The sequence below is a fragment of the Streptomyces sp. NPDC088785 genome (genome assembly GCF_044750685.1).
Lineage (GTDB): Bacteria > Actinomycetota > Actinomycetes > Streptomycetales > Streptomycetaceae > Streptomyces.
This window is the reverse complement of the sequence record NZ_JBIVKH010000022.1, coordinates 1-56,251: the sequence shown is the minus strand read 5'-3', so window position 1 is coordinate 56,251 and position 56,251 is coordinate 1. Positions and strand designations below refer to the sequence as shown.

The 56,251-nt window shown below is 71.2% G+C and carries 45 protein-coding genes, 1 tRNA gene and 11 pseudogenes (1 of these 57 cut by a window edge); 28 read left to right on the top strand and 29 right to left on the bottom strand.

Translation table 11 applies throughout. The features are described from left to right. On the bottom strand, nt 1-700 hold the 5' portion of the coding sequence (locus ACIP5K_RS34750) for a PP2C family protein-serine/threonine phosphatase (RefSeq protein WP_401416288.1). The gene continues 980 nt to the left of window position 1, outside the view; 700 of the gene's 1,680 nt are visible here — the first part of the coding sequence; the start codon lies at nt 698-700; its stop codon lies off the left edge, out of view. A 520-nt stretch (nt 701-1,220) separates the two neighbouring features. On the opposite strand from ACIP5K_RS34750, the gene ACIP5K_RS34745 reads away from it, so the two are divergent. From ACIP5K_RS34745 to ACIP5K_RS34730, 4 genes are all read left to right on the top strand, one after another. Further along, entirely contained in the window at nt 1,221-1,574 is a 354-nt protein-coding gene (locus ACIP5K_RS34745) for a hypothetical protein (protein WP_401416286.1), read from the top strand. A gap of 108 nt (nt 1,575-1,682) precedes the next feature. Then, complete coding sequence (locus tag ACIP5K_RS34740; protein ID WP_401416285.1) at nt 1,683-2,126, top strand: hypothetical protein; 444 nt, start codon at nt 1,683-1,685, stop codon at nt 2,124-2,126. Between the two features lie 225 nt (nt 2,127-2,351). Then, nucleotides 2,352-2,651, top strand: a complete 300-nt coding sequence (locus tag ACIP5K_RS34735; protein WP_401416283.1) for a hypothetical protein — start codon at nt 2,352-2,354, stop codon at nt 2,649-2,651. Nucleotides 2,652-2,998: 347 nt separating this feature from the next. Further along, nucleotides 2,999-4,303 (top strand): phosphatidylserine/phosphatidylglycerophosphate/cardiolipin synthase family protein, encoded by a 1,305-nt coding sequence (locus tag ACIP5K_RS34730; RefSeq protein ID WP_401416282.1) that lies wholly within the window; start codon nt 2,999-3,001, stop codon nt 4,301-4,303. A gap of 192 nt (nt 4,304-4,495) precedes the next feature. On the opposite strand, the gene ACIP5K_RS34725 is transcribed toward ACIP5K_RS34730, so the two are convergent. Next, nucleotides 4,496-5,047, bottom strand: a complete 552-nt coding sequence (locus ACIP5K_RS34725) for a hypothetical protein (protein ID WP_401416279.1) — start codon at nt 5,045-5,047, stop codon at nt 4,496-4,498. A 140-nt stretch (nt 5,048-5,187) separates the two neighbouring features. Here ACIP5K_RS34725 and ACIP5K_RS34720 point away from each other — a divergent pair. Continuing rightward, nucleotides 5,188-5,411: pseudogene (locus ACIP5K_RS34720) on the top strand (IS5/IS1182 family transposase); the annotation flags it as partial. 116 nt (nt 5,412-5,527) lie between these two features. Continuing rightward, nucleotides 5,528-6,329, top strand: a pseudogene (locus tag ACIP5K_RS34715) (IS5 family transposase). Here the strand turns inward: ACIP5K_RS34715 and ACIP5K_RS34710 are convergent. Both ACIP5K_RS34710 and ACIP5K_RS34705 read right to left on the bottom strand, forming a co-directional pair. Then, entirely contained in the window at nt 6,301-6,636 is a 336-nt protein-coding gene (locus ACIP5K_RS34710) for an ankyrin repeat domain-containing protein (RefSeq protein WP_401416277.1), read from the bottom strand. The pseudogene ACIP5K_RS34715 and the gene ACIP5K_RS34710 sit on opposite strands and share 29 nt — an antisense overlap. 79 nt (nt 6,637-6,715) lie before the next feature. After that, nucleotides 6,716-7,432 carry a hypothetical protein gene (locus ACIP5K_RS34705; protein ID WP_401416275.1) on the bottom strand — a complete coding sequence of 239 codons (717 nt, stop codon included), beginning with the start codon at nt 7,430-7,432 and terminating at the stop codon, nt 6,716-6,718. Between the two features lie 1,374 nt (nt 7,433-8,806). Here ACIP5K_RS34705 and ACIP5K_RS34700 point away from each other — a divergent pair. Together ACIP5K_RS34700 and ACIP5K_RS34695 are read left to right on the top strand one after the other, a co-directional pair. Next, the gene (locus ACIP5K_RS34700) at nt 8,807-9,115 is read left to right on the top strand and encodes a hypothetical protein (RefSeq protein ID WP_401416272.1); all 309 of its coding nucleotides are present in this window, start codon (nt 8,807-8,809) and stop codon (nt 9,113-9,115) included. Between the two features lie 192 nt (nt 9,116-9,307). Then, a pseudogene (locus ACIP5K_RS34695) lies at nt 9,308-9,892 on the top strand (winged helix-turn-helix domain-containing protein); the annotation flags it as partial. Here the strand turns inward: ACIP5K_RS34695 and ACIP5K_RS34690 are convergent. Next, nucleotides 9,860-10,129: pseudogene (locus ACIP5K_RS34690) on the bottom strand (serine/threonine protein kinase); the annotation flags it as partial. The pseudogenes ACIP5K_RS34695 and ACIP5K_RS34690 overlap by 33 nt on opposite strands. Nucleotides 10,130-10,609: 480 nt before the next feature. Here ACIP5K_RS34690 and ACIP5K_RS34685 point away from each other — a divergent pair. The 3 genes and pseudogenes from ACIP5K_RS34685 (at nt 10,610) to ACIP5K_RS34675 (ending at nt 13,310) form a co-directional block, all read left to right on the top strand. Beyond that, nucleotides 10,610-10,843, top strand: a complete 234-nt coding sequence (locus tag ACIP5K_RS34685) for a hypothetical protein (protein ID WP_401416270.1) — start codon at nt 10,610-10,612, stop codon at nt 10,841-10,843. Next, on the top strand, nt 10,836-11,933 hold the full coding sequence (locus ACIP5K_RS34680; RefSeq protein ID WP_401416268.1) for a two-component system response regulator: 1,098 nt from the start codon (nt 10,836-10,838) through the stop codon (nt 11,931-11,933). The genes ACIP5K_RS34685 and ACIP5K_RS34680 overlap by 8 nt, the downstream gene beginning before the upstream one ends. Before the next feature lie 585 nt (nt 11,934-12,518). Beyond that, nucleotides 12,519-13,310, top strand: a pseudogene (locus ACIP5K_RS34675) (IS5 family transposase). Between the two features lie 19 nt (nt 13,311-13,329). Here ACIP5K_RS34675 and ACIP5K_RS34670 read toward each other — a convergent pair. From ACIP5K_RS34670 to ACIP5K_RS34660, 3 genes and pseudogenes are all read right to left on the bottom strand, one after another. Next, nucleotides 13,330-13,590, bottom strand: coding sequence for a hypothetical protein (locus ACIP5K_RS34670; RefSeq protein ID WP_366853377.1), 261 nt, complete (start codon nt 13,588-13,590; stop codon nt 13,330-13,332). 353 nt (nt 13,591-13,943) lie between these two features. Beyond that, a pseudogene (locus ACIP5K_RS34665) lies at nt 13,944-14,144 on the bottom strand (DUF6228 family protein); the annotation flags it as partial. Between the two features lie 12 nt (nt 14,145-14,156). Next, nucleotides 14,157-14,279 carry a hypothetical protein gene (locus ACIP5K_RS34660; protein WP_401416265.1) on the bottom strand — a complete coding sequence of 41 codons (123 nt, stop codon included), beginning with the start codon at nt 14,277-14,279 and terminating at the stop codon, nt 14,157-14,159. Nucleotides 14,280-14,477: 198 nt separating this feature from the next. On the opposite strand from ACIP5K_RS34660, the pseudogene ACIP5K_RS34655 reads away from it, so the two are divergent. Further along, nucleotides 14,478-15,295 (top strand): annotated as a pseudogene (locus tag ACIP5K_RS34655) (IS5 family transposase). A gap of 88 nt (nt 15,296-15,383) precedes the next feature. On the opposite strand, the gene ACIP5K_RS34650 reads toward ACIP5K_RS34655, so the two are convergent. Further along, on the bottom strand, nt 15,384-15,866 hold the full coding sequence (locus tag ACIP5K_RS34650) for a hypothetical protein (protein WP_401416262.1): 483 nt from the start codon (nt 15,864-15,866) through the stop codon (nt 15,384-15,386). A 193-nt stretch (nt 15,867-16,059) separates the two neighbouring features. Between ACIP5K_RS34650 and ACIP5K_RS34645 the strand changes: the two genes are divergently transcribed. The 3 genes from ACIP5K_RS34645 (at nt 16,060) to ACIP5K_RS34635 (ending at nt 17,661) form a co-directional block, all read left to right on the top strand. Further along, nucleotides 16,060-16,440 (top strand): hypothetical protein, encoded by a 381-nt coding sequence (locus ACIP5K_RS34645; RefSeq protein ID WP_401416260.1) that lies wholly within the window; start codon nt 16,060-16,062, stop codon nt 16,438-16,440. 181 nt (nt 16,441-16,621) lie between these two features. Next, nucleotides 16,622-17,116, top strand: a complete 495-nt coding sequence (locus ACIP5K_RS34640) for a hypothetical protein (protein WP_401416258.1) — start codon at nt 16,622-16,624, stop codon at nt 17,114-17,116. 356 nt (nt 17,117-17,472) lie between these two features. Next, nucleotides 17,473-17,661 (top strand): hypothetical protein, encoded by a 189-nt coding sequence (locus tag ACIP5K_RS34635; protein ID WP_401416256.1) that lies wholly within the window; start codon nt 17,473-17,475, stop codon nt 17,659-17,661. 220 nt (nt 17,662-17,881) lie between these two features. On the opposite strand, the gene ACIP5K_RS34630 is transcribed toward ACIP5K_RS34635, so the two are convergent. Then, nucleotides 17,882-18,298 (bottom strand): DUF4232 domain-containing protein, encoded by a 417-nt coding sequence (locus ACIP5K_RS34630; RefSeq protein WP_401416253.1) that lies wholly within the window; start codon nt 18,296-18,298, stop codon nt 17,882-17,884. Here ACIP5K_RS34630 and ACIP5K_RS34625 point away from each other — a divergent pair. Both ACIP5K_RS34625 and ACIP5K_RS34620 read left to right on the top strand, forming a co-directional pair. Next, nucleotides 18,282-18,635, top strand: coding sequence for a hypothetical protein (locus ACIP5K_RS34625; RefSeq protein WP_401416251.1), 354 nt, complete (start codon nt 18,282-18,284; stop codon nt 18,633-18,635). The genes ACIP5K_RS34630 and ACIP5K_RS34625 overlap by 17 nt on opposite strands. Nucleotides 18,636-18,802: 167 nt before the next feature. Then, nucleotides 18,803-20,314: a sulfatase gene (locus ACIP5K_RS34620; RefSeq protein ID WP_401416249.1), complete on the top strand. Its 1,512-nt coding sequence runs from the start codon at nt 18,803-18,805 to the stop codon at nt 20,312-20,314. A 10-nt stretch (nt 20,315-20,324) separates the two neighbouring features. Here the strand turns inward: ACIP5K_RS34620 and ACIP5K_RS34615 are convergent, their stop codons facing one another. The 3 genes from ACIP5K_RS34615 to ACIP5K_RS34605 form a co-directional block, all read right to left on the bottom strand. Then, on the bottom strand, nt 20,325-21,797 hold the full coding sequence (locus ACIP5K_RS34615) for an ATP-binding protein (RefSeq protein WP_401416246.1): 1,473 nt from the start codon (nt 21,795-21,797) through the stop codon (nt 20,325-20,327). Continuing rightward, on the bottom strand, nt 21,794-22,498 hold the full coding sequence (locus tag ACIP5K_RS34610) for a response regulator transcription factor (RefSeq protein ID WP_401416244.1): 705 nt from the start codon (nt 22,496-22,498) through the stop codon (nt 21,794-21,796). The genes ACIP5K_RS34615 and ACIP5K_RS34610 overlap by 4 nt, the downstream gene beginning before the upstream one ends. 614 nt (nt 22,499-23,112) lie before the next feature. After that, nucleotides 23,113-23,186, bottom strand: a tRNA-Pro gene (locus tag ACIP5K_RS34605). Nucleotides 23,187-23,315: 129 nt separating this feature from the next. Between ACIP5K_RS34605 and ACIP5K_RS34600 the strand changes: the two genes are divergently transcribed. Together ACIP5K_RS34600 and ACIP5K_RS34595 are read left to right on the top strand one after the other, a co-directional pair. Then, nucleotides 23,316-23,804 (top strand): DUF309 domain-containing protein, encoded by a 489-nt coding sequence (locus ACIP5K_RS34600; protein ID WP_401416241.1) that lies wholly within the window; start codon nt 23,316-23,318, stop codon nt 23,802-23,804. 108 nt (nt 23,805-23,912) lie between these two features. Beyond that, nucleotides 23,913-25,994 carry an MDR family MFS transporter gene (locus ACIP5K_RS34595; RefSeq protein WP_401416239.1) on the top strand — a complete coding sequence of 694 codons (2,082 nt, stop codon included), beginning with the start codon at nt 23,913-23,915 and terminating at the stop codon, nt 25,992-25,994. A 107-nt stretch (nt 25,995-26,101) separates the two neighbouring features. On the opposite strand, the gene ACIP5K_RS34590 is transcribed toward ACIP5K_RS34595, so the two are convergent. Beyond that, nucleotides 26,102-26,884, bottom strand: a complete 783-nt coding sequence (locus ACIP5K_RS34590) for a TSUP family transporter (protein ID WP_401416236.1) — start codon at nt 26,882-26,884, stop codon at nt 26,102-26,104. Nucleotides 26,885-27,014: 130 nt separating this feature from the next. On the opposite strand from ACIP5K_RS34590, the gene argG reads away from it, so the two are divergent. Further along, the gene (gene argG / locus ACIP5K_RS34585) at nt 27,015-28,442 is read left to right on the top strand and encodes an argininosuccinate synthase (protein ID WP_401416234.1); all 1,428 of its coding nucleotides are present in this window, start codon (nt 27,015-27,017) and stop codon (nt 28,440-28,442) included. Nucleotides 28,443-28,542: 100 nt separating this feature from the next. Here argG and ACIP5K_RS34580 read toward each other — a convergent pair whose 3' ends face one another. From ACIP5K_RS34580 to ACIP5K_RS34565, 4 genes are all read right to left on the bottom strand, one after another. Next, nucleotides 28,543-30,057: a long-chain fatty acid--CoA ligase gene (locus ACIP5K_RS34580; protein ID WP_401416232.1), complete on the bottom strand. Its 1,515-nt coding sequence runs from the start codon at nt 30,055-30,057 to the stop codon at nt 28,543-28,545. A 98-nt stretch (nt 30,058-30,155) separates the two neighbouring features. Then, on the bottom strand, nt 30,156-31,343 hold the full coding sequence (locus ACIP5K_RS34575; RefSeq protein ID WP_401416229.1) for a thiolase family protein: 1,188 nt from the start codon (nt 31,341-31,343) through the stop codon (nt 30,156-30,158). A gap of 314 nt (nt 31,344-31,657) precedes the next feature. Continuing rightward, on the bottom strand, nt 31,658-32,296 hold the full coding sequence (locus tag ACIP5K_RS34570; protein ID WP_401416301.1) for a response regulator: 639 nt from the start codon (nt 32,294-32,296) through the stop codon (nt 31,658-31,660). Further along, nucleotides 32,293-34,047: a sensor histidine kinase gene (locus ACIP5K_RS34565; protein WP_401416227.1), complete on the bottom strand. Its 1,755-nt coding sequence runs from the start codon at nt 34,045-34,047 to the stop codon at nt 32,293-32,295. The genes ACIP5K_RS34570 and ACIP5K_RS34565 overlap by 4 nt, the downstream gene beginning before the upstream one ends. 153 nt (nt 34,048-34,200) lie before the next feature. Between ACIP5K_RS34565 and ACIP5K_RS34560 the strand changes: the two genes are divergently transcribed. Next, entirely contained in the window at nt 34,201-37,272 is a 3,072-nt protein-coding gene (locus ACIP5K_RS34560; protein WP_401416224.1) for an NACHT domain-containing protein, read from the top strand. A gap of 54 nt (nt 37,273-37,326) precedes the next feature. Here ACIP5K_RS34560 and ACIP5K_RS34555 read toward each other — a convergent pair whose 3' ends face one another. The 3 genes from ACIP5K_RS34555 to ACIP5K_RS34545 are packed head-to-tail and all read right to left on the bottom strand — an operon-like array spanning nt 37,327 to nt 40,544. Then, on the bottom strand, nt 37,327-38,772 hold the full coding sequence (locus ACIP5K_RS34555; protein WP_401416222.1) for a glyceraldehyde-3-phosphate dehydrogenase: 1,446 nt from the start codon (nt 38,770-38,772) through the stop codon (nt 37,327-37,329). 27 nt (nt 38,773-38,799) lie between these two features. Beyond that, a complete protein-coding gene (locus ACIP5K_RS34550; RefSeq protein ID WP_401416219.1) occupies nt 38,800-39,972 on the bottom strand; it encodes a GDSL-type esterase/lipase family protein in 1,173 nt (390 codons plus the stop codon). Then, nucleotides 39,969-40,544: a TetR/AcrR family transcriptional regulator gene (locus ACIP5K_RS34545; protein WP_401416298.1), complete on the bottom strand. Its 576-nt coding sequence runs from the start codon at nt 40,542-40,544 to the stop codon at nt 39,969-39,971. The genes ACIP5K_RS34550 and ACIP5K_RS34545 overlap by 4 nt, the downstream gene beginning before the upstream one ends. A gap of 86 nt (nt 40,545-40,630) precedes the next feature. Here ACIP5K_RS34545 and ACIP5K_RS34540 point away from each other — a divergent pair, with 86 nt between their 5' ends. Next, complete coding sequence (locus tag ACIP5K_RS34540) at nt 40,631-41,131, top strand: FBP domain-containing protein (protein ID WP_401416218.1); 501 nt, start codon at nt 40,631-40,633, stop codon at nt 41,129-41,131. Here ACIP5K_RS34540 and ACIP5K_RS34535 read toward each other — a convergent pair whose 3' ends face one another. Continuing rightward, nucleotides 41,132-42,823, bottom strand: a complete 1,692-nt coding sequence (locus ACIP5K_RS34535; RefSeq protein ID WP_401416215.1) for a tetratricopeptide repeat protein — start codon at nt 42,821-42,823, stop codon at nt 41,132-41,134. Nucleotides 42,824-42,871: 48 nt separating this feature from the next. Next, nucleotides 42,872-43,570 (bottom strand): TetR/AcrR family transcriptional regulator, encoded by a 699-nt coding sequence (locus tag ACIP5K_RS34530; RefSeq protein WP_401416212.1) that lies wholly within the window; start codon nt 43,568-43,570, stop codon nt 42,872-42,874. 153 nt (nt 43,571-43,723) lie between these two features. On the opposite strand from ACIP5K_RS34530, the gene ACIP5K_RS34525 reads away from it, so the two are divergent. The 5 genes from ACIP5K_RS34525 to ACIP5K_RS34505 all read left to right on the top strand — a co-directional run bounded on the left by ACIP5K_RS34525 (nt 43,724) and on the right by ACIP5K_RS34505 (nt 50,110). Then, nucleotides 43,724-44,374 carry a CatB-related O-acetyltransferase gene (locus ACIP5K_RS34525; RefSeq protein WP_401416210.1) on the top strand — a complete coding sequence of 217 codons (651 nt, stop codon included), beginning with the start codon at nt 43,724-43,726 and terminating at the stop codon, nt 44,372-44,374. A 238-nt stretch (nt 44,375-44,612) separates the two neighbouring features. Further along, nucleotides 44,613-46,031 (top strand): amino acid permease, encoded by a 1,419-nt coding sequence (locus ACIP5K_RS34520; protein WP_401416208.1) that lies wholly within the window; start codon nt 44,613-44,615, stop codon nt 46,029-46,031. 263 nt (nt 46,032-46,294) lie between these two features. Then, entirely contained in the window at nt 46,295-47,575 is a 1,281-nt protein-coding gene (locus ACIP5K_RS34515; RefSeq protein WP_401416206.1) for a YeeE/YedE family protein, read from the top strand. A gap of 172 nt (nt 47,576-47,747) precedes the next feature. Beyond that, entirely contained in the window at nt 47,748-48,098 is a 351-nt protein-coding gene (locus ACIP5K_RS34510; RefSeq protein WP_401416204.1) for a hypothetical protein, read from the top strand. Between the two features lie 83 nt (nt 48,099-48,181). Beyond that, nucleotides 48,182-50,110, top strand: coding sequence for an NAD-binding protein (locus ACIP5K_RS34505; RefSeq protein ID WP_401416202.1), 1,929 nt, complete (start codon nt 48,182-48,184; stop codon nt 50,108-50,110). 37 nt (nt 50,111-50,147) lie between these two features. On the opposite strand, the gene ACIP5K_RS34500 is transcribed toward ACIP5K_RS34505, so the two are convergent. From ACIP5K_RS34500 to ACIP5K_RS34490, 3 genes and pseudogenes are all read right to left on the bottom strand, one after another. Next, a complete protein-coding gene (locus ACIP5K_RS34500) occupies nt 50,148-50,873 on the bottom strand; it encodes an aspartate/glutamate racemase family protein (RefSeq protein WP_401416200.1) in 726 nt (241 codons plus the stop codon). A gap of 32 nt (nt 50,874-50,905) precedes the next feature. After that, the gene (locus ACIP5K_RS34495) at nt 50,906-52,408 is read right to left on the bottom strand and encodes an NCS1 family nucleobase:cation symporter-1 (RefSeq protein WP_401416199.1); all 1,503 of its coding nucleotides are present in this window, start codon (nt 52,406-52,408) and stop codon (nt 50,906-50,908) included. Nucleotides 52,409-52,590: 182 nt separating this feature from the next. Next, nucleotides 52,591-53,179: pseudogene (locus ACIP5K_RS34490) on the bottom strand (GyrI-like domain-containing protein); the annotation flags it as partial. A gap of 87 nt (nt 53,180-53,266) precedes the next feature. On the opposite strand from ACIP5K_RS34490, the gene ACIP5K_RS34485 reads away from it, so the two are divergent. Then, entirely contained in the window at nt 53,267-53,818 is a 552-nt protein-coding gene (locus ACIP5K_RS34485; RefSeq protein ID WP_401416197.1) for a hypothetical protein, read from the top strand. A gap of 39 nt (nt 53,819-53,857) precedes the next feature. On the opposite strand, the pseudogene ACIP5K_RS34480 reads toward ACIP5K_RS34485, so the two are convergent. The 3 pseudogenes from ACIP5K_RS34480 to ACIP5K_RS34470 all read right to left on the bottom strand — a co-directional run. Further along, a pseudogene (locus ACIP5K_RS34480) lies at nt 53,858-55,109 on the bottom strand (IS110 family transposase). Nucleotides 55,110-55,599: 490 nt separating this feature from the next. Next, nucleotides 55,600-55,719, bottom strand: a pseudogene (locus ACIP5K_RS34475) (MerR family DNA-binding transcriptional regulator); the annotation flags it as partial. Between the two features lie 58 nt (nt 55,720-55,777). Then, nucleotides 55,778-56,251: pseudogene (locus ACIP5K_RS34470) on the bottom strand (alpha-glucosidase); the annotation flags it as partial.

The window sequence follows — 56,251 nt, the reverse complement described above, 5'->3', positions numbered from 1 at the left end:
ACTCCTCCGGGATCGCCCAGCCGGGGACCTGTCGCGGGTCGATCCACCGCGACGGCACCGGCGGGAAGCCCGCGAGCGCCTCGGCCAGTCCCGGCAGCTCCTGCGCGTCGATGGAGACCTGCCGCTGCTGCACCGATCCACCGGTGGTGGCCCAGGTGACCGGGTGGTGACGTCCGCCGCCCACGCCGACGATGACGGCAGCATCCGCCAGATGCTGTGCCGCCATCTGTGCGGTCACCTCCATGCAACGCTGGCTGTTCAGCGAGGACAGCAGCTCGCTGGAGATGTCCTGCAACACCCGGCTCCGGGAGCGCTCGCTGTCCAACTGGGCCTGCACGAACCGCAGATCGCTGTCGTCGACCAGCCACCAGGTCACCGCGCCGTCGCCGGCGAGTCCGGGGAAGGCCTGGACGCTGTGCTCGCCGAGCGGTCCACGCGCGGGTTCCAGCAGGTCGTTCCGGTCGGGGGCCGCGGCCGACCGGGACACCGTCGCCGCGTGGGCGTCGGTGAGCCAGGCCGGGGCGGCGTCCGCCAGCCGTATGCCGCCGCGCAGCCCGCCCAGCAGGGCGGTCGCACCGTCGTTGCAGGACACGACGAGACCTGCCGCGTCCACGGTCACCTGGGGGTACGGGTCGTGCTGCGCGGGCGGATGCGCCAGTCCTACGCCACGGGAGCTCAAGGGCTCCGGGGAGGAAACCATCACGTGAGGCCGCGAGAGCGACCTCCACCACCTTCCACTCGACTGCTGAGAACCAGCAGACCCTGAGGCCTGCCCAAGGGCGCCTGCACTACCCGTTCACCGATGCTAACCAGGCCCACCACTCGTTCCGCAACAGGCCCGGAATTCTTACCCCCGAAATTCCCGGCGACGCTTAAGCGGGCGTGGGGGACGTGTGAAGACATCGATGTCGTGCCGGTGGCGGGCCGTTCCCTTTCGGACGGGAAGCGCGGAAAGCGGTGGATGTGGGAGAGTGACGTTCCATACGACTGCGCACCCTGTGGCCGATCTCGCACACGGAGGACGCACCGGAGGTCCGACCACAGCCGCGCGGCGCGGCTGTCCGGGCCCCCGCCATCGACGCACGGCGGCCAACTGCCGGACGCCCCTGGGTCTTCGCCCCGCACCAGGACCGTCCCGCGCCAGGAGCAGACGTGAACACCGATCCCGTCCTTCGCCCGCCCCCGTCCGGCGACAGCAATCGGGTCGCGCGGCACTGCCGGTGACCGGCCCCTGGCACACCCTCGAACTGATCGAGACCAGGATCGGCGATCCGCCGGTCCCCGTCATCCACCTCACCGGCATGTGCTCCCGCTGGCACGACCCGGAGGACCGCATCGGCCAGGCGCTCGAAGCGCTGCCGACGGGCGGCGGCCTCATCATCGACGTCGGCGCGCTCATCTACTCCGACATGTACTTCCTGCGGCTGCTCTTCGACGCGCGCGCCCTGCACACGCTCGTCCTCGTCGGCCCGCTCGGTCCCGCCCTGCGCCACCGGCTGCGCACGACGGGCACCAGCGACCTCTTCGACGTCCAGGCCACCCTCCACGAGGCCCTCGCCCGCCTCGGCCGCTGACCCGCCCGCGGCCACCCCGCGCGCGGGCACCGCAAAGCGATGGGTCATGCTCCCTCTTCCGGCCGGGCAAGGACCTGTCCGGTCCGAACGCGCCCGATGGAGTACCCCGTGAACGCAAAGCGCCGCCGACTGCTGCTGGCCACCGTCGCCCCGATGCTCGCCCCGGACGAGCGGGTCGAGGTGACGACCATCGTGAACCTCAGCTCGGTGTCGGTGCGCCGCACCGCGGCCTTCGCGGCGGCGTCGGCCGTCCTCAGCGCCGGGACCCTCGCCGTGATCCCGACGCCCCGGCCGATGTACCTGGTCATGACGGACCGTCGGATCCTCGTCTTCCAGGCCGACCCGACGTTCGCCAAGACCGGCCCGCACGTCCTGACCGTCCCGCGTGCCGGGCTGGTGCGCACCCGGATACGGGAGCGGCTCCTGAACTCGTCCTTCGTCGTCTCCTCACCCGCCGACCAGCAGGGCCTGAAGATCATTTTCCCGCTGCTGGGACGCTCGGAGCGTGACGTGATCGCCGCGGCGCTCCCCCTCGGCGCTCCGGAGGCCTGACCCCGCACGGGTCCGCCCGGCGGGGTGCGGGTCCGCCGTCCGCGGGCCGCACTCCCCCGCACGCTTCCCTGCCTCGTCGTGCAACCCTCGGCCGCCTCCGGGCGTCTCCTGAGTGCCGAACGATGGGTCATACCTGGAACAAGTACGGGCAAACACCACCGGACCGGCGCCTCATCGACGCGGGATGTCCGCCGGATGTCCCTGTCCCCCGCAGGAGCTCACCGCATGTCCAAGCACAGTCGCCTTCCCGCCCCGCCTCCGGGACGCGGCCGCGTCGCCACCGCGCGCACCGCGGCGGCGCCCCTGACCGGCGCCCTCCTCGGCGCGTCGGCGGGCACGGTCGACGCCGTCACGCGGCACAGGGCGGATCCGACCGGGGAGGGCTCCGGCAGCGTCGCGTCGTTTGCCGGCAGGGCCACCGCGACCGGGCACGCGACCGGGCGGAGAAATGCGGGGGACGTCGGCGCCCTCTACGGACCGGCGAACGGCATCACCGCGGGCGAACGCGCCACCTCGGCCGGGTAGGCGTCCGAGACGTCCGCGACCGCGCCGGGTCCGACGACCCGGCGGCCGGTGCCGGGCCCGAGCAGATCGGTGCCGACGTCGACGCCGTCGCGCCCCTTCGGGGCTCGGCCCGCGGCCTGCCCGGGGCGCCGTCGTCGCCGCCCCGCAGCCCCCTCGTACGACTTACGGGGCACCGCCCCCACCACGAACGACGTCAACGGAGACGGGTGATCCCGGCAAACCGGAGCGCCGGGCAGGCCGGTCCGGCGCGGTCGGCCGCCGACCCCACCGCGGCGGCCCCTCATGCGTCGAACAGCACAGCAGCACCCCGATTCGTCATCGTCAACAGCCCAGCGAAAGGCCCGTCCATGAAGCGAACACTCACGTTGATCACCGCGCTGGTCGTCACCGCACTGTCACCGACGACGGCGCACGCGGCGGTCAAGAAGGCCAAGGCTCCGCTGGGTTGCGAGTCCCGGACGTTCACCTCGAAGGCGGGCGTGAGATTCAACGACCCGGAGGACGCCGACGCCCGGATGAACGTCATGGGCCCGGTCATAGAGTCGATCAACAGCGCCGGCTGCGGGCAGACCATACGCGTCGCCATGTACTCCATAGGCAGCACGCAGCCGGGTCCGGACTTCGCCAACGCCCTGATCGCCGCGCACCAGCGCGGTGTCATCGTCAAGGCGCTGATGGACTCGCACAGCGACAACGCGATATGGCAGTCGATGGTCGCCGAGTTGGGCAACGACCCGCAGGCCGCCAGCTTCGCCGCGCTGTGCCCGGGCGGCTGCCTCACCCACTACGCCGGCTCCGCCCTGCACGCGAAGTACTACATGCTCAGCGGCGGGAGCGACGCGAACAGGACCGTGACGGTCAGCAGCGCCAACCCCACCTCGGCCCAGGCCAACACCGCGTGGAACAGCGGCACCACGGTGAAGGGCAACCTCGACCTGTACAACTCCTACGTCCGGTACTTCACCGCGATGGCCAAGGGGGCGCTCAACGGCCCGGGCCCGCTGGTGCCCGACTACTACAACTCCACCAGCGGTCTGGCCGCCAGGACCCTGTCCCCGCCCTCCTACCAGTGGCCCAAGGCGCGCTCCAGAAGCGACACGTGGGTCGACTTCCTGAACAACGTCAAGGCACCGGCCACGATCAACATCGCCATGTTCGAGTGGACCTCCCACGGGGATCCGGGCGACCGGAACTACCTGGAGCTGCCGAAGAAGCTGGTGAGCCTGGCCCAGACCGGCGTCAAGATCCACATACTCTTCACGGCCGGCCAGGTCGACGGCAGCGTCCAGAACTACATCAAGGACCGGCCGAACATCGACGTGCACGACACCACCCGCGGCACCGACGCGAACGGCAACGCCCTGCACTACACGCACGACAAGTACATGATGGTCAGCGGCGGTTACGCGGGGGCGACCAACTCCAGGATCGTGTTCACCGGCTCCTCGAACTGGACGAGCAACGGCATCTGGCACAACGACGAGTCGGACCTGAAGCTGGTCGGCCAGGCCAACTACGACGCGTTCATGACGGACTGGCAGAACCAGTACAACCGCTGCTGCGACACCGCGGCCCGGCAGTTGACCGCCGAGAAGCGCGCCGAGAACACGTCCCGCGAGATTCCGATCGACCCGAAGCAGGCCCAGGAATAGGCGTCGTCGTCCGTTGCGGCCGCGCCGCCGGTCTGGGTGGAGCTGTCCATCCGCGTCGGCCGCGGCCGGGTCGGCGGTGTCCGGGCCCCGCGATGACACGAGCCCTGCCCCTCGCGCAGGGCGATGGCCAAGGGCTGCCCCGCACAGACCATGGCTGCGGGCGCAGGGCGGCCTGACGAGCCGGTGGGGTGCTCAACCGGTGGTTCGTGAGGTGCTCAAGGACCGGGCGAAGCCGGCGAGCGTGTGAAAGTCGTTCTCCCGGAGGCCGATCCGCGGGTTGACGTGGTGCAGGAGCCCGGTTCCGCGGTGGTGGGCGCTCACGAACGTCTGATCCAGCTCGCTCTGTTCGTCGTCCACCCAGGCGAAGGGACGCCCGCTTGCGTGGTCCACCAGCGGGCCGGTCTTCCAGTGGACTCCATCGGGACGTTCTTGAAGGAGGACGTCGCCGAAGTCGACGAAGGGAAGTTCCGGAAGGCCCAGCACCGGCGCTATCCACCGGTTGGCGTCGCCCATCCACGTGGTGGCCCAGCACAGCTCGAAGCCGAGCTGGAGCAGGATTCGTCCGTGCTCCGGGTTGAGCCAGACCCGCAGGGGGCGTCGCCGGGACGAGAGGCCCCTGTCGTCCTCATGGGCGTCGTCCCGGGGAACCCGGATCGTGGTGTAGCCCTCGGGACGTCTCTCCGGCTTGGCGGCGTAAGGGTTGAGCGGCCCGTCCACGTCGAGGAACAGCAGCGGTCGGTTCACGGTCTCCCCCGGGTCCTACTCGCTGTGGACTGCCCCGGTCAGGGTAGCTGCGGGATGGGCACGGCATGGAGCCGGCTCGGGTGGTGATCATGAAAGTCGGCGATGATGAGGCCCCGGGTGGGGACCGGAGTGCCATCCAACTCGTCATCCCGCACCGCCGACAGCATGGCCAGGCCGAACATCCGTACTGAAAAAGGAACCCAACAAGTCCCACAAGCAGGTCCGCGCCCGCGTCGAGCATTTCTTCGCCCGCATGTAGACCTGGAAGATCCTTCGCGGTTGCCGCCTCAAGGGCGACGGTGTCCATCACGTCATGCTCGACATCCCCCGGATGCACAATCTCGCCCTTATCGGATCCGGGTAGGGAAGCGGGCCGCACGGCGGCCTACCACGCCCGAGACGACAAGAAAATCATTTACGGGACAGCCCTTAGAAGTCATCTCAACTGGCTGTCTCGGTAGGCTGTCGGGTGTGGTGGGCATCGTTGAGCGGCTGGTGCCGGGCGAGTTGTGGGAGCTGTTCCAGCGGGTGGCGCCGGAGGCGCCCACGCGGCCTCAGGGCGGTGGCCGGCGAAGGCACGGTGACCGTGAAGTGCTGGCCGCGATCGTGTTCGTGGCGACGTCGGGCTGCACCTGGCAGCAACTGCCCGCGGCCTCCTTCGGGCCGTCCGGGGCAACTGCTCACCGCCGGTTCAACGAGTGGACGAAGGCACGGGTGTGGGCCAAGCTGCACCGCCTGGTACTCGATGAACTGGGCTCCCGTGGCGGCTTGGACTGGTCCCGTTGCGCGATCGATTCGGTGAACATGCGGGCCCTGAAAAGGGGGAGTTGACGGGTCCGAATCCTTTGGATCGAGGCAAGTACGGCTCAAAGATCCACCTGATCACCGAGCGGAGCGGTCCGCCCCTGTCCTTAGGGATTTCCGGTGCCAACGTCCATGACAGTCAGGCCCTGATTCCGCTCGTGAAGGGCATACCCCCGGTCCGGTCGCGCCGAGGTCCCCGTCGCCGCAAGCCCGGCAAGCTCCATGCCGACAAGGGCTATGACTACGCTCACCTGCGGCGATGGTTATCCAAGCGGGGAATTTTGCGCACCGGATCGCCCGCAGGGGAGTTGAGACCTCGCAGCGACTGGGGCGTCACCGTTAGACCATCGAACGGACCATGTCCTGGCTCGCCGGCTGCCGCCGTCTCCACCGTCGCTACGAGCGCAAAGCCGAGCACTTCCTCGCCTTCACGAGCATCGACTGCACTCTCATCTGTTACCGACGGCTCGCCTGCTGATGTGGGCCCGCAGCAGATTCACCGCCAGGTCGTGACCGTAGTGGGCAGCCATGTCCAGGGGGGTGTGACCGTCTGGATCCGCGAGCTCCGGGTCAGCACCGAAGGCCAGTAGTACAGCAGTGATGTGAACGGTCAGCGGCTCACCGCTCTGCAGGGATCCGTCGCCCTCGGCATCGATGGCGTGCGTCAGCAACGTCATGTTGCTGAAGACTTCGTCGCAATCAGCGCCGGCGGCCAGCAACCGAGCCAGGGCCTCAGCATCGTCGTGCTCGACCGCGTGATGGGCGGGCGTCCAGTAGTCACTCACCAAGGCATTCAACCGTCATCGCAAGCCGTCTGCCAGCGACTATCTATCTCCGTTGGCAACCACCACTTGAGATGATGTCTTAGGTCCTGGGGAAGACATAGGCCGCGACGGCGACTCCGAGGGAGAGGACCGCAATGACCGTGGCCACCCCAGGAAGGGCGAAGGGGCCGCTCAGCACCTGCCGGTGATGCCGGTTCAGTCTCAGCAGCAGCCTCTCGGGCTTGTTCGGTGCAAGGAGTACGAGCGACCTCGAAAGAAATGAATCGAATACGTGTATCACGGCGTAGTAGGCGGCGAGGAGAAGCGCCGAGACCAGCATGACGTCTGATTCCTTGCCCGAGAAGGAGTTGACGAAAACGATCGCCCACGTCGTTATGGCGAAACTGAACGCGGTGGCAGACACCCAGTCCAATATCTTGCGGCGCTTGCGCGACCAGAACTCGGTCGGTCTGAGCAGGTCGAGAATGAACAGGCAAGTGCGCCTCACCTGAGCCTCGTCGTCACCTTCGACGTGCACTTGCGTATACCTCGTCGTGCCGAAAAAATGGTCCCTCTTCCGCTCTCGCGGCACACCCACCTCGACCACGACAGAGATGGCTGAACCTGTAGCGTTTCGCGCCTTAATGCGGAGCCCCGTGAAACGAGCCGGACTTCCCAGAGCCGATACCAGGTCGTCCATGCTGGCGGCGCGGACCTCACACCGCAGTTCATCGATCTCGCCGTCTCGTCGATTCCTGGGTATCTGGGCGAACGCCAGGCCACATCCCGGCATCTCGGCCTCGATGGCGTCGACCACCTGGTCGACATCCGCGCGCGAAAGCCAGCGCCCGGTGCGACGTGCGCTCGCTCTCCATTCCCCCATGCGCGCACCATACCGACGGCGGGCCCGCACGGGCCGGGCTATCAACAAAGTTGATCACGGAGCCGAGGGCCACCTTTGAGTGATCTTGCTGGGTGACTGCTGTGACTGGAACGGTCGCCGCTCACATGGCGCGGTCTGGGCCGCACCAAGGTTCGGCGCGTTCACCGGCGATCACCGCCCATGCCCAGCTCCGGCTCGCCCGCCCGCGTCCGACGGAGAGTCAGGCGAAGAGTCAGGAACCTGCGCACGAAGACCGGCACTCCTACCGGTGCCCAGAAACTGTCCCGAGCATCACAAGGTGGGCACCAAGCCGCGCCGCACAGCGTGCGCCCGAGGCTCACGCCGCCTACGACCACCGAATGCGCCTCACACCAAACACGATGAGCGACATGGTCAATGACGGGAACACCAGCTTCGTGCTGCCGCGGGGGGGGGCGACAGGCTTCTCCTGGCCGAAGGATGGCCCGCTCCCCAACACCGACCTACGGGCGCTCCGCACCGCTCTCCATACCGCTGCCCGCGGCGCCGGGGGCAAAGTGGGCGAGGTGGAGGAACAGGCATACCCTCGGACCCTCCATACCGCATCGGTCGTCGCGGGCGCAGGCGCAGACGAGAGCATTGTGCTCTGCCACGCTCATCACCCCTGGATCGCCTTCGCCTCGACACGTCGGAACTGTTACGGGGAGGAGTTCCTCGCACCGCCTCCATGCGCACACGCCTTTACCGACGCGGGCTTCGTCGTCCTGAGCAGCGCGCTGCTTGCCACACCGCTTTCCGACGTGGACACCTCAGCGCTCGGGCCGGGTGAGTGGCGTGAGGCTGCTACTACAGCATCACGACGTTGGGCGGAGCCCTCTTCAACGGGTGGGACTGAAACAAGCAAAGCCACGACTTCTCAGCAGCGTCGAACAGGTGGATGACGGCTTGAGCGTCCTGGAAGCCCAGGGGCAGCAGGGAAACTCGACGCCCGGCAGGCGGACTTCCAGGTATCCCCGGCCGAGCGGGCGCAATTCGGAGAAGTGCTCGGCCAGATCCGCGATGTCGGAGCTTCGCTCAGTCGGGGAGAACTGTCGCGATGCGGGGTCCGTCGCTGTCCACGCGACGTCCATCCCCGCAACCTCCTGTTGCTTGGGACCCTGTTGGGCACGCCACGAGCGCCGAGTTCGTCCCGGCGTCGGCCGGGCGGCAGCTGTCGCCGTATCTTCGCCGCCCTGTGGGCCGTGGGCGAGGTCGGGTCCCGTTTCGCCGGGACTTCGCTGTCCCCTCCTGCGGCGGTCGGCCGGGGAGGGCCGGGGTTAGATTCCTCCCATGTCTTCGCATCTCAGCCCCGGTGCTTCCGGAGCGCTCCGCCGCTTCGCCGGATGGCTCGCCCGGGGGTCGGCGGGTCATCCGCTGCTGGAAGGGGTCGACTACTGGGAGGAGTTGCGCGCGTCGCCCTCCCAGATGGAGATCTGCTTCGCGATCTTCGCCAACGTCCTCGAACTGGACGAGCGGGGAGAGCCGGTCAACGAGAAGTACGCGGAGCGAAGGGCCGCCGCCTGGCTCCACCGATACTGCACCGGGGTGCTACCCCCAGGGGAGCCGGACATCGAGCCGTGGGAATGCCGGCTCCATTGAGCAACAGCGGCCAGGTCGTGCAGGTGCGCGATGCCGCGCTCGCCTCGCTCGGCACGAGTTGAAGTCACGAACGCCGGGAGCCGACCGCGCCGCGTCAGGTTGTGCGGGTTGTGCGATGTCCGTCCCTCACCCCGACCGGGGGTGCTGCAATGCTGAGGGAATTCCGATGGGTACGCGGGTGGACGCTTGGCTGTGGACGGGGGATCTCCTGAACCGCTCCGATTCGAGGTGCTCGGGCCGTTGCGGGCCCGGCGTGGCGCGGACCTCCTGGAGCTGGGGCCGGTCAAGCGGCAGGCCGTGCTGGCCGCGCTGCTGCTGAGCCAAGGGGCCGTGGTGAGTCATGAGCGGCTGCTCGACGCGGTGTGGGGGCCGGAGGCGCCCGCCAGCGGCGTCAGGGTGCTGCCCACGCACGTCAACTCGCTGCGCAGGACGCTCGATCCCGAAGGGACACCGCCCGCGACGTCGGTGATCCGCAGCGGCAAGGGCTGGTACCGCTTCGTCGTCGACGACGTCCGCATCGACACGGCGGAGCTGGAGGAGCGCCGCCGTACGGCGCTGCGCACCGCCGCGTCCGGGGACCCGGCCGCCGCCGCGGACCAACTGGCGCACGCTGTAAGGCTGTTCCGGGGCGAGCCGCTGGCCAATCTGCCGGGCCCGTTCGCCCGGGCCGAGCGGCAGCGCCAGCGCGGCCTCGGGCAGCGGGCGCCGCCCGGTCAGCAGCGCGCGCAGCGTGGGACCGTCGACGGCCTCCATGACCAGCGCCACGCCGCCGCCGTCCGGCGAGTCGAGCACCGCGTCGATCCGTACGACGTTCGGGTCCCGCACCCCGGTCACGAGGCCCGTTTCCCGCCGGATGCGCTCGACGGCCGCGCGGTCGTCGACGAGCTGCGCGGCAAGGTACTTGATGGCGACCAGATCACCGGTCCCGTCGTCGCGGGCCAGGGTGGTCCGCCCCGTCGTTCCGTCGCCCAACTCCCGGATCTCGGTGAATCCGGGCACCAGCCAAGTCGTCATCGAACCCTCCTCTTCCCCTCGTGTGCGCTGGGCGGAGAAAAGTAGGAGCGGTCGATGTACTTACGATGAAATGGCCGACTCCGTGCGGCGGGAGACGGTGCTCGACCTCCGCCGCGGCCACCGGCCGGGTACGTACGGGTGGGTGGGGACCGGCGACGTGATGCCGACCCGTACGGTACGGACCGCCATACGACCGGCGACGCCCTCACCCCTTGGCGTATCCGTGTCTTGGTGTATCCGTGCCGCCCACGTTGCAACGCAACGCCTGCGCTGCGCGGCGCGGCCGAAGCCCGTGAACTGGAGCAACGCGGCTCGGGCCCGTATGCGGGTGCCGACCGCAACGGGCGTTGGCGGCGCGACGAGGTTTGATTACGGCCCGCAACGGCTGGGGCAAGCCTCATTCTGGGGCCCACCAGCCGGAGCAGCCGGCAGGAGATGGCCGCCCCGACCACCCGGCGGGGCCGATGGACGGAGATGTCCGTGAACCGCGCCCTGCTCCCCCTCAGGACCACCCTGGTCTTCCTGATCGCGATACTCGCCGGCGTCGTGGCCGCCTCGCTCACCTGGGCCTCCGGCGAGCAGCTGGCGCGCAGCGTGATGGCGGGCATGGGCGCGACGGCCGTGGCGGTCCCGTTCTTCGACAGGCTCATCGCGACGGACCCGGCTCCCGGCATCGACGCGGCTGCGAGCGGAGAGGCCGACGACCGTGGGTGAGTTACGTCCGCTGGCCCACGACCTGCCCGAGGAGACCCGGGCGCTGGCCCTGGCCCTCCGGGAGCTGTTCGCCGGGCTCGATGTGTCGGTGCGCCGCTATGCGATCCGCCGGGAGCGCGACCCCGGCACGCTTTCCCGCTATCTCAACGGCACCCGGGTACCTCCGTGGCACGTCATCAACGAGCTCCTGGCCGACGTCACCGAGCACCGGGGCAGCGCGGTGACCGGCGAGGCCGTCGAGCTCCTGCGCGAGCTGTACGGGGCAGCGGTCGAGAACGGCTGCCCGCCGAAGAAGGCCGTGGTGGTGCTGGAGGAACAGATGGCCGACGCCGACCGGCTGTCCCGCCGCTCCTCGGTCAGCGGCGATGTCCTGGGCGAAGCCCTGCTGGCCCGCACGCACCGCATCGCCGACCTCGAAGTCCGCCTCACCCAGCTCGAAGTCGACTGGCAGACCGAACGGACCCGCGCCGACCAGCTCGAAGCCGCCCACCCTGAGGTCACCGGCCTGCTGGAGGAACGCGAGGCGCTCAAGGACCAGGTCGAACGGCTGAACCACGAGCTGCAAGCGGCCCGGGAACAGCGGGCCGCCGCGGAGGCCCGCTGTGAGCTGCTGGAACGTCAGCTGGACGAGGCGGAGAAGCCGGCGCAGGCCCTGCCGGCCGCGCCGAACCTGCCGATGCCGAAGGTCCTCGTCGTCGACGATCAGCCCGACAATCTGCTGGCGATGTCCGCCGTGCTCGCCACCCTCGACCAGGAGCTCGTCACCGTCAACTCGGGACGGGACGCCCTCAGGGCCCTGCTCGACCACGACGACTTCGCCGTCATCATCATGGACGTCCAGATGCCGCTGATGGACGGCTACGAGACCGCCGCCCAGATCAAGCGCCGGCCCCGCAACCGCGACGTACCGATCATCTTCCTGACCGCCATGGGCACGGATCCCGAGCACTCCGCCCGCGGCTACGCGGCCGGCGGCGTCGACTTCATCTCCAAACCCTTCGACCCCTGGGCGCTGCGCGCGAAGGTCGCGGTCTTCACCGCCATCCACATGGAGCGCCGCCTGCAACTCGCCCCCCGCACCGGCCTCTGAACAGACCGCGCCGGTTGCCCCCCCCCCCCCCGACAGCTGATCTATTTGTTCCTTGGGAAAAAATAAAAAGCGACCCCCACCAGGACAACGAAGCCGACGGTAAAGATCAGGGCAGATTTTCCGTCCTGCACCATTGCGGGAAGAGAAATGGCCCACATCACCTTCGGCCCTTTCGTGAGCTGAACCAGCTCATCGGCAAGAAGAGCACTCCTACGGCGACGAGCAGCCATCCGAACAGCCCTGTCGACCCTTCTGTCGAGTTCAAGAGCAGAAGTGCGCCGCACACGAGAGATATAGAGGCGAAAATCAGGATCTGTCGCCCTCTTCCCGGTTGGACCATTTCATTCTCCCTGATCGAAACCGTGGGCGCTGAGGCAAGGACGTGTCCTGCTTCAGCACCCGCGGCCAGTTCGTTCGCTAGCTCTGGTAGGTGGCACCGATGTACGTTCCGGCCGCCGCGCCGATGGCACCAAGAGGGGGCGCGACCCGGCTTACCACATCCTGGCCTCCAGCTGATGACTGTCCCGTAAATGATCTCTAAGACGTCGTTGCATTTGGCGCGGGTAGCGTGCGTGCGTGAAGATCATGGAGCGCCTGGTCCCGGATGGGTTGGGAGTTGTTCTCGCGGGTGGTGCCGATGGCCCCGGTGCGGCCGCAAGGTGGTGGCCGGCGGCGATATGGGGACCGGGAGTCACTGGCCGCGATCCTCTTCGTGGCCACGTCTGGCTGCACTTGGCGGCAGACCCCAGAGGTGTTCGGGCCGTCGTGGTCGACGGTGTGTCGGCGGTTCGCCGAATGGAGCGAGAGCCGTGTCTGGGCGAAGCTTCACCGCCTGGTGCTGGACGAAATCGGTGCGAGGGGCGATCTGGACTGGTCGCGGTGCGCGATCGACTCGGTGAACGTACGGGCGATGAAAGGGGGGGCCTGACGGGCCCGAATCCTGTAGATCGGGGCAAGAAAGGCTCGAAGATCCATTTAGTCTCAGAGAGGACTGGTCTGCCTCTCTCGATCGGCATCTCGGCCGCGAACACCCACGACAGCTTGGGGCTGCAGCCCTTGGTGCGCGGGATCCCGCCTATCCGATCCCGCCGCGGACCGCGTCGGCGCAGACCTGCCAAGCTCCACGCCGACAAGGGCTACGACTGCGACCACCTGCGGAAATGGCTCCGCACCCGCAACATCGTGCCCCGCATCGCCCGCAGGGGCATCGAGTCCTCAGCTCGGCTGGGGCGGCACCGCTGGACCGTCGAACGCACTGTGAGCTGGCTGGGCGGCTGCCGCCGCCTGCACCGCCGCTACGAACGCAAACCCGAGCACTTCCTCGGCTTCGCCGGTATCGCCGCAACTCTCATCTGCTACCGCCGAGTCACCGAGTGAAGCGACAGTTGGCCGCCGGTTAGCGCCATTCCGGCGGGATGTTGGCCAGTTGACCCAGCAGATCCCAGTCGGCCGGCTTCAGCTGCGGCTTGTGCCACTGGGCACCGTGACCGACCCAGTAGCCGCGCAGCTCGCGGACTTGCGTCACGGTGTCATCACCGATGCCGGACTCGTTATAGCAGCACTCGCAGATGACGTATCGAGGGAACCCGTGCTCGTAGAGAGCCTCCCCGTCATCCAGCCCGCAGATACGGCAAGCGGTCTCAACCGTGTTCTCCATCCGCACAGACTATCGATCCCACCAAATACAACGACGTCTTATACGGGACAGCCCTTAGGGCGCTCGTGAAGTCATCGAGCAAGCGGAAGTGGGACATCGCGTTGCCGCTACCCATGAGCATTACGACGCGATGCCTGATCTAGCGTTGCTCTTCTTCGCTCGGAATGGCCGAATCCCAGAAGCCTGCCTCGAGGTCGCTCAGAGCAGCAGGCGCAACTGGCGTCAGCGCGCGGATGCCGCACACCCCCTGACCCGTTGCCATGCCGGAACCATACCGGGGGATCTGACTTTGGTCTGCCTCATGAACCAGGAAGCGTTCGCAGCCTAAGAGGTTGTCTCACGTGGTGGCTTGGTTATCCGATCATGCTCGTGAGAAACATCTGGAACTCTGCGGCGAGGTTCCGCATCTCCTCGCCGGCCGCATGCACGGTGGTGGTCTCGAGGTGCCACTCTTCGGCCGGAGGCCGGTCGTGGATGCCCCACGTCAGGTGGACGTAGCCGCCCGAGCGGTGCTCCGCCAAGATCGTCAGGTCGCGTTCCAGGGAGCGCCAGCTGCGCGCTCCCTCTCAGCCGCGGAAGTCCTCGGCCAGTGAGGAAAGGAAGGTGTCGAGGCCGTCGCCGTCCCAAGTCCGCACCAGGGTCTCGATGCTCACCCACTGACCGCGAGCTTTCACGAGGAATTCGAGCATGGGGTCTTCCCCATAGGGTCTTGTCAGCTCGGAGAAGAGCAGGTGGACCGGTCTCGGTCCGGGCTCTCCCACGGGTACCGCAGGTCCGTCTTCGGTCATTTGAGCAGGTTGGAAGTCGTGGGGCTCGATGACCAGCTGATATACCCACGCTGCCCCGGCCACAGGCTGCGGATGTCTCTTGGGGCATGATCGTCTGTCATGGCTGTGGATCTTGCGAGGGAACTGGTCCCCGATGGGCTGTGGAAGATAGCCGTGCCGCTGATGCCGCCGTTCCGGCCCAGACAACAGGGCGGTGGGACAGCGCCGGTGCCGGACCGAAAGGTATTCACGGCGGTGGTGTACGTGCTGACCAGCGGTTGCGCCTGGCGCTCCCTGCCGCCGACGTTCGGCACCTCGCCGGCCACCGCGCACCGTCGGTTCACAACGTGGACCAAGCCCGGTCTGTGGCGGCGACTGCACCGGGCGGAGCTGGACGAGCTCGGCGCTAGGGGCGAGCTGGAGTGGGCCTCAGCAATCATCGACGCCGCTTCCGTCCTCGCGAAAAGGGGGGCTCGCTTACCAGACCGAACCCGGTCGATCGTGGCAAGAAGGGCAGCAAGCTGCATGTGCTGTCCGAAGCCCAGGGCATACCGCTGGCCGTCGCGGTCTCCGGCGCGAACGTGCACGACAGCCAGGCATTGAAGCCGTTCCTCCTGGGCCTCCCCGCCGTACGGTCCCGGCGCGGGCCACGACGACGGCAACCGGTCAAGGTCCGCGCCGACAAGGCGTACTTCTCTGCCGAACACCTCGCCTGGCTCCGCTCGCGATGGCTCATCCCGTGCATCGCGCGCCCGGGGATCGAGTCAGGAGAGCGGCTCGGGCGACACCGCTGGAAGATCGAGAGGTCAATCGCCTGACTTTTCGGCTACCACCGCCTCGCTGTCCGCTATGAACGCGAAGGCAGACACTTCCTCGCCCTCCTGGGCCTTGCCGCAGCTCTCACCTGCTACGAGAAACTCGTGAAAATCACCACGTGAGACAACCTCTAGGACCTGTCCCGTAACCGGTCGGAGTGAGCGACAGCGCCATGGGAACAGGGCTGGCTCAGGTTTCGAGACGGTCCGATCACCCGGCTGATCGGTTAAGGGTCTCCCGCCACACGTCCTTCACGTCGCGGGAGTCATCCATGGGGGAATCTCGGCTTCCGCCAGGTGCGTAGGCCGGGGACCGGTCGGCGCGGAGCGGTACATGGGCGCAGTACCAGGCCCGCTCGGCGCCTGCCTTCTCGGCGTCCGTTCCGGTCCGTAGGTAGTCGAGCAGTGCGGTCATGACCCGGCGCCGCCCGAAGGCGTAAACCGCTGGCTCGACGAACCAGAGGCAGAAGCTGGGGTCCGGGTCGTAGACGGCCGCAGCCATCAGCGGGGCGAAGAACTCCTCGGGCAGGTGGGCGCGTTCGAGCAACGGCTTGCGCACCGCATGGGCCAGGTGCCGGGCCCGGCGTACTTCCGGCACGTCAGCCGCGATCCCGAGATCCATCAGCCGTGCCACCTCGATGGCGCATGACAGGAATGAACGTGCACCAGCCTCGTCGTGCTCCGCGTCAGCCATGGCGGCATTCTGGACCGTCTCAGGCCGCGAGGGTACGGGGCGATGGTCGCTTTGCACTCGGCATCGCCCGCCTGCACAACCTCGCACCCACCGGATAGGCCAACGGACGGCACCGCCGCCGATCCCACCCTCACCAGGTCCAAGATCAGTTACGGGACAACCCTTAGGCACCGGGCAAGCAAGGAGGAACAGGATGGGGCTCATGCTCTCCCCCGGAGACGACGACGTGACCAGCCCAGACGTCTCCTGGTCCTATACCGGCTTCAACATGTTCAGGGAGTGGCTGGCCCAGGCAGAGGGGTTCACCCTTGCGGAGATGAACGGATTCGGCGGAGACCGCGTGTGGAGCAGCGCCTCCACCCCGCTGGCACCACTGCTCGACCATCCAGACCACGACGGCTCTCTCGCCCCCGCGCAATGCGCGGCCATGCTGCCCAGGCTGGAAGCAATCACCGACCAGCGGCAGCACGAGTACGGGGGCCCCGTCCTTGGGCGACGCCTCGACGACGTGCGTCAACTGGTCACCGTCATGGAGTACTGCTTGGAGAAGGACGTCGAGATCATCTTCTGCTGACCGCCACGGGCTGTCTCCGCTGGAGATGAACAGCAGTTATGGGACAGCCCTTAGCGGGCTCCGCTGCCGACCGGCCTGCTCGACCGACGACCAGGGCGTCTGTTTCAGATCGGCGAAAATGACTTGGTTAGCCGTTTGAGCTCCGGTTATCGTTGCCGCCGCGCCAATGACTGATGGTGAGATGGCAGCAGAGCTCGAACCGGCCGGTTTCCGCTTCGTTGAACGCGTCCTTGGGGATGGCCGATGGCCTGCGCTGCCGCCTGGTCACAGTCCTGCGAGCGCCGGCCCGGAGCACGGACGGTTCGACTCCCGTCCGAACGAGGTTGCAGACGTTGACGAACCCGGCATGGCCGACAAGGTCAATGCAAGCTGGTACCGCATGGCAGTGGAACACGGGTTGTTGAGCGAGGAACGTGAGTTCTTCCTCGCTGTCGACTTCTCCACGCCTGACGACGACGATATCGACGGAGAGCATCGAGGCTGGGCTCGCGTCCGTCTCCTCGACGAATGGGACGTCGTGAGGAGTGAGGTGGACCAGTTCCGGAGCCCGATGGGAGGACTGCTGACAGAGCGGTTCGTCCCGGAGTTCACGGTCGTCTCACTCGACAGCCGCGTGCTGCTGAACACCACCGTCTGGGGAAACGGCACCGTCAGCACGATCGCCATCCGACCGTGAGGTTGGGTCGCGGCCTCATCGAGTCGACCAGATGAAGATGCCAGCCGCGAGGAGCCCGGCCCTGGAGACAGTGGCTGTCTTCTCATAACGGGAGGTCGGGCCACGCCAGTTCCTCAGGCGAATGATGTCCTTTCCCTCACCTGACGATCAAGACCGTAAGCCCGTTGCCTTGCCCGCCCCGCCCTCCAGCCAGAGCGGTTCTCCCACGGCCCACATGGGCTGTTCAAACTGCCCAACCGTCGCACTCGGGCGGACAATAGGCTGATCGGATGAGACCTGGACCGTCCGTCAGTGCAGCGACCGAACCCCGTACGCCCTCCCCTACCCGGGAAGCCACGTCGCTTCAGGCGTCCGACGTGCGATTGCTGATCGCTGCCGTGGTCGGCGTAGTGCTCACCCTGACGTTGATGGGTTGGCTATGGGGCACCCTCGCAGTGCAGCCCGGTGTCTTGACCCCGTTCGTCGAGAAGTCCATTCGTCTGTCCTCGACATCGGTCGAGCTACAAGCCGGTTGCCTGTCCGGCGAGTTCGAAGACTGCCGCTGACGGACCTGGGGGCTGGGGCGGACCCGGCATCTCCCGGCCGCTCCTACCCTGTGCGCCGGGGTTCGGCGACGGACCTGCCGACTGAACAGCCCCAGCCGGACCGGGTCCGGCCGCAAGTGGCGTTACCGACCGGCTGCACCTAGAGGCGAGCGACGTCGGGCGCGGCCCGGGACGGATCCGCTACGAGGAGGTAGCCCGCTGGCCGTTCACCGGGCCGGGGTCACAGCGCCCGGGTGGTGAAGGGGCCGACGGTGAAGGAGTCGCCGCACACTTCGAGGGAGCCGGGCGCGGCCACGGTCAGAGCCGCCGTGTTGTCGGGCGGGTAGACCTTCAGGCGGGCGGGCTTGGCCCAGCACTTGCCGTCCGTCACGCCCCGGTCGGGGGTCTGCACCACCGCGTGGGCGCTCTGTCCGGCCTTGAGCACGACGCGCTGCGCGCTGCCGTTGTTCGAGCGCGTGGCGGGCTTGCCGATGCGTTCGCCGCCGCCGTCGGTCAGCGACAGGCCGGGGTAGCCCTTGAGCGCGCAGGTCCCGCCCGTCGTGTTGGTCAGGGTCAGGTCGAAGTACTTGCTGTTCATCTCCTGGCCCGTCGGCTTCAGGCCCGCCTTCAGCACACCGGTGGTGCAGTCGCTGCCCATCCCGGGCCGCTCGTCGGCCCTGGTCGCGCCGGTGGCCGAGGGGGTCGAGGGAGTGGTGAAGGCAGTGGACGCCGAACCGTTCGCGGTCGCGGCGGAGCCGGAGCCGTCCGTCGCCGGGGCGGTGGTCAGTTCGGGCGTGGTCGCCGCGGCCGTCGTCCGGCTCCCAGGACCGGTCTCGGCCCGTCCCCCGCCGTCGTCGGCGCCACACGCGGTCACGGCGACGACGCCCGCGCTGACCAGCGCCGCCGCGTACCAGCTCGTCTTCCTGCCCGTCCTGGTCGTATTCGTCCTGGTCGTATTCGTCCTCGTCGCGTTCATCCTTGTCGCGTTCATATGAACCGCCTGTCCGGGGAAGTGACGGCCATGCGCCGGCGGAACGCTTCCGGCCCGCATTCCCACGCCGTACCCGCTCGTCTCACACCGTTCTCCCACGCTGGTCCGGCAGGGTCGGAACCGCCCCGACCCATGAGTTCCCGACCCATGAGTTCAGGAGGAGGTCCCGTGATGACCAGAGGCGTCCGCAGGAGAGTTCCGCTGTGGCTGGGCACCGCCGCTCTCGCGGCCGGCCTGGTCGCGTGCGACGGCGGCACGGACCGGGCGACGGAGAGCACGAGCGCGGCGGACAGCGCCGCGCCCCGGCACCCCAACATCGTGTGGGTGCTGACCGATGACCTCTCCTCGGACCTGGTGCGCTACATGCCCCACGTAAAGGAGATGCGGAAGAACGGCCTGTCCTTCTCCCAGTACACGGTGACGGACTCGCTGTGCTGTCCGTCGCGTTCGTCCCTCTTCACCGGCAAGTTCCCGCACAACACGGGGGTTTTCACGAATACGCCGCCGGACGGCGGATTCCAGACCTTCCACAAGAAGGGCAACGAGTCGAAGACGTTCGCCACCGCTCTTCAGGACCGGGGCTACCGCACGGCGATGATGGGCAAATACCTCAACGGCTACGAACCGGACATGACCGTCGACGGCAAGAAGAACTACGTGCCGCCCGGCTGGGACGAGTGGGACGTGGCCGGGAACGGCTACCAGGAGTACGACTACACGCTCAACCACAACGGCTCGACCGTCGACCACGGACACGACCCGGAGGACTATCTGACGGACGTCGTGAGCGGCGAGGGACAGGACTTCATCGAGAAGTCCGTCAAGGACCAGAAGCCCTTCATGCTCGACATCTCCACGTTCGCCCCGCACGGCCCGGCCACCCCGGCGCCGCAGGACAAGGGCAAGTTCTCCCACCTGGACCTGCCGAAGCCGCCCGCCTTCGGCACGACGCCGTCGGACGCGCCGCAATGGCTGAAGGACAAGGAGGACTTCACGCCCCGGCAGGTCAAGAAGATCACCCGGACGTACCGCAAACGCGTCCGTGCCGTGCAGGCCGTCGACCGCATGATCGGCGACCTCCGGGAGAAACTCGAGAAGGAGGGCGTGGACGACGACACCGTCTTCGCCTTCGCCTCCGACAACGGCTTCCACATGGGCCAGTACAAGCTGATGCCGGGCAAGCAGACCGCCTTCGACACGGACGTCAACGTCCCGCTGGTCGTCACCGGGCCCGGCGTCAGGAAAGGCGCGACCACCGGCGCCGTCGCGTCCAACATCGACATCTGCCCCACGTTCACGGAACTGGGCGGCGGCACACCCGATCCGCAGGCCGACGGGCGCAGTCTCGTGCCCGTGCTGAGGGGCGGGACGCCGAAGGACTGGCCGCGGACCGCGCTGGTGGAGCACCACGGCCCCGACCGCGCGGCCGGCGATCCGGACAAACCCCGTAAGGGCAGCGGCAATCCGCCGTCGTACGAGGCACTGCGCACCGCCCACTCCACCTACGTCCAGTACCGCAACGGGTCCCACGAGTACTACGACCGCGACAAGGACCCGGACATGCTGCACAACGTGTACGCGCAACTGTCCTCGGAGACGAAGTCCCGGCTCGCGTCGAGGCTGAGGAAGATGCGAGACTGCGAGGGGTCGAAGGAGTGCGGCGCCGCCGCCGGGACGGGCTGACCGGGTGCGGTCAGCGCGCCGCCGGAAGGCGGACGGTGACCCGCGTCCCCGCGTCCGCCGCACCGTCGACGTCCACGGTGCCGCCGTGCGCGTGGGCCACGGCCGCGACGATGGCGAGGCCCAGACCGCTGCCGTCCCCGCTGTGCGCCGGGTCGCCGCGGTAGAAGCGGTCGAAGACGTGCGGCAGGGCCTCCCGCGAGATGCCCGGTCCGTCGTCGCTGACGGTGAGCGTCACCTGCTGCGCGGCCGGGCCGCACGCGTCGACGCTCACCCGCGCGGCGGTGCCGGGCGGGGTGTGGTTGCGCACGTTGGCCAGGAGGTTGTCCACGACACGGCGCAGCTGCTCGGCGTCGCCGTGCACCGTCGTGGCCGCGGGGCCCGTGGCCGGGGTGCGGGCCGCCGGGTCTTCGGTGTCGAAGGACACCGGGCCGTGCGGGTCCACGGCGCGGGCGGCCGCGACCGCGTCGCGGACGATCGCCGGCAGGTCCACGGTGGACCGGCCGCGGGCGGGTGCGCTGTCCAGGCGGGCGAGCAGCAGCAGGTCGTCCACGAGCCGTTGCATGCGCAGCGCCTCCGTGGTGATGCCGTGCATCACGTGCTCCCGTTGCCCGGGGGTGCCGACGGCGCCCTGGTGGTGGAGGTCCGCGTAGCCGAGCACCGCCGTGACAGGGGTGCGCAGTTCGTGCGAGGCGTCCGCGACGAAGCGGCGCAGCCGGTCCTGGGTGGCGCGTTCGGCGGCCAGCATCGTGTTCAGGGCCTTGCCGAGCCGGGCGACCTCGGTGTCGTCGCCCGTCGGCGCGACCTGCCCGGCCCGGTCGCCGGCGGCGATGGCGTCCGCGTCGCGGGCCATGCCCTCCAGGGGATGCAGGCCGCGCCGCAGCACCCACAGGCCCGCCGCTCCGAGCAGCACCAGCACGCCGCCGGTCGCCGCGGTCTCGACGACCAGCACCTGCCGCAGAGTGCCCTGGACCTGGTCCAGCGGGGTGGCCGCGACGAGCGTGCCGCGGCCCGGCACCCGCTGCACCGTCAGGCGGTAGTCGGGTCCGCCCGGGGCCGCCGGGCCCACCGTGCGCACGCCGGCCCCCCGGGCCTCGGTCACCGGGTCCGGTACGCGCGGGCCGCGGTCGTCCGGGTCCCGCAGCCGGGGCACCAGGTCGCGCACGGTGCCGTCGGTCCTGCGGAGCTGGAGGAAGAATTCGGAGGCGCCGAGCAGCCGGACGTCATTGCCGAGATTTCCGTCCGGCGCCTGGCGCAGTTGCTGGGCCACCCGCTGGCGCACGGCGCGCAGGGTGACGTCGGTGCGGTGGGTGAGATCGCTGCTCAGGGCCGTGTAGACGACGGCGTCCAGGGCGATCAGGGCGACCGCGGCCAGGCTGAGCAGGGCGAGGAGCAGCCGGCCGCGCAGTGATCGGGGCCGGACCGTGAGCCGCCGTGCCGCCGCCCGCCGGGCCGGGGGGCGTGGGATCCGGGCGGCCGGTTTCATGCGGCGCCCGGGTCGCGCAGAAGGTAGCCGACGCCCCGGCGGGTCTCTATCAGGCCGGGACCGAGCGCGTCGAGCTTGCGGCGCAGGTAGGAGATGTAGGTCTTCACCACGCCGTGGTCGCCGTCGCCGAACTCCCAGACGTGTTCCAGCAGTTGCTCGTGGGTCAGCACCCGGTTGCGGTTGAGCAGCAGATGGCGCAGGAGCCGGTACTCGGTGGGCGAGAGGTCCACCGGGGTGCCCGCCCGGCGCACCTCGTAGGTCTCGGTGTTCATCTCGACGTCGCCGCAGACGAGGAGCCGCGGTTCGGGTCGTCTCTCACCGCGGCGCAGGACGGCGCGGACCCGGGCGGCGACCTCGGCGAGCCGGAACGGCTTGGTGATGTAGTCGTCGGCGCCCAGGTCGAGGCCGCCGACGACGTCCTGTCCGCTCTCACGCGCCGTCAGAAAGACGACCGGGGTCGTCGAGGCGGCCCGCCGCAGGCGCCGGACGACCTCGAACCCGTCGATGTCGGGCAGCATGACGTCGAGCAGCACGAGGTGGGGTGCGCGGTCGCGGACCGCCGCGAGGGCGGCGAGCCCGGTCGTGGCCTGGTCCACCTCGTAGCCGAGGAACTCCAGTGAGGTGACCAGGACATCGAGGATGGCGGGCTCGTCGTCGACGACGAGGAGCCGGGTGCCGGGCGGGACCTCCGGTGCGCTCATCCGGGCATCCTGGCACTGTCGCCCGGCCGGCGGTACGCCGCGGTCGCGTCGGGCGGCGGCGAGGTCGTCGGGTCCTCCTCCCATCGGGATCGCCGGTCAGCCGGTCATGAGAGGCCGGCACGCGGTGCGGGGCCCGGTGGTGCCGGGCCCCGGAGTGCGGCGTGGTGGGGACGCGGCGCCGCAAAGCCGGTGACCGTCTGCCGGGCGCGCTCGGGCAGGGCGCGCACGGCGTCGGCCGCGTCCCGCACGGTGTGCGAGGTCGCGCGCCGGGCCCGCGCCGCCTGCTTGCGGCCGCCGGTCGCGGCGCCGCGCGCCCGGTAGGCCGGCGACGGCTTGCCGTGGGTGTCGGCCGCCGCGATCAGCAGCCGCTGGCTCGGGCCGCGTCTCGATGAGGGACACGTTCTTCACGAAGTGGGTGCGCTGCCGGCTTCGCCGCCCGGGGTCGTCCTCCTCCCACCAGGCGTGCCCGGCGAACGTCGTCGACGGACCGCCGACCACCACCCGGCGCTACCTCCACCCCGTCGCCCCGTCCGGCCCCCAACCGGTCCCCACATACGGCTCAGGGGCCGTTTCAGATTTCTCTGAAACGGCCCCTGAGCTGCGACTGTCTCCAGTCGGGACGACAGGATTTGAACCTGCGACCCCTTGACCCCCAGTCAAGTGCGCTACCAAGCTGCGCCACGTCCCGATGTCGATCGTCTTCCGGCCCGCTGTTCCGGGCCCTTCCGGCGGCGACAGGAAGAACATTACCCCAAGCTCACGGCTGTTTTGAAACCGGTTCCGCGGGGTCCGCGCACGGTGGGTGAGAATCGGGGGCATGAGCAGTGAGCGCAGGCCGGGACGGGACCGCGACGACGAGGGGCGGGCCCGCAACGCGCGGCCCCGGGACGGGCTGGGGCAGCCCCTCCCCTATGGCGCGCCCGGGGTCGCCCGGCAGCCCGAGGGGGTGGTGCGGACGGCCGCGCAGACGGTCGCCGAGGCGCAGGCGCTGCTCGACGCCGGACGGCCCTTCCACGCGCACGAGGTGTTCGAGGACGCCTGGAAGTCGGCGCCCGAGGAGCAGCGCGAGCTGTGGCGGGGGCTGGCCCAAACCGCCGTGGGGCTGACCCACGCGGCCCGGGGCAACGCGACGGGCGGGGCCCGGCTGCTGCGCCGGGGCGCCGACGCGGTGGACGCCTGGCCGGGGGCCGCGCCGGCCGGGCTCGACGTGGCCGCGGTGGTCGGCTGGGCGCGGGCCCTCGCCGACCGCGTCGAGCGGCGCGGCGGGCCCGTCGACGCGGCCGCGTGCGCGCCCCGCCTGGTCTGACGCCGGCGGACGGGCCCGCCGGGTGGCGGCGCACGGACAGCGCAGCGCGTGTCACCGGTCCGGCCCCACCCGCATGCGGGCCCGGCACCCCGGTGTGACCCTGCCAGGGTGACCACCACCACGGCTGAAGCCGCCACCCCGGCCCCACCGGTACTGGACAAGCGTCGCCGGAACGTCGTCTTCGTGACGATCATGCTCGGCATGCTGCTCGCGGCACTGGACCAGACGATCGTCGGCACGGCCCTGCCCACGATCGTCTCGGACCTGGGCGGCGCGGCGCACATGTCGTGGGTGGTCACCTCGTACCTGCTCGCGGAGACGGTCGCCACGGTCCTGGTCGGCAAGTTCGGCGACATGTTCGGGCGCAAGATCGTCTTCCAGGCGTCGGCGATCATCTTCATCACCGGCTCGTTCCTGTGCGGCCTGTCGACGAACATGACGCTGCTCATCATCTGGCGCGCGGTGCAGGGCGTCGGCGCCGGCGGTCTCATGGTCACGGCGATGGCGCTGATCGCGGACGTCATCCCCCTGCGCGAGCGCGGCAAGTACCAGGGCGCCATCGGTGCCGTGTTCGGGGTGTCCACGGTCATCGGACCGCTGCTCGGCGGCCTGTTCACGGACCATCTGACCTGGCGCTGGGCGTTCTACGTGAACGTGCCGATCGCCATCGTCGTGGTCATCGCCGCCGCCCGGACCATCCCGGTGGTGAAGTCGGCGGCGCGGCCGGTGATCGACTATCTCGGCATCGGGCTCGTCGCGGTCGGGGCGAGCGCCCTGATCCTGGCGACGAGTTGGGGCGGCAACCAGTACGCGTGGGGCTCCGGTGTCATCATCGGCCTGTTCGTCGGCGGGCTCGTCGCGCTCGGGCTGTTCTGCTGGGTGGAGACGCGCGCGGCCGAACCGATGCTGCCGATGCGGCTGTTCGCCAACCCGGTCTTCACGGTCTGTTCGATCCTCAGCTTCATCGTCGGTTTCGCGATGCTCGGCGCGATGACGTTCCTGCCGACGTACTTGCAGTACGTGGACGGGGACTCGGCCACGATCTCCGGCGTGCGCACGCTGCCGATGGTGATCGGTCTGCTGATCGCGTCGATCTTCTCCGGCAACGTCGTCAGCAAGACGGGCCGGTACCGGATCTTCCCCATCATCGGCTCGCTCGTCATGGCGGTGGGGCTGTATCTGCTGTCCCTGATGGGGACGTCCAGTTCCGCGTGGCTGGAGTCGCTGTACATGTTCGTGCTCGGTCTCGGCATCGGGCTGTGCATGCAGGTGCTCACCATCGCCGTGCAGAACACCGTCGAGTACGAGGACCTGGGCACGGCCACGTCCGGCGTGACCTTCTTCCGCACGCTCGGCAGTTCCTTCGGCACCGCGGTGTTCGGCACGATCTACGCCAACACGCTGAAGCCGAACCTCGCCGACGGCATCGCGGAGGCGGCGCGGGCCGGCACCGGCATCGATCCCGCCACGCTGGCCAAGGCGGCCCGGAGCCCGGAGGGCCTGCACGCGCTGCCGGCGGCGGCCCGCGAGCCCATCGCGCAGGCGTACGCGGACTCGCTGCACACCGTGTTCCTGTGGACGGTGCCGGTGGCGCTCGTCGGGTTCGTGGTGGCGCTCTTCCTCAAACAGGTGCAGCTGCGCGACACGGCCCGGATGGGGTCCACGGACATGGGCGAGGGGTTCGCGCAGCCCTCCACCGGGGATTCCTCGCACCTGCTGGAGCGGGCCGTCGGCACCATCGTGAAGACCTCAAGCCTGACGACCGCCCGGCAGATCCTGGACTCCTCCGACAGCCGTCTCGACATGGCCGGTTCGTGGGCCGTGATGCAGGTGGAGTTCTATACGCGGATGGTCGGGCACGCCTCCCTCGGCATGATCGCGGCGCGGCGCCGGCTGCCGCCGGAGGTGCTGGTGCCCGTGTTCCAGCGGATGGTCGACGAGGGCTACCTGACGCGTACGGGGTCGTACTTCTCGCACACCGAGGCGGGCCGACGGGAAGCCGACGTGCTCAACCGCGCCTGGGGCGACTGGCTGAGCCGGCAGGTCGAGGCCGACCTCGGCAGGCCGGCGGGCGAGGACCTGCGGGCGGCGGTCGACTCGATCGCCAAGCGCCTCCTGGCCGAGGACCTCGCGCACGGACTGCCGCACCAGCCCGCCTCCGACCGCCCACTGACCGCACCGGCTCCCTGAACCCGGAGCGAAGCCGACCGGCACTCCGGCCGACCGGGACCCCGCTCGACCGGGGCCCAGGTCGACCGGGGCCCGACCCAGGCCGTTTCCGACCCGTCGCCTCCGTCTCAGCGCAGGAGCAGTTGCAGGCCGCCCAGGACCGTCGCCACGATCACGAGTTGTTCGAAGAGCCGCTGGTTGATGCGGTTCACGGCCGCCTTGCCGATGAGCGCGCCGGGCACGACGAAGGCGATCAGCGCGGCGTCCAGCAGGAGCGAGCGCCCGTCGATGAGGCCGAGGCCGACGCTGAACGGCACCTTCGCCGAGTTCACGATGAGGAAGAACCACGCGGAGGTGCCGAGGAAGCCCAGCTTCTTGAACCCGGCGGAGAGCAGATACATCGACATCACGGGGCCGCCCGCGTTGGCGACCATCGTGGTGAAGCCGCCGAGCACGCCGTACGAGCCCGCCTTGACGCGGGCCGCGCGCGTGGGGCTCCCCTCCCGCTCCCCTGACCCCTCGGCTCCGGACGCCCCGGCGCGCCGGCGCCGCCGGACGGTGACGGCCGCCATCACCAGCAGGATCACACCGATGGAGCCGCGGACCAGCCCGTCACCGGCGAACGCGAGGAACACGGTGCCGACGACCACTCCCCCGGCCACGGCCGGGAAGAGCCGCCACAGGGTCGGCCAGTGCGCGTGCCGGCGGTAGGTGAGCACCGCGAGGACGTCGCCGAAGATGAGGATCGGCAGCAGGACGCCGGTCGAGGCGCGGGCGGGCAGGATCGCGGCGAAGACGGCGAGGCTGACCGTGTTGGCCCCGCTGACGGCCGTCTTGGAGAAGCCCACCAGGAGGGCCGCGGCGGCGAGGGCCGTGAAGCCCCACGGGGTGACGCCGAGTATGTCGTGCATGTGGTCCGTCTCCGCCTGTCCGGGGTTTTCCGCCTGCCGCGCGTGCCCGGACACTTTCGCACTGCACGCGTTCCCCGGTGTCACCCCGGATGGCTTTGCATAACCATGAGTGGTGATGCATACTCTTCCTATGTCCAAGGTCCTCACTTCCCTTCCCGCCGGCGAGCGCGTCGGCATCGCCTTCTCGGGCGGCCTCGACACGTCCGTCGCGGTCGCGTGGATGCGCGACAAGGGCGCCGTCCCGTGCACCTACACCGCGAACATCGGCCAGTACGACGAGCCCGACATCGACTCGGTGCCGGGCCGCGCGCAGGCCTACGGCGCGGAGATCGCCCGCCTGGTCGACTGCCGCGAGGCGCTGGTCGAGGAGGGCCTGGCCGCACTGACCTGCGGCGCGTTCCACATCCGCTCGGGCGGTCGCGCGTACTTCAACACGACGCCGCTGGGCCGCGCGGTCACCGGCACGCTCCTGGTGCGGGCGATGCTGGAGGACGACGTACAGATCTGGGGCGACGGCTCCACCTTCAAGGGCAACGACATCGAGCGGTTCTACCGCTACGGCCTGCTCGCCAACCCGAACCTGCGGATCTACAAGCCGTGGCTCGACGCGGACTTCGTGACCGAGCTGGGCGGCCGCCAGGAGATGTCGGAGTGGCTGGTCGAGCACGGCCTGCCCTACCGGGACTCCGCCGAGAAGGCGTACTCCACCGATGCCAACATCTGGGGCGCCACCCACGAGGCGAAGGTCCTGGAGCACCTCAACACCGGCGTCGAGACCGTCGAGCCGATCATGGGCGTGAAGTTCTGGGACCCGTCGGTGGAGATCCTCACCGAGGACGTCACCATCGGTTTCGAGCAGGGCCGCCCGGTCACCGTCAACGGCAAGGAGTTCGCCTCCGCCGTCGACCTGGTGATGGAGGCCAACGCCATCGGCGGCCGGCACGGCATGGGCATGTCGGACCAGATCGAGAACCGGATCATCGAGGCGAAGAGCCGCGGCATCTACGAGGCCCCGGGCATGGCGCTGCTGCACGCCGCCTACGAGCGGCTCGTGAACGCCATCCACAACGAGGACACCCTCGCCCAGTACCACAGCGAGGGCCGGCGGCTGGGCCGCCTGATGTACGAGGGCCGCTGGCTGGACCCGCAGGCGCTGATGATCCGCGAGTCGCTCCAGCGCTGGGTCGGCGCCGCCGTCACCGGTGAGGTCACGCTGCGGCTGCGGCGCGGCGAGGACTACTCGATCCTCGACACGACGGGCCCGGCGTTCAGCTACCACCCGGACAAGCTCTCCATGGAGCGGACCGAGGACTCGGCGTTCGGGCCGGTGGACCGGATCGGCCAGCTCACCATGCGGAACCTGGACATCGCCGACTCGCGCTCGAAGCTGGAGCAGTACGCCGGGCTCGGGCTGCTCGGCTCCGGTGGTTCGGCGCTCGGCGCCGGGCTCATCGGCGCGCTGCCGGAGGGCGGGGCGCAGGCCATCGCCTCCCGCGGCGAGGTGTCCGAGGAGGACGAGGCGCTGGACCGCGCCGCGATGGAGTTCGGCACCGACTGACGCCGTCGGTCGAGCGAAGAGGACCGGGCCGGCACTGGGAGGTGCCGGCCCGGTCCTCTTCGTCGCCCGGGCTGCGGTGCCGCCCGGGCGACAGCGCGCTCTACCTGCCGTACGCGGACCTCAGTTCGCGCTTGAGGATCTTCATACTGGGGCCCAGCGGCAGCTGGTCGGTGAACTCGACGCGGCGGGGGTACTTGTGCTTCCCGAGGTGGGACTTGGACCAGTCCGTCACGGCGGCGGCGTCCAGGGTCTCGCCGGGCTTCGGGACGATCACGGCGCAGATCTCCTCGCCGTGGACGTCGTCCGGCAGGCCGATCACGGCGGCGTGGCCGATGCCGGGGTGCCGCATCAGGACCTCCTCGACCTCGCGCGGGTACACGTTGTAGCCGCCGCGGATGATGATGTCCTTCTTCCGGTCGACGATGCGCAGGTAGCCGTCCGCGTCCTTGGTGCCGAGGTCGCCGGTGCGGAACCAGCCGTCCACCAGGGCCTCGGCGGTGGCCTCGGGGCGGCCGAGGTAGCCGGTGAAGACGCAGTGGCCGCGCACGACGACCTCGCCCAGCTCGCCGCACTCCAGCAGTTCCACCCGGTCCTCCACCTCGGCGCGGGCGATCTCCACGTCGACGCCCCACAGCGGGTGGCCGATGGTGCCGGGGCGGGCGCCGAAGACGGGCTGGTTGGCGGCGGCCGCGGGGGACGTCTCCGACAGGCCGTACCCCTCGAAGACCGTGGCGCCGAACGCCTTCTCGAAGCCTTCGAGGACGGCCACCGGGAGGGAGGCGCCGCCCGAGACGCAGATCTTCAGCTCGGGCAGCCGGTCGGCGGCGGGCGCCGCCGCGAGCAGGTTCACGTACATGGTGGGGACGCCGTGGAAGGTGTTCACCTGCTCCGCCACCATCAGCTCCACGGCGCGCGCGGCGTCGAAGCGCGGCAGCAGGACGAGGGTCGCGCCCGCGCGCCAGGTCGCGTTCATGGACACGGTCTGGCCGAAGGCGTGGAAGAGCGGCAGCGCGCCGAGCGCGATGTCGTCGGCGGCGACGTCGTGGGCGTCGAACGCGGAGACCGTGGCGTTCATGACCAGGTTGAAGTGGCTCAGCTCGGCGCCCTTGGGGACGCCCGTGGTGCCGCTCGTGTAGAAGACGACGGCCGGGTCGTCGGCCTCGCGGGTGACGTACGAGCCCACCGGCTCGGCGGCGGAGGCCAGCCGGTCCAGGTCGCCGCCCGCGCCCAGCGTCAGCATGCGGACGCCGGTCGCCTCCGCGGCGGCGGCGCCGACGGCCGCCTGCGCCGGGTGGCACAGGAGCAGGGTGGCGCCGCTGTCCGTCAGGACGTGCCGGACCTCCTCGACGGAGAGCAGCAGGTGGACGGGGACGACGACCGCGCCGGTCGTGAGCGCCGCGTAGTAGGCGAGGGGGAAGTCGGCGGTGTTGGGTGCCATGAGGGCGACCCGGTCCCCCGGGCGGACGCCGAGGCCGGTGAGGGCGGCGGCCTGCTTGCGGGCGTTCAGCCACAACTCCTCGAAGGTGAGGCGCAGTCCGCCCTCGACGAGGCCGACCTTGGTGGGGCGGCGGCGGGCGTTCTCGGCGAGGATCGCGGCGAGGGAGAGGGTTGCCATGGCGGGTGGTGCTCCGTTCCGTACTGCGCTGGTGCTGCGGTGAACCAGGTCGTTGGGCCGGTGGTCTGCTCGGTTGCGGGGGAGGTTCGCGGTGCGGGTCAGGCGCGCTCGACGAGGACGGCGCTGCCCTGGCCGACGCCGACGCACATGGTGGCGAGGCCGCGGGCCGCGCCGGTGCGGCGCAGCCGGTGCAGCAGCGTGGTGAGGATGCGGGCGCCGGAGCAGCCGAGGGGGTGGCCGAGGGCGATGGCGCCGCCGGTCGGGTTGACCAGCTCGGGGTCGATGCCGAGGCTGTCGACGCAGGCGAGGGCCTGGGCGGCGAACGCCTCGTTGAACTCGGCTTCCTCGATGTCGGCGATCGTCCAGCCGACGCGCTCCAGCGCCTTGCGGGTGGCGGGCACCGGGCCGATGCCCATGAGGTCGGGGTGGACGCCCGCCGATGCCCCGGTGACATAGCGGCCGAGGGAGACCAGCCCGAACTCCTCCAGCGCCTCCTCGCTGACCAGGAGCAGGCCGGCGGCGCCGTCGTTCATCGGTGACGCGTTGCCCGCCGTCACCGAGCCGCCCTGGCGGAACACGGGTCGGAGGGCGCCGAGCTTCTCCAGCGACGTGTCGGGGCGGATGCACTCGTCGGCGGCGACGACCACGCCGTCGGGGCGCGTGACGGGCAGGATCTCGGCGTCGAACAGGCCGGCGTCGCGGGCGGCGGCCGCGTTCCGGTGGCTGCGGAGGGCGAAGGCGTCCTGCCGCTCGCGCGGGACGCCGTACCGGTCGGCGACCTCTTCGGCGGTCTCCCCCATGGCGAGGACGCCGTGCAGGTCCTTCATCCGGGGGTGGGTCAGGCGCCAGCCGAGCCGGGTGTCGTGCGTCTGCATCGTGTGCGGCAGCGCTTCGTCGGGGCGCGGCAGGACGAGCGGGGCACGGCTCATCGACTCGGAGCCGCCCGCGAGCACCACGTCGGCCTCGCCTGCGGCGATGGTGCGGGCGGCGGTGGTGACGGCCTCCATGCCCGAGGCGCACAGCCGGTTCACGGTCGCGCCCGGCACCGTCTCGGGCAGGCCCGCGAGCAGGGCGGCCATCCGCGCGACGTTCCGGTTGTCCTCGCCCGCCTGGTTCGCCGCGCCCCAGTAGATGTCGTCGATGCGGGCCGGGTCGAGGGTGGGCGCGTCCGCGACCAGCCCCGCGACGACCGTCGCCGCGAGGTCGTCGGGCCGCACCGGGGAGAGCGCGCCGCGCAGCTTCCCGATCGGGGTGCGACGGGCGGCGGCGAAGTGAACGGGGCGCACAGTCAACTCCAGGGAACAGCCGGGACGCGGTGGATCGGCACCGCTTAATTAGCAGTGCTAGTTTTGGACTATAGACCCGCTCGGACGCGGCTGGGAAGAGGACCCGGGTGACCAAAAAGGGGCATGCCGTGATCAAAGCGATGGGTGGTGTTCCGCATCTCAGGGCCTGCCCTGATGTCCCCCGCCGCGCGACTGCCTACTGTGGAGGTCCGGCACCGCTCCGCGGACGACGTACGGGGGAGCACGGGGGACACGGGGGAACGGCCGTCGTCTACGGAGCGGGCAGCCGGGATTTCTTGACCGGCGCGGGCGCCTCAGCCGCGCAGGTAGGTGAGCACCGCCATCACCCGGCGGTGCTCCCGCAGGTCGGGTTCGAGGCGCAGCTTGCCGAAGATGTTGCGGACGTGGGTCTCGACCGTCTTGCCGCCGATGACGAGCTTGCGCGCGATGGCCTCGTTCGAGCGGCCCTCGGCCATCAGGGCCAGCACGTCGCGTTCGCGCCCGGTGAGGTCGTCGAGCGGCCCCGGCAACCGGGGCGCCTCCATCAGCCGGCTCACCACCAGCGGGTCCAGCACGGTCCCGCCCGCCGCGACCCGCTTGAGGGCCCCGCCCAGTTCGTCGATGTCGGCGACCCGCTCCTTGAGCAGGTAGCCGAAGCCCTCCGGCTGCTGGGCCAGCGCCTGCACCGTCGAGGTGGTCTCCACGTACTGGGAGAGCAGGAGCACGCCGGTGCCGGGGTGCTCGGCGCGGATCGCGGCCGCCGCGAGCAGGCCCTCGTCGGTGTGCGTGGGCGGCATCCGGATGTCGAGGAGCACGGCGTCGGGGCGGTGCTCGGCGACGAGCGCGAGCAGCGGTCCGGTGTCGCCGCAGGCCGCGGCCACCTCGATCCCCTCGTCGGTGAGGAGCCGGACGATGCCCTGCCGCAGCAGCGCCGAGTCCTCGGCCACGATCACCCGCACGGCAGCTCCGCCCTGATTCTGGTCCCGCCGCCGGCGGGGCTGTCGATGTGCAGGACGCCGTCGACGGCGGCGAGCCGGTCGGCCAGGCCGCGCAGACCGGTGCCGTGCGTGGTGTCGACTCCCCCGACGCCGTCGTCGACGGTCTCGACGACGAGCCGGTCGCCCTCCCGCCGGGCCGAGACGCTGACGGCGCGGGCGCCCGCGTGCTTCGCCGCGTTCGACAGGGCCTCGCAGACCGTGAAGTAGGCGGTGGTCTCCACCAGCGCGTCGTAGCGGTGCTGTTCCGCGGCGACGACCACGGGCATCGCGGCCTCCTTGGCCAGCGCGTTCAGGGCGGGGGCCAGGCCCTCGCGGGTGAGCACGGCCGGGTGGATGCCGTGCGCGATGCCGCGCAGTTCCTCCAGGGCCAGGCGCAGGCTCGTCTCCGCCTCGTCGGCGGCGACGCGCAGCGCCGCATCGGGGTGGTCGGCCAGTCCGCGGCGCACCCGCCGCACCGCCATCAGGGCGAAGACCAGGCGGGCCTGCGCCCCGTCGTGCAGGTCGCGCTCCAGGCGGCCGCGCTCGGCGTCGGCGGCCTGCACGATCCGGCTCGCGACGTCCTTGGCGCGGGTGCGCAGCCAGACGTTCTCCAGGGCGAGGCGCAGCGCCGCGGCGACGGAGTCGAGGAGCTCCGGGTCGTCCGCGAGAGCCGGGTCGTGGTGGAGCAGGGCGAGCGGGCGGCCGTCGGCGGCGCGCACCGGGGTGCGCCCGGGGCCGTCGGCGCCGACCTCACGGCCGGACCCGTCGACGTAGGCCGCCCGCTCCTCGCGCCACAGGCCGAGGCGCAGCGTCGCGTCGCCGAGGACGCGTACGAGGGCTTCGCGCACCCGCGCCGGGTCGGGGTCCGTGCCCACGTCGATGACGAGACCGCTGACCTCGGCGCGCTGGAGGTGCATGCGCAGCAGCCCGGCGAGGAAGGCGAAGGGGACGGCGACCTGGGAGAGGTCGGAGAGCAGGTAGACGGCCTGCGCGGTGAGGGAGTCGGAGTCGCCGAACCAGGGCACGACGTAGAACAGCATGTCCCACATCAGGAAGACGACGGCGATGCCGATGCCCAGCCAGGCCGGCAGCAGTGCGCGGCGGCGGGCCGCCGATGCGTGCCGCCAGCGCTGCACGATGGCGACGGCGGCGACGGCGGAGAGCACCCAGCCGGCCGCGTGGTAGGCGGCGTCGAAGGTGTCGAAGGCGCCGTTCCAGGCGGGGACGGCGATGAGGTTGGGGCCGCAGTCCGTGCAGTCGAGGTAGGTCGCGTCGGTGTTGCGCGCCGGGTCGAACAGCAGCGTGCGGATCAGCCCGCCGACGGCGACGAGGACGTAGGCGCTCTGGACGAGGCGGCGGGTGAGGACGGTGGTGAGGCGGCCCTCGGGGAACGACAGCACCAGGTGCAGCAGCAGCGCCATGTTCAGCGCCTCCCACCAGGCGCCGAAGCTGAACAGGGCGGGCACGGCGCTGCCCTGGAGGTTGCCGAAGAACCAGGTGATGCCCTCGGCCGTCATCAGCAGGCCGGTGTGGTTGGCGGGTCTGCGGCGCCAGGCGACGAGGCCGGCGACCGCGTAGGCACCGCCGACCGCGAGGTCGCGCACCAGGTGGGAGGCGGACGCGCCGCTGCGGCCGTACGCCCATGTCCCGGCCGCCGCCGATATGGCGGCGAGGGCCGCGGCCCCGGTCAGGCGCAGCCGTAGCCCGCGCTCACCCTGACTGTCCACGCGCCACACCGTAAGCCATCGGGGCCACGGAGGGTAAACGGGTGCGCCATGGACCGCGTCGTGCGGCACAATGCGGCACCGCGCGGGGGCTCGCCTCTCTAGGGTGGGGCGGGGGCCGGCGGCCGGGCCGGACGGGACGACGGGGGTGGTGCGGTGGGGTCGCGTGGGCTGCTGTCGTTCGCGGACGCCTTGACGCTGCTGGGGGTGGACTCGGCGCGGATCACCGCTCTGGACCGGGCGGTCGGCGGTGCGCTGAATCTCGCGACCGGCGGGGCGAGCGGCACGCTGCTCGGGATGGTGTCGGGGCGCGGCCGGATCATCGGGGCGGGCCGCGACGCGGTGCACGGGGTCGCGGAGCGGCTGGGGCGGGCCGGCCACCGGGCCGAGCGGACCGAGGTATTGCGGGCGGCGCACACGGTGATCGTGGTGGTGGCGTGGTTCGAGGCGCTGGACGAGGCGCGGCTGCCGTTCTCCCTCGACGACGTGGAGCTGACCCGGGGTGAGCAGCTGCGGCTGGTGGGCGCCGACGGGCGCGCGGGGGACGACCTGGTCCGCGAACTGCTCGCCGCCGACGTGCTGTTCCCGGCGCCGCACCATCCGCCGGAGGCGCTGGCCGTCGATCTGGAGTCGTTCTACGCGTCGGTGTGCGCGCAGTTCCGGCAGTTCCTGACCGGGCTGCGGGTCTGGGAACGCCTCCAGGACCAGGGCCAGTTCGACACCATGTCGGCCCTCAATGACGCGCTGGTCGACGACGCCGTGCGCCGGTACGCCGACCTGTACGCGCAACTCGCGCTGGCCGCACCGGAGTTCAATTTCTGGATCACCCAGAACGAGCATCAGGCGACCCGCGCCGAGGTCCGTCGCGCCCTGGACGGCGTACGGACGCTGCTGGCGGAGTCCGCCGCGCACCTCGCTCCGCCCGCCGATGTCGCCGCCGCGCTGGCCCGGGCGCACACCGCCACGCTCGGCCGTCCGGTGCTGGACGCGACCACGGCGCCCGAGGGGATCCGCGTCCCGTCGCTGCGGGAGATGTACCTCGACCCCGACTTCCGGGTGGCGCAGCCGCAGGGGCAGTCGGGGCCGGCCGACGAGTCCTGGTGGCAGCGGTTCGGGGTGCGCCAGGACCTGACGCGGTACCTCGCGGGTGCGCTGACCAACCCGGCGCTCGCGCAGGCCCCGCTCCTCGTCCTGGGCCAGCCGGGGGCGGGCAAGTCCGTGCTGACGCGGGTGCTCGCCGCGCGGCTGCCGGAGGCCGGGTTCCTGCCGGTGCGGGTCCCGCTGCGGGACGTGCGCGCCGAGGACGAGCTCCAGGACCAGATCGAGCTGGCCGTGCGGGTCGCCACGGGCGAGCGCACGTCCTGGCCCGAGCTGGTCAGGTCCGCGGGCGGCTCGACGCCGGTGCTGCTCCTCGACGGGTTCGACGAGCTGCTCCAGACCACGGGCGTGCACCACAACGACTTCCTGATCCGCGTCGCCCGCTTCCAGCGGCGCGAGGCGGAGCAGGGCCGTTCCGTCCTGGCGGTCGTAACCAGCCGGACCACCGTCGCCGACCGGGCGCGCTATCCGGAGGGCCTGGTGGCGCTGCGCCTGGAGCCGTTCCGGCCCGCGCAGATCCAGCGCTGGCTGTCCCTCTGGAACGACGCCAACGCGCACGTCCTGGCGCCGCTGACCTGGGAGGCGGTCGCCCAGCACGCGGAACTGGCCTCCCAGCCGCTGCTGTTGACGATGCTGGCGCTGTACGACGCCACGGAGGGCGGGCTGAACCGGGACGGCTCGCCGCTCGCCGTCACCGAGCTGTACGAGGAGCTGCTGTCGTCGTTCGCGCGCCGCGAGGTCGGCAAGTCGACCCGGGACGCGGTGCCGGACACGGAGACGGCGGCGCGCGTCGAGCGGGAGCTGCAACGCCTGTCGCTGGTCGCCTTCGCCCTGCTCAACCGGCATCGCCAGTGGGTGTCGGCCGCGGAGCTCGAGGACGATCTGGTGGCGCTGCTCGGCAGGGACGCCGCCGCGTCCAGCGGTTTCCGCGCCCCGCTCGGGGCGGCCGAGATCGCGCTCGGCCGGTTCTTCTTCGTGCAGCGGTCGCAGTCGGTGCGCAGCGGCCAGGTGCTGTCGACGTACGAGTTCCTGCACGCGACGTTCGGCGAGTACCTGGCGGTCCGGCTCGCCGTGCGGCTGCTGACCGACCTGATGGCGCAGCGCCCCGGCCTGTCGCTCGGCGAGAGCCGCATCGACGACGAGCTGGCGTACGCGCTGCTGTCCTACGCGCCCCTGGCGTCGCGGCAGATGCTGCGGTTCCTGCGGGAGCTGGCGGGGCGCATCCCGCAGGACGAACGCGAGCCGCTGGCACGGCAGTTGATCCGGGTGCTGCGCGGGCATCACCGCACCCGTACGTCCGAGGAGTATCCCGCCTACCGGCCGGACAACCTGCGCACGGCCGCCCGGCACGGCCTGTACGAGTCGAATCTGGTCCTGATGGTGCTGGTGCTGCGCGGGCGGACGACCGCGGCCGAGCTGTTCCCGGACGCGCAGGCGGCCGTGCACCGGTGGGGCCGGCACTGCCTGCTGTGGCGGTCCGCGATGGACGAGGCGCAGTGGACGGACTTCGCGCTGAGCTTCACGACCCGGCGCCACTGGGGTGCGGACGGGACCCGGGCGCTGGAGATCGTCCTGCGGGACGACCGGGTCCTCGAGCACCCGCGGCCCATCGACGCCAACTGGCTCTTCGGGTTCGGCGAGGGCGCCGCCGGGCGGACCTGGCAGCGCACGTACTGGGACGAGATGTGGCACAAGGTGTCGGTGGCGGGCACCACCACGGACTCGATCGTGCGGCACACGCTGGATCCGGTGTTCGCGAACCTGGGGGTCGCGGTCACCACGTTCACCCCGCTGCACGGCGAGCCCGCGACCTCGGTCGCGAACAGTCTGATGCGGCTCGTCCTCGACGACGTCACGGCGCTGCCCGACGCGGAGTTGGACGATCTGCACGCGCGTGTGATGCGCGGTCTCGAAGCGCTGTCGCTGAGCAGTCCGCAGACGGCGCGGCTCCTGGACGTCCTGGTCACTGCGCACCGGCGGGACCGGGACCGGCTGAGCGAGGAGGTGGTCGCGCGGCTCGACGCACTCGTCCGTTCGCTCACCCGGCTGCGCGGGGACAGCGCGGACTCCCTGCGTCCGGTGATCGAGGTCCTGCGGCGTCACTACCCCGAGGAGTTCGACCACGCCTGAGCGGCGGGTCCGGGCCGGCCGCCGGGGCGGCCCGGCCCGTCGCGCGCCGGCCCGTCAGGCGACGGGGGCCGGGAAGGTGGGGTACTCGACGCCGGAGACGTGCTGGACGACGCGGATCACCTGGCACGAGTAGCCGAACTCGTTGTCGTACCAGAGGTAGAGGATCGCGTTGTCGCCGTCGACCTTGGTGGCGCCGGCGTCGACGATCGACGCGTGGCGCGAGCCGATGAAGTCGCTGGAGACCGCGTCCGGCGAGTCGGTGAAGTCGATCTGCCGCTTGAGCGGTGAGGTCAGCGAGACGCCACGCAGGTGTTCGAGGACGTCCTCGCGGGTCGTCTCACGGCCCAGGCGCAGGCTGAGGATGGCGATCGACACGTCCGGGACGGGGACGCGGATGGAGCTGCCGGTGATGGGCGCCTTGAGGTCGGGCAGCGCCTTGGCGACGGCGGAGGCGGCGCCGGTCTCGGTGATGACCATGTTCAGCGGCGCGGAGCGGCCGCGGCGGTCGGCCTTGTGGTAGTTGTCCAGCAGGTTCTGGTCGTTGGTGAACGAGTGGACCGTCTCGACGTGCCCGCGCAGCACGCCGTACTCGTCGGCCATCGCCTTCAGCGGCGGCACGATGGCGTTCGTGGTGCAGGAGGCGCAGGACAGGATCCGCTCGTCCGGCTTGATCGTGTCGTGGTTGACGCCGTGCACGATGTTCGGGACGTCGCCCTTGCCGGGGGCGGTGAGGACGACCTTGTCGATGCCGGGGCGCAGGTGCGTGGACAGGCCCGCGCGGTCGCGCCACTTCCCGGTGTTGTCGATGAGGATCGCGTTGGTGATGCCGTACGCCGTGTAGTCGATCTCCGACGGGTCGTCGGCGTAGATCACCTTGATCGCGTTGCCGTTGGCGACGATGGTGCTGTTCGCCTCGTCCACGGTGATGGTGCCCTGGAACGGGCCGTGGATCGAGTCGCGGCGCAGCAGCGAGGCCCGCTTGACCAGATCGGACTCGCCGCCGCCGCGGACCACGAGGGCGCGCAGCCGCAGGCCGTTGCCGGAGCCGGACTTCTCGATGAGCAGGCGGGCGACGAGGCGGCCGATGCGGCCGAAGCCGTAGAGGACGACGTCGCGGCCGGCGCCGGGCTCGATCCGCCCGGTGCCGAGGGCGCCGGCGACGGCCTCGGCGGTGAACTCCTCGACGCTCAGGCCGCGCCCGTCGTCCTTGTAGGTGGCGGCGAGCATGCCGAGGTCGATCTGGGAGGGGCCCAGGTCGAGGCCGGACAGGGCCCGCAGGAACGGCATCGTCTCGGTGACCGAGAGCTCTGCGCCGGCTATCTGCCGGGCGAATCGGTGGGTCTTGAGAATGCTCACCACCGACTTGTTCACCAAGGAGCGGCTGTGCAGCAGGACGTTCACGTCCCGCTCGCGGTGCAGCTTCCCGATGATCGGGATCATCGCCTCCGCGGTCTCCTCGCGGTGCTTCCAATTGGTGAACGAGTCGTCGTTGACAGTCACGATCATCTCTTTCGAGCTAGATGGCGCTCATATGCTAACCCGCCCGCTCAGAGGGATGATCGCCAGGTCGGCGAAGCGCTCGCCGATGCGCCGGTGGGCGGCCGCGTCGGGGTGGAGGCGGTCGGGCAGCGGCAGCTCCGCGTGGTCGCGCTCGCCGTAGAGGTCGAGCCCGTCCACGTAGTGCAGGTGCGGGTCGTCGGCCGCGCGCTGCTCGACGATCCGGGCCAGCTCGGCGCGGATGGTGCGCAGGGTCAGCCGGCCCTGGGCGACGGTGGCGGGGTCCCCCGTGGCCTTGAACGCGATCCTGCCGTCGGCGATGTCCCGGAAGTCGGGGGCGGCGGGTCCGGGGGTGTCCTCGTGGATCGGGCAGAGGATCGGGGAGACGACGAACAGCGGGGCCGTCGGATGCCCCTCGCGGATCGTGTCGAGGAAGCCGTGCACGGCGGGGGTGAAGGCCCGCATGCGCATCAGGTCGCCGTTGACGATGTTGATGCCGGCCTTGACGCTGATCAGGTCGGCCGGGGTGTCGCGCAGGGCGCGCGCGGTGAACGGGTCGAGCATGGCGCCGCCGCCGAAGCCCAGGTTGACCAGGTCGACGCCCGCGCGGGCCGCGGCGAGCGCGGGCCAGGTGGTGGACGGGCTGGCCGCGTCGGAGCCGTGGCTGATGGAGCTGCCGTGGTGCAGCCAGACGGGGCGCCGCGCCGCGGGGGCGGGCTCGACGGGGGCGTCGGCGCGCAGGGCGACCAGCTCGGTCGTCTCGTTGTGCGGCAGCCAGATCTCCATGTCCTTCAGGGTGTCGGGCAGTCCGGTGAAGCGGAGGGTGCCGGGCGTCCCGGGCGTGAGGTCGAAGGTGCCCGCGCCCATGTCGATGGTGAGGGTGTGGCCGCCGTGCACACTGCCCTGCCCGGCGAGCCGGCCGTCGATCACCAGGTCGTACAGGCCCTCGGGGCGGGGCGGGGCGCCGGCGTAGACGCGCTTGGTCGGCAGCGTGTCCAGTTCGACGGTCGTGGCGCGGGTGCGCAGGGCGAGGCGGACGCCCGAGGGCTGGGACTCGGCCATAGCGAGCTGCCCGTCGGTGTTCTGGGCGCGCGCCCGGGCGGGCAGCCGGTGCGGCAGCAGGCCGAGCGGGGTGCGTTCGACGTCGAGGGCGCCGCGCAGCAGGTCGGGGGTGAGCGGGACGGCGATCAGGGGGGTGGTCATTTCTTCTCCTCGGGCCAGGCGCGCAGCAGGGCGTCGAGCGCGTCCAGGGCTCGGGTCCAGCTCGCGTCGGAGTCGGGGGCGCTGTGGCTGAAGCCGCCGCTCATCTCCAGGCTGACGTAGCCGTGGAAGACGCTGCCGAGCAGGCGCACCGCGTGGGTCTGGTCGGGTTCGGGCAGGTCGTAGCCGCGCAGCAGGGCGCGGGTCATCTGGGAGTGCCGCACGGCGGCGCTGGCGGCGGCGGTCTCCGGGTCGAGGCGGAACTGGGCGGAGGCGTAGCGGCCGGGGTGCTCGTGGGCGTAGTCGCGGTAGACGTCGGCCAGCGCGACGAGGGCGTCCTTGCCGGACCGGCCCGCGAGGGCGTCGGCGGCGCGGTCGGCGAGCTCCTGGAGGGCGATGAGCGCGATCCGGGTCTTGAGGTCGTGCGAGTTCCGCACGTGGGAGTACAGGCTCGCCACCTTGACGTCGAAGCGCCGGGCGAGCGCCGAGACGGTCACCTGCTCGAAGCCGACCTCGTCGGCCAGCTCGGCCCCGGCCCGCGCCAGCCGTTCCGCGTTGAGCCCCGCACGCACCATGGCCATCCTTTCCGACATCCTTCACCCCTGCGACCACGACCATTATGCATTTGCCTAAAACCTTTAGGCAACTTAGCCTCGGCCGTATGAAGCCTTTGACCGAGACAGAGATCCGCGGTGCCTTCGTGAATTGCAGCAAGGGCGAGGCGAAGCGCCTGTCCGTGCCGCGCGATCTGGCGGAGCGGCCGTGGGAGGACCTGGACTTCCTCGGCTGGCGCGATCCGCAGGCGCCGGACCGCGCCTATCTGGTGGCGGAGATCGACGGGCGCCCGCAGGGCCTCGTGCTGCGCGGCGCGCAGTCGGCGATGTCGTGGCAGACGCGGCGCAGCATGTGCTCGGTGTGCGTCACGACGCACACCGGCGGTGTCGCGCTCCTGGTCGCGCCGAAGGCGGGCCGGGCCGGGAAGCAGGGCGACTCGGTGGGTGCCTACCTGTGCAGCGATCTGGCCTGCTCGCTCTACGTGCGCGGCCTGAAGGACGCGGGCGCCGGTGCGCGGATGCACGAGACGCTGACGCTGGAGGAGAAGATCGAGCGGACGGTGGCGAACGTGTCGGCGTTCATCGCCAAGGTCACCGCCACCGCCTGATCAGCCGTCCTGCGGGCAGCAGCCCGGCTGCGCCGTCGTGCGGCAGAAGCACGACGCGGTCACGGGGACGTCGGCCAGCGCGGCCGCGAGGGTCAGCTGCTGGGCCAGGATGCGCGCCTCGTCCTGCTGCCCGAGCCGCACCAGGCACTCGTGCAGGCCGTGCAGCGCCCAGATGTTGCGGGGGTGCTGCCGGGCGCGCGGCACGGTGTCGTCGAGCCCGAGGTCGGCGCGGTAGACGGCCGCGGCCTGCGGGACCCGGCCCTGTTCGAGCAGGAGCGCGCCCAGGGCGTGCCGGGCCGGCTGCATCCATCCCCAGGGTTCGTCGTAGGGCAGGGTGTCGTCGAGTTCGACGCAGTGCCGCAGGGCCGTGAACGCCTCCTCGACGTCCCCCTCGCGGTAGGCGAGTTCGCCGTCGAGCATCCGCGCGGCGATCGCCAGGATGTCGGCGCAGGTGTTGTTGAACAGCATGCGGGTGCCGGGGACCCGGGCGCGTGCCGCGCGGAAGAGGTCGCGTTCGGTCCGCGCCCGGTCGGTCCGGCCGGTGACGGCGAGGGCGATCCCGCGCGCGTAGTGCAGCATGGCGGTGGTCACGCAGTACAGCTCCGGGTCGTCGGGCAGCGGCAGTTCGAGGAGCTCGGTCCAGCGGCCGAAGCGGATCAGGGCGTGCACCCGCATCGCGACGAACCCTTCGAGCCAGTCGGCCATCGGCGGGCTCGGGACGCGCAACAGCTCCTCGGGGACGGCCTCTTCGAGCCGGCGCACGGTGTCCATGGCGTCCTGGTGGCGGCCGAGGAACATGGCGCCGTACAGCTTGAAGTGGAGGTTGTGGCAGCGGTAGAGGGTGTAGAAGTTCAAGTCGCCCGCCCGCGCCCGGTACTTCTCGTCGGCGGCGATCGCCGCCGTGTTGTCGGAGAGCACCCGCCGGTAGTCGCCGCACAGCACCTCCAGGTGGGAGGGCATGTGCTCCAGGTGCCCCGCGTCCGGCACCAGGCCGCGCAGCCGGTCGCCCGCGGGCAGCGCCGCCTCGGGGGTCGGGGACATCTCCATCAGGTGGATGTAGGCGTGCAGCAGCCCCGGGTGGCGTGCGCCGGCCGGGCCGGTCGTCGCCCGCTCGATGACCTCGCGGGCCTCGGCGGTGCGGGCGCCGGGCGCCGGGCGACCGGAGCGCAGGTCCCACAGCTGCCAGGGGGTGAGGTTCATGAGCGCGTCGGCGTACAGGGCGCTCACGTCGAGATCGTCGGGGGCGCGCCGGTGGACGGCGCTCATGCGGTCGGCGTAGGCCGTGTTCCAGACGGCGCACTCCTCGGCGGACGCCGCGACGGCCCGGGGGTAGCGGGCCCGCAGCGCCTCGATCAACTCCCGCTCGACCGGGTCGGCGTCCGGCTTCGCGGCCTTGGTGAGGGCGCGCTCCACGGCGGCGTGCGTGCGCGCGACGGTCTCAGCCAGTTCGCGGGCGTCGAAGAACTCCCAGGGCTTGTTGTAGTGCGGGCCGAGCGCGTAGGCCAGGCCCCACTCCGCCATGGCGCAGCCGGGGTCCGCCAGCGCCGCCGCCTCGAAGCAGCGGACGGCCTCCTCGTGGTTGAAGGCGTAGGTCCAGTTCAGGCCGCGGTCGAACCAGGTCTGCGCGGCGGTGGACGTCGTGGTCACGGGACGCGTGTGGCGGCCGAGGTCGAAGTAGTCCTGCTGGTCCATGCACGGCGCTCCTCGTCACGGTCGGGGCCGGTCGCCCATGGCCCTGTCCTACCGGGACGCCGGGCCGGGTGCCAGCCCGCCGCACGGCCTCGCGGAGCGTGCGGCCGACGGGTCCGGCTCCCCCGCGTCCGCCGCGCCGCGCGGCCGCGCGAAGACCCCGCCGCGCGCGGCGGCCACGGCCCCGGCAGCCGCGCGTGCGGGCAGGTCCGGGTCGGGGTCGGAGCGCAGGAGCAGCAGCTCGTGGTAGACGGGCGCGGTCGCGGCGACCACGAGCCGCCTGGCGTCCGTGTCCGGGGGGAGTTCGCCGCGGCGCACCGCGCGCTCGACGACGTCCGCGCAGCGCGCGTACCGGTCCTCCCACAGCCGCCGCTGGGCGCGGGCCGCGGCGGCGGAGCGGAAGGAGGCGGCGACGAGTGCCTCCATGAGCGAGGGGCGCACCGTCAGCGCGTCCTGGATCTCCTGGTTCAGGGCGGTCAGGTCGCCGTGCAGGGAGCCGGTGTCGGGGGCCGCCCAGTCGTCCTCGCCGGCCGCGTCCAGCACGTCGGCGAGCAGCCCGCCGATGCCCTGCCAGCGGCGGTGGACCGTGGTGCGGTGCACCCCGGCCCGGGCCGCGACGCCCTCCACGGTGAGGTGGTCGTAGCCGCGCTCGGCGAGTTCGGCGCGGACCGCGTCGAGCACCTGGGCGCGCACGCGGGCGGTGCGCCCGCCCGGCCGGCGCGCCGCCGGCCGCGTCTCGTGGTCCGTCATGGAGGTGGAGGTCCCCTCTGCCCCGGGATGCTCCGGAGCGGTTCCTGGAAAGCGCGTTGCCTCACGGTCGCGCACCTGGCACGATCTTAATGCATCACCTGTAGCGATAACGTGGACACCGCGTCGCGCCCGCCGAGAGGAACCCGCCACCGCATGCCCCTCATCCCCGCCGATCCGACCGTGCTGCACCCGATGCCGGGCCAGCCCCGCGTGGTGCAGCTCAAGCCGCTCGTCACCTCGCCGCTGATCGAGGTCGGCGCGTTCTCGTACTACGACGACCCGGACGACGCGACCGCGTTCGAGCGGCGCAACGTGCTCTACCACTACGGCCCCGAGAAGCTGGTCATCGGCAAGTTCTGCGCGCTCGGCACCGGGGTGCGGTTCCTGATGAACGGGGCCAACCACCGCATGGACGGGCCCTCGACCTTCCCGTTCCCCACGCTGGGCGGCTCCTGGGCCGACCACGCGGACCTGCTGACCGGGCTGCCCGACCGGGGCGACACGGTGGTCGGCAACGACGTCTGGTTCGGATACGGCTCGACGGTCATGCCCGGCGTCCGGATCGGGCACGGGGCGATCATCGGGGCGGGCTCCGTCGTCACCTCCGACGTGCCGGACTACGGCATCGTGGGCGGCAACCCGGCCCGGCTGATCCGCACCCGTTTCACCCCGGACGAGATCGCCCGGCTGCTCGCGGTCGCCTGGTGGGACTGGCCGCTGGAGCACCTGACCGCACACGTGCGGACCGTCATGTCGGGCTCCGTCGAGATGCTGGAGGCCGCCGCGCCGCCCGCCGGGGCATGAGCCGAGGGGGGCGCGGGTAGCAGGGCCCTCCGAGGTCGTCGGTGATCACCGGGGTCGCGTCGGCACAGCCCGTGAGCGGCCTGTCCGAATAACGAACACTGTGTTTCGATCATCGGACAGTGCCCGCATACTGGGCCGACCTCGTCTCACATCACGGACCAGCCGACCCGCCTCGGGCTGCGCCGCGGACCGCGCCCGCGGACCGTGCGGCCCCGGCAAGCGCAGAACAGGTACCACCTTGACCAGCACCCCCACCTCCGTCGCCGACCGGCGCCCGGACGTCACGGAGGCTCCCGACCCGGGAGCGGACACCGGGCTGTCGCACGGCCTCAAGCAGCGCCACCTCTCCATGATCGCCCTCGGCGGCGTGATCGGCGCCGGGCTCTTCGTGGGCTCCGGCGCGGGCATCGCCGCCGCGGGTCCCGCCGTCGTCCTGCTGTTCGCCGCGGCGGGCGCGGTGGTCATGCTGATCATGCGGATGCTCGGCGAGATGTCGGCGGCCCGCCCGGCCACCGGCTCCTTCTCCGTGCACGCGGAGAAGGAGCTGGGCACCTGGGCCGGGGCCACCTCCGGCTGGACGTACTGGACGATGCTGTGCTGCGGCGTCGCGGCGGAGGCCACCGCGGCCGGGCAGATCATGCACGGCTGGGTGCCGTTCCTGCCCGCGTACGGCTGGGTCGCCGTCTTCATGGCGTTCTTCTGCGCGAGCAACCTGCTCGCCGTGCGCAACTTCGGCGAGTTCGAGTTCGTCTTCTCCGCGCTCAAGGTCACCGCGATCTGCGCCTTCCTGGTGCTCGGGGTGCTCGGCATCTGCGGCGTCTTCGGCGACCCCCCCGGCACCGCGCACCTCACCGGTGACGGCGGCTTCTTCCCCACCGGCACCACCGGGCTGATCGCCGGGCTGCTGACGGCCGTGTTCGCGTACGGCGGTCTGGAGACCGTCACCATCGCCGCCGCCGAGTCCGACAAGCCCCGCGAGAACGTGGCCCGCGCCGTGCGCACCGCCGTCTGGCGCATCGCCCTCTTCTACGTCGGCTCCATGGCGCTGGTCGTCGTCCTGGTCCCGTGGGACGAGCCCGCCGTCGCCTCCGACGGCCCGTACGTCACCGTCCTGGACCGGCTCGGGATCCCGGCCGCGGGCACGATCATGCAGGTCGTCATCCTGGTCGCGCTGCTGTCGGCGATGAACGCCAACATCTACGGGTCGTCCCGCATGGCGTACTCCCTGGTGAGCCGGGGCCTCGGCCCGCGCTTCGTCGGCAGGGTGACCCGCGGCGTCCCGATGGCCGCCGTCCTCGTCTCCTGCGCCTTCGGCTTCTTCGCGGTGTTCGCCGGCATCTGGTGGCCGGACACGGTCTTCACCTGGCTGATGAACACCACCGGTGTCGCCGTCCTCGTCGGCTGGGTCTTCATCTGCCTCACCCAGCTGCGGATGCGGCGCCGCCTGGAGCGCGAGTCGCCCGAGCTGCTGACCGTGCCCATGTGGGGCTTCCCGTACCTGACCTGGGTCGCCCTGCTGGCGATCGTCGGGGTGTTCGTCGCGATGGCCACCACCGCGGGCGGCCGCGACCAGCTGTACGTCTCCGCGGTCCTGGTCGGCGCGCTGGCCCTGGCCGGGTACGTCAAGCAGCGCAGGGACCGGCGCGCGACCGCCTGATCCGGGGCGCGGCGAGAGGAGGGGGCGTCCCGCGGACCGGGCCGCCCCTTCCGCCATATGAGACGGGACTCTCAGCTTCCGTTTCGGTCCTTAGAGTGGCGCACATGTTCGGACCCGCCCGTCAGCTGGCCCTCGCGCTCTTCGCGGCGACGCCGTGGAGCGTCGACGACGCGCTCTGTCGCCGCTGACGCCCCGCCGCGCGCCCGGCGTGCGGCCCCTCTTCCGCGGTCCGACCTCTCCTCCTGCCCTCCCCGGAGTCCCCCTTGACCACCGCCCCCGCGGCCGGGGCGCCGCCCCGCGCCGGCCTGCTCTCCCCCGCTCCCACCTCCGCCCCGGCGCCGGACGCCGAGACCGCCCCGCCGGTGCGGCGGGTGCCGCTCGCCGTGGCCGGTGTCGTCGGCGCCGCCCTCCTCGTGTACGTCTTCGCCCGCCACGGCGCCAGGCCGGGCGTCCTGCTGCTGCTCGGCACCGGGCTCGGCTTCGCCCTGTTCCACTCCCGGTTCGGCTTCACGTCCGCCTGGCGGCAGCTGGTCGCCGTCGGCAACGGCACGGGGCTGCGCGCCCACACCCTCCTCCTCGGCACCACCGCGACCCTCTTCGCGCTGATCATCGGCACCGGCAGCGGACTGTTCGGCTCGGTGCCCGCGCCCAGTGCCGGGCCGATCGGCGTGGGCCTGCTGATCGGCGCGTTCCTCTTCGCGGTCGGCATGCAGCTGGGCGGCGCCTGCGCCTCCGGCACGCTGTTCGCCGTCGGTTCGGGGCAGAGCACGATCGTGCTCACCCTCTTCGGCTTCATCACCGGCTCGACGCTGGCCGCCTGGCAGTTCGGGCTCTGGAGCGGGCTGCCCGCCCTCGATCCGTACGTGCTGTCCGACCACGTCGGCTGGTTCGGCTCGTGGGCGCTGACGATCGCGGCGCTGGCGGCGGTCTGGTACGTCGCGCGCGCCGTGCAGGCCCGCCGCAATCCGCCGCCGGTCGGCACGCCGCCGTCCGCGCGCGGCGCGCTCGCCCGCACGGTGCGCGGTTCGTGGCCGCTCGCCGCGGGCGCCCTGGTGCTCGCCGTGCTCGGCGCCGGGGTGCTGCTGGTGTCCGGCGGCGCCTGGGGCATCACGAGCGCGTTCGCGCTGTGGGGTTCGAAGCTGGCCGGGGTCTTCGGCGCGTCCCCGGAGACCTGGGCGTTCTGGCGGCAGCCGGGCAGCTCGGCGCAGTTGGCCGGGCCGGTGCTCGCCGACAAGAACAGCCTCACCGACATCGGCATCATGGTGGGTGCCGCCGTCGCCGCGGCGGCCGGCGGCGTGTGGCAGCTGCACCGCGGCATCCCCGCCCGCACGGCGCTCGCCGCGGTCGTCGGCGGTGTCCTCATGGGCATCGGCGCCCGGCTGGCGGGCGGCTGCAACATCGGCGCCTACCTGGCCGGGATCGCGTCCGGCTCCCTCCACGGCTGGCTCTGGGGCGGCATCGCCCTCGTCGGCACCTGGGCCGGGCTGCGGCTGCGCCCGCTGTTCGGCCTCGGCAACCCGAAGCCGACCGACAGCGTCTGCTGACCGGCGAGTCCGGGACGGGCCGTGTGGACGCCCCCGACCACGACGGTGCCCGAACGGGCAACGGCGTGCGTCCCGCCCGCGGCCGGTGCGCCGCTCTCCCGGCCGTAGCCCCTCCGCGGGGCTGAGCACGGCACGCTTCCGCCTGGTCCGTCGACCGGCGGAAGTCGTCGCCGTGGACGACGACGACGGCGGCGCAGCGGTCCGCGCGGGCGGCGGCGAGCGTCGACTCGCCGGAGCCCGGCGGACCGTCGAGGCCGTCGAGGCCGTCGAGGCCGTCGAGGCCGTCGAGGCCGTCGAGGCCGTCGAGGCCGTCGAGGCCGTCGAGGCCGTCGAGGCCGTCGAGGGCGAACCCCCGGCCGGGGGGGGCGGCCGGGCAGGGCGGCGGCGACCTGGTCGGCGGCGGTCCGGATCATCGTCATGGCAGATGATCGCGACCGATCGGGCCTGGACAGGGAAGAGGCGGGACCGTGCGGCCCCCGCGCCGCCACGCGGCCGTAGCCGCCGGGCCCCTCCAGCGGGTTGACTGGGTCCATGAACACGGTGCCCCACCAGCCTCCTTCGCCCCCACCCGGCGCACAGAGCGCGCGGACCCCTCCGGTCCCGCCGATGCGCGGGCACATGATCGTGTGCGGTGGGGACGCGCTGGCCGAGCGGCTGGCCGCCGAACTGCGCGCCCTGTACGGAGAGCAGGTCACCGTGGTCGTCCCCGGCGTCCCGGGCGACGGGGGCGGGCGGGTCGCCCCGGCGGCCCGGGCCCGGGCCGCCGCGCTGCTGGCCCGGATGCAGTCGGTGCTCGGCCGGACGCCCGACCCGGACGGACCGGCGGCGCCGCCGCGCGTGCAGCAGGCAGCCGTGCTCGACGAACAGGCCTTCGCCGAGGCGGGGGTGGCCGAGGCGCGGGCGCTCGCCCTGGTGCACGACGACGACGAGATCAACATCCGGGCCGCGCTGGTCGCCCGTCGCCTCAATCCGCGGGTGCGGCTGGTGATCCGGCTCTACAACCGCAGCCTGGGCCGGCACCTGGCCGATCTGCTCGACCAGGCCGCGGCGCTGTCCACCCCCGGACTCGATCCGGAGCGCCTGGACAACTCGACCACGGTGCTGTCCGACGCCGACACGGCCGCGCCGGCGCTCGCGGCCACCGCCGTCGCGGGCACCAGCAAGATCGTCCAGGCCGACGGGCTGCTGCTGCGCGCGGTCGAGCGCACCCCGCCGGGGCCGGGCCGGGTGCCCGATCCGGGGCTCGCCACGCTCGCCCTGCTGTCGGCGACGACCAACGACCCGGCAGGGTCGGAGGGTTCGGACGCCGACGACGGACGCGACGGTCCGCGGCTGCTGCCCGACGACGCCACCGTGGCCGCGGCGACCGGGCGCGGCACCGTCGTCCTGGACACGATCACGCCCGCCGACCGGGCCCCGCGGAGCCGGTCGTCCGGCACGCGCGGCGGGGTGCCGTTCGGCTCGTTCTTCTCCCGGCGGCTGCGCTGGTCGCTGTTCGGTCTGACGGCGAGCGTGCTCGGCCTGGCGATCGCCACCTGGGCCACCGGTGACATGCATCCGCTGCACGCCGGATACCTCACCCTGCTCGACCTGTTCGCCATCGACGACCCGGCCATCGGCGAGCCGACCGCCCGCAAGGTCCTGCAACTCCTCACCGGGCTGGCCGGGTTGCTGCTGCTGCCGGTGCTGCTCGCCGCCGTGCTGGAGGCGCTCGGCACGTTCCGCACGTCGGCGGCGCTGCGCCGGCCGCCCCGCGGCCTGTCGGGGCACATCGTGCTGCTCGGCCTGGGCAAGGTCGGCACCCGGGTGCTGTCCCGGCTGGGCGAACTCGGCATCCCCGTGGTGTGCGTGGAGGCGGACCCGGAGGCGCGCGGGATTCCGCTGGCGCGCAGCATGCGGGTGCCGACGGTGATCGGTGACGCGGCGTCGGACGGGGTGCTGGAGGCCGCGAAGATCCATCGCGCGGCCGGGCTGCTCGCGCTGACCAGCGTCGACACCACCAATCTGGAGGCGGCGCTGTCGGCCCGCGCGCTCAAGCCCGATCTGCGGGTGGTGCTGCGGCTGTACGACGACGCGTTCGCCGCCGCCGTCTACCGCACGCTGCGCGCCGCGCACCCGCGTGCGCTGACCCGCAGCCGCAGCGTGTCCACGCTCGCCGCGCCCGCCTTCGCCGGGGCCATGATGGGGCGTCAGATCCTGGGGGCCATTCCCGTCGAGCGCAGTGTGCTGCTCTTCGCGGCGCTGGAGGTGGCGGAGCATCCGCAGTTGGCGGGGAGGACGATCGCCGAGTCGTTCCGTCCCGGGCACTGGCGGATCGTCGCGCTGGACGCGACGGAGCCGGCGGAGCGCAGGCCCGACCTGTCCGCGGGCCCGGAGGACGACGCGAGCGCGCCCCGCCCCACCGGTCTGGTGTGGAACCTGCACCCGGGGCACGTGCTGCGCCCGCAGGACCGCGTGGTCCTCGCCGCGACCCGGCAGGGCCTGGCCGAGCTGCTGGGCCGCAGCGACGCCCCGCACCGCTCGGCGCCCGCCTGAGGACGGCGCGCCGGGGCCGCCCGGGGCGGGCCGGGTGTCAGTCCGTGCGGGGCGGCCAGTTGCGGATCCGCTTGGGGCGGGGCGGGGCGTAGGTGCGGACCTTCGACGTGGTGAGGCCGAGGCGGACCAGGGACTCCGCGATGGTGACGGCGGCGGTCACGCCGTCGACGACGGGGACGCCGGTGCGGGCGACGACCTGTTCGGCCAGCCCCGCCATGCCGCCGCAGCCCAGGCAGACGACCTCGGCGCGGTCCGACTCGACGGCGGCGGCGGCCTGTTCGACGATGGCGGCGACGGCGGCGTCCGGGTCGGCCTCCAGGGCGAGCACGGGCAGGCCGCTGGCGCGCACGGAGGCGAGCCGGTCGGTGAGCCCGGCGAGCTTGAGCCGGTCCTCGATGAGCGGCACGGCCCGGTCGAGGGTGGTGACGACGGAGTACGTGCGGCCGAGGAACTGGGCGGTGCTCGCGGCGGCCTCGGTGATGTCGACGACGGGCACGTCGAGCAGCTCCTGGAGCCCCTCGCGGCCGTGCTCGCCGTATCCGGCCTGGATGACGGCGTCGTACGGCTCGCGGTGGGCGCGCACCTTCTCCATGACGGCGACGGCGGCGAGATAGCTCTCGTAGTTGCCCTCGCAGGACTCGGCGCCGAAGTCCGGGGTGAGCGGGACGATCTCGGTGCCCGGCGCGGCGACGGCCTCGGCCTGCCGGGCGATGCTCTTCGTCATCGATGCGGTGGTGTTGACGTTGACTACGAGGATGCGCATGCGGGTTCTCCTGGAAGGCGCCGGGAAGGCGGTCACTCGGCGGCGACGGCGATCGGCTCGCCGTCGACGTGTTCGTAGGTCTGCGTGCGGTCGCTCACGAGCCAGTAGAGCGCGGCGGCGAGCAGCGCGCCGATGAACCACGAGAAGCCCGAGACGCCGGAGAAGAAGGGGACGAGGGCGACGACGACGGCGCATCCGGCGGCCGGGAGGAAGGCGCCGATGGCCTTCGGGTTGACGCCGCGCCGGTAGTGGTAGGTGCCGGCCGGGTCCTCGGTGTACAGGTGCGGGACGTTGATCTGGGCCTTGCGCAGCAGCCAGTAGTCGGCCATGACGATGCCGAAGACGGGGCCGAGCAGCGCGCCGAGCCCGCCGAGGAAGTAGGTGACGGCGACGGGGCTGTCGTACAGGTTCCACGGCAGGATCACGAGTCCGACGACGGCGCTGACGAGGCCCGCGCGGCGGAAGTCGAGTCGCTGCGGGAACAGGTTGACCAGCATGTAGACGGGGGCGACGAAGTTGGCGAGGAGGTTCACCGCGACGGTGAGCATCAGCAGGGCGAGGCAGGCCAGGACGAGCAGCGCCGTGCTGGGGATGGTCCGCACGATGTCGGTGGGGCTGGTGATGACCTCGCCGTCGAGGCGGAACTGGGCGCCGCTGAGCACGGCGGCGATCCCCGCGAAGAACAGCATGTTCACGGGGATGCCGACGAGGTTGCCGCGCACGATGGCCCGGTGGGAGGTCGCGGAGCGGGTGAAGTCGCAGAAGTTGAGCACGAAGGTGCCGTAGACGACGACCCACAGCGCGGCGGCCTCGAAGATGTGCAGCCACTGGGCGCCGCCGGTGAAGTGGGTGGCGCCGCTGAGCGCGATCGACCCGTCGGCCTTGGCGAACATCCACACGGCGAGCGCCAGCATCGTGACGAGGACGGTGGGTGCGGCGATCGCCATGTAGCGGCGGATGACCTGCATCCCGAAGCTGACGATGAGGACCTGCACCAGCCACAGGAACAGGAAGGAGATCCAGCCGAGGGTGGACAGGCCGAGGAAGGAGTTGGTGTCGTAGGAGGCCACGCCGGGCCAGAGGGCCTTCAGGAGGGTGCGCAGCACCTGGGAGGCGAGGTAGGTCTGGATGCCGAACCAGGCGATGGCGACGCCGCCGCGGACCAGGGCGGGCAGTTGCGAGCCGCGCACGCCGAAGGCGATGCGGCTCATCACGGGGAACGGGACGCCGGTACGCTGGCCCATCCGTCCGGAGAGGGTGAGCAGGGCGAACAGCAGCGCCGAGGCGATGGCGAAGGCGATGAGGATGTCCCACACGCTCATGCCGAGCGCGAACAGCCCGATGGCGAAGGCGTAGTTGCCGAGGCTGTGCACGTCGTTGCCCCAGAGGGTGAAGACGTTGTACGCGCCCCAGCTGCGGCCCTGCGTCCTGGTCGGGGCCAGGTCGTGCTGGTAGAGGCGGGGACTGATGTCGAGACCGCCTGCGGTCAGGGGCTCCGTGGCCGGGGGTGGGGTCCGTTGCTCAGCAGTGGCCATCGAAGACCCCTCCCGTTCCGCTATACGAAATGAAACTTCCGTCGTTGCGGAGTGGACGTTACGGGCGGGGATTTCCGCAGGTCAACAGATTCCGGCCGGTGACCACCCGGTGAAATACGCCATACTGCAAGGCACTTGCGTAATGGATCATCGGGCGCGTACGGGCGTGCCGCGACAGGGCGTCAGAGCAGCGGCTCCTGGAGTTCGGTCACCCAGGCGTCGTGGTCGGGCGGGCACTCCAGATTGATCTCGCGGGGGTAGCCGGCGGAGCGGTGGCCGTGGTCGTCGATCCAGCGGGCGAGGTGCTGCACGGCGGGCAGCACCGTGTCCATCGAGCCTCGGTGCACGATCGTCGCCGCGCGGTCCACGGGCGGCAGGTCGAGGACGGTCAGGCCGTCGTCCTCGCGGGGCGCGGCGGACACTTCGACGCCCGCGTGGACGAGGATGCCGCCCCCGGGCGCGTCCTCGTAGCGGGCGATGCCGGGCCCGGTCGGCCGGATGCCCGCCGCGTCCAGCCGGCGGAACAGTTCGACGTACAGGGGCTGGATCACGGCACTGATGCCGGCCGGCTCGAAGTCGGGTGCGACTCCCGTGAGTTCGGCCACGCGGACCCGCGGCAGGTTCTTGATGACGACGTCCTCGGCGGACATGTGTCCCTCGCTCTCGATGGACCGGCCTCTCGTCGAGGATGGCCCCGACCTGCTGGAGGGTGAGACCGAGGTCCTTGAGCGCGATGATGCGGTTGAGCCGGGCGAGCTGGGAGCCGGTGTAGACACCTCAGGCGCCTCACTCGTCAAGCGGCGGTCCTCAGCCCGCTGTGTAGCCTGTCGATCTGTTCGAACGGGATGAGGGTGGGGCATGGAGACGCTGGTGGAGGGGGCCGTCGCGGAGGCACTTCGTGACGGGGGTTACGAGGTGATCCGCCTGTATGCCGCCGCCTGCGCCGAACGTATGGCGCCACTGTTCGTGGGCCTGCGGGCGGGCGCGCCGGGGCGGGAAGCGGACCTGGACTTCTATGCGGAGTCCGTACGCGATCTCTGGTATGCCGACCGGCCGCTCGCCAACGCCGCCGAGGGCCTGCGCCGGCTGGAGCGGTTCCCGGAGCTTCAGCCGAACGAGGAGGGGATCACCGATGTCGCCGACACCTACGCCTTCTTCGCTGCCCTCTGCCTGCGGTATGCCCTCCTGGCCCACGGCTCGGGAAACGCTGACGACGCGGTGTCGTGTGGCCACGCGGCGCTCACCGCAATGGGAATGCTCGACCAGAACGTGGCAGGTGCCGGCTTCCTCGCCGAGGAACAACGGCTCCAGTCTCTTTCGCTGCGCGGTGACGCCTCAGGCCTGTGGGACGCGAGCGTCACGGCAGGGCGGGAGAGGTTTCGTGCTGTATGGGGCCGCCTGCCCCGCTAGGGGTGCTCCTGACCGCTGCCGATGAGATGCGGCCTCTGGTCAGGGGGCCGCTGTGCCCACCTCGTCGGACGGAGCTGGGAAGGCCAGTGCCTCGTCATGTCGATGACCTTGTTGGAGGCAGTGATAGAGCTGGCCGATCATGCGGTTGAAGAGGTTGCGCTGGGCAGCGGCGTGCCAGTCTCCGCGGTCGCGGCGGTGCCGGTAGTGGGCTTTGGCGCCGGGTGAGGCGGTGATCGAGGAGAAGGCCCAGAGGTAGCCAGCATGATTGAGGCGGTCGTTTCTTGATCCGTCGGCGGGTGATGCTGGACTTCTTGCCCGAGGCGCGGGTGATGGGGGAGGCGCCGGCGTACGCCTTCAGACCGCGGGCGTCGGCGAACCGTTTCCGGTCGTCGCCAATCTCGGCCAGTATCCGAGCGCCGAGCTGGATGCCGAGCCCCCGAAAGCTCAAGAGCAGTTCAGCATCCGGGTGCTGGGGAAAAGCCTCTTCCAGCGCCTCGGCGAGGTCGTCGGCGGCGGTGCAGGCGGTTTCCAACTGGACCAGGAGAGCGAGCATCTGCTTGCCCAGCGCCTCCTCGATCAGCGGTGGCTGATGGGCCCAGTCGGTACGGAAAGCGTCCTGGAGGCGGCCCTCCTCCTCCATGCCTCGCTTGCGGCCTGCCCTTCGGAGTGCGGCCGTCAGCTGTGTGCGCGTCAGCTTCGCCGCGCGGGTCGGCGTCGGGGCGGCTCTGAGGAGCTCCCGGGCCTCTGGCCGGCACAAGCCGGTGCGCCAAGGTTCGAAGGCCGCCAAGGCGGCCGGGTAGTACTCCCGTAGGAGGGAACGCAGCTGGTTGGCAAGCTGCTGCCGGTTCCAGAGCGAGTCCTGCTGGGCACGGGTCAGGACGGCGATCGCACGACCGAGGTCGGAATCTTCGGGCAGTGGTCGGTGGGCGTGCATGTCGGTGCGCAGGATGTTCGCCAGGACCAGGGCGTCCCCGAGGTCGGACTTCTTGCGCGAGACGGAGTGCCGGTCGCGATAGCGGGCGGCGGCCGGCGGGTTGATGGCGAAGACCTTCCGCTTGCCGGTCCGCAGCACGGCCACGAGCAGGCCGCGGGAGGTCTCGATCGCCACTGGGATCGGGTTCTGCGCGGTGTCTCCGTATTCGGCGAGTTGATCCAGCAGGATTCTGTAGCCTGCGGCGTCATCGGTGATGTGCCGCTTTGCCAGTAACTGCCCGCTGTCGTCGACCAAGGCCACGTCGTGCGTGCGTTCGGCCCAGTCGATGCCGCAGTAGATCAAGATGTTCCTCCCCATGGTGCAGTTTGTGCTGGTCACGAGCACATGTGGGCCACGCAGCTCCCTACTCCCAGGACTCGACACGAGGGCTTATGAGAGGTCGCCGTGCGGCGGGCTCGCACCACCAACACCAGCGAGTGATCTCGCAATGGGTGTTGACGTCCGTCGACGCTGGACGACGCCGATCTTTCGGTACACCTCGTGTGCCTGGAGGGACGTCAAGCGTCCGTCCAGCGCCGACGGCCGTTCCCCACAACACATCCCTCGAAAGGGACAACGTGGTGGCGGCGACGAAGGCGCCGAGCGGTGCTCGATCTACACCGAGACATCGAGGTCGGAGGCGGTATAGGCATCCGCCCGGCGCCCACGAGACCGCCACCACACGCAGGGCGTCCGCCGGTCTATCGCAAGACACCGCATGTCCGGATGGGTTCAGGCGTGACGGCCCTGCTGTTCGAACAGCCCGGAGCTTCCTGCACTGACTCGGGCCGCCCTTAGATGGGGATTAGTGGCGGTATCCGGTGGCCGGGTCGACCCTGGCCGGGCGCAGCAGTCCGAGCGCGTCGTAGTGGCGCAGCATGCGGACCGACACGCGGCCGTGGCGTGCGAAGTCTCCGATGGTGAACATGATGGCTCCTACTCCACGGGCTCACACGGTGTCAGGGTCAAGGCGCGGAGCCGGTCCGTCAGCGGGCGCGGTCCGTCCGCCACCAGACGGTGCAGTCGGCGGGCAGGTCGACCACGCCGTCCGCGACCTCGACCGCACGCGACGCCAGCAGCACCGCCCCCGGCGCCGGAAGCCGCACCGCATCACCGGTGGTGTTCACCGTGCACACGAAACCCGGCCGCTCGAAGACCAGCACCCCCGCCGGCACATCCTCCCGCCACACGACACCGTCCCCCGCCCCCAGACCGTCCTGGGCACGGCGCACCGCCAGCGCCGACCGGTACAGCTCCAGCGTGGAGCCCTCCCGACCGGTCTGCGCCTCCACACTCAACTCCCCCCAACCGTCGGGCTGCGGAAGCCAGCTGCCGCCCTCACCGAACCCGTACGACGACCCCCCACGCGTCCACGGGATCGGCACCCGGCACCCGTCACGGAACCCGTCCTGGCCCTGCGCCCGGAAGAACGACGGATCCTGACGCACCTCGTCGGGAAG

Bases quoted from the DNA above. Each gene is read 5' to 3' on its own strand.
- ACIP5K_RS34735 (WP_401416283.1), top strand. From the start codon at position 2,352: ATGTCCAAGCACAGTCGCCTTCCCGCCCCGCCTCCGGGACGCGGCCGC.
- ACIP5K_RS34730 (WP_401416282.1), top strand. From the start codon at position 2,999: ATGAAGCGAACACTCACGTTGATCACCGCGCTGGTCGTCACCGCACTG.
- ACIP5K_RS34700 (WP_401416272.1), top strand. From the start codon at position 8,807: ATGTCTTCGCATCTCAGCCCCGGTGCTTCCGGAGCGCTCCGCCGCTTC.
- ACIP5K_RS34670 (WP_366853377.1), bottom strand. From the start codon at position 13,590: ATGGAGAACACGGTTGAGACCGCTTGCCGTATCTGCGGGCTGGATGAC.
- ACIP5K_RS34660 (WP_401416265.1), bottom strand. From the start codon at position 14,279: ATGCTCGAATTCCTCGTGAAAGCTCGCGGTCAGTGGGTGAGCATCGAG.
- ACIP5K_RS34650 (WP_401416262.1), bottom strand. From the start codon at position 15,866: ATGGCTGACGCGGAGCACGACGAGGCTGGTGCACGTTCATTCCTGTCA.
- ACIP5K_RS34645 (WP_401416260.1), top strand. From the start codon at position 16,060: ATGGGGCTCATGCTCTCCCCCGGAGACGACGACGTGACCAGCCCAGAC.
- ACIP5K_RS34640 (WP_401416258.1), top strand. From the start codon at position 16,622: ATGGCAGCAGAGCTCGAACCGGCCGGTTTCCGCTTCGTTGAACGCGTC.
- ACIP5K_RS34630 (WP_401416253.1), bottom strand. From the start codon at position 18,298: ATGGGCAGCGACTGCACCACCGGTGTGCTGAAGGCGGGCCTGAAGCCG.
- ACIP5K_RS34620 (WP_401416249.1), top strand. From the start codon at position 18,803: ATGACCAGAGGCGTCCGCAGGAGAGTTCCGCTGTGGCTGGGCACCGCC.
- ACIP5K_RS34615 (WP_401416246.1), bottom strand. From the start codon at position 21,797: ATGAAACCGGCCGCCCGGATCCCACGCCCCCCGGCCCGGCGGGCGGCG.
- ACIP5K_RS34610 (WP_401416244.1), bottom strand. From the start codon at position 22,498: ATGAGCGCACCGGAGGTCCCGCCCGGCACCCGGCTCCTCGTCGTCGAC.
- ACIP5K_RS34600 (WP_401416241.1), top strand. From the start codon at position 23,316: ATGAGCAGTGAGCGCAGGCCGGGACGGGACCGCGACGACGAGGGGCGG.
- ACIP5K_RS34590 (WP_401416236.1), bottom strand. From the start codon at position 26,884: ATGCACGACATACTCGGCGTCACCCCGTGGGGCTTCACGGCCCTCGCC.
- argG (WP_401416234.1), top strand. From the start codon at position 27,015: ATGTCCAAGGTCCTCACTTCCCTTCCCGCCGGCGAGCGCGTCGGCATC.
- ACIP5K_RS34580 (WP_401416232.1), bottom strand. From the start codon at position 30,057: ATGGCAACCCTCTCCCTCGCCGCGATCCTCGCCGAGAACGCCCGCCGC.
- ACIP5K_RS34550 (WP_401416219.1), bottom strand. From the start codon at position 39,972: ATGACCACCCCCCTGATCGCCGTCCCGCTCACCCCCGACCTGCTGCGC.
- ACIP5K_RS34545 (WP_401416298.1), bottom strand. From the start codon at position 40,544: ATGGTGCGTGCGGGGCTCAACGCGGAACGGCTGGCGCGGGCCGGGGCC.
- ACIP5K_RS34540 (WP_401416218.1), top strand. From the start codon at position 40,631: ATGAAGCCTTTGACCGAGACAGAGATCCGCGGTGCCTTCGTGAATTGC.
- ACIP5K_RS34535 (WP_401416215.1), bottom strand. From the start codon at position 42,823: ATGGACCAGCAGGACTACTTCGACCTCGGCCGCCACACGCGTCCCGTG.
- ACIP5K_RS34530 (WP_401416212.1), bottom strand. From the start codon at position 43,570: ATGACGGACCACGAGACGCGGCCGGCGGCGCGCCGGCCGGGCGGGCGC.
- ACIP5K_RS34525 (WP_401416210.1), top strand. From the start codon at position 43,724: ATGCCCCTCATCCCCGCCGATCCGACCGTGCTGCACCCGATGCCGGGC.
- ACIP5K_RS34505 (WP_401416202.1), top strand. From the start codon at position 48,182: ATGCGCGGGCACATGATCGTGTGCGGTGGGGACGCGCTGGCCGAGCGG.
- ACIP5K_RS34500 (WP_401416200.1), bottom strand. From the start codon at position 50,873: ATGCGCATCCTCGTAGTCAACGTCAACACCACCGCATCGATGACGAAG.
- ACIP5K_RS34495 (WP_401416199.1), bottom strand. From the start codon at position 52,408: ATGGCCACTGCTGAGCAACGGACCCCACCCCCGGCCACGGAGCCCCTG.
- ACIP5K_RS34485 (WP_401416197.1), top strand. From the start codon at position 53,267: ATGGAGACGCTGGTGGAGGGGGCCGTCGCGGAGGCACTTCGTGACGGG.